The organism is Streptomyces sp. NPDC003032 (genome assembly GCF_053591415.1).
Genome location: NZ_JBSFTT010000036.1, coordinates 1 through 57671, shown reverse-complemented (window position 1 = coordinate 57671; position 57671 = coordinate 1). Strand labels below are relative to the sequence as shown.

Here is a 57671-nt window from a genome sequence, read left to right as displayed (position 1 = left end):
TAGGCCGCCGGCGTCTTCAGGAACTCCACCGCGCGCCGGGACAGGGCCTGGACCGAGCGGATCGCGTCGTCGCTGGTGAATGCGATGTGCTGGACACCAGCCCCGTGGTGCTCCTTGAGGAAGTCGTCGATCTGGCCCGGGTCGGCATTCCCGTCGGGCTCGATCAACGTGAGGGTGACTGCTCCCGACGCACTCTGCACGACGACGGAGTTCATCGCCTGGGCACCGACCACGATGTGCTCCTCGAAGATCTGCCGGAACCCCAGTGCCCGCTCGTAGAACTCCACCGTGGGGCCGAGGTCACCCCCGCTCAGGCAGACCGCGAAGTGATCGATCCCGAGCAGGTCCACGTCTCCCCCGCGATGACCGTTCGCGTGCGGCGAGGCGGTGGTCTCGTCCCTCTGGACCAGGGTGTGCACCACATCGCCGAAACCGACGACGGCGGCCGTGACAGCCGGTCCGTGCGGCTCCGCTTCGTTGAGCCGCGCCGGCTCTCGGACAGCGACCGCCCCGCCCCGCACGGCAGCCTCGAAAGCGGCGGTCGCGTCCGAAGTACGCAGCGCGATATCGGCCACACCGTCGCCGTGCATCTGGAGGTAGGTCGTCGCCGGATGACGATCCGACGCCGGCTCGGTGAGGACCAGCTTTATCGACCCCTGACACAGGGTGACGCTCCGGTGGTCCGCCGAGCGGCTCGTACCGGCGACGGTGAAAGCGTACTTGTCCACCCAGCCGAACGCGGCCTCCTCGAGATTCCCGACATACATTTCCACATACTCGATCTCGAAATTCTGCACAGCGCTCAAGACTTCCTCCATCATTCGGATAGATGCCTATTCCCAGCATGACTGCAAGTCAATTTCGCATCAACGGTGTCAGATTGACGTCTCCCGGGCACAGCACTCCGCGTACAGCTAATCTGCGATCCGTGAAATCGCGGTGAGCTGTTTTTCCGACGTGTGCGCCGGTCGGGCCGGGCCGGGGGCCCGGGTCAACGCCCCGTGAACCGCACCGGGAGCTCCCGGTACCCCTGCACGGCGATCGCGCGCAACCAGGTGGGCTCCTTCACCAGTTCCACCCGTGACACCCGCTCAGCCAGCGCGCGCAACACGACCGACAGCTCGATCCGGGCGAGTGCGGACCCGAGGCAGTGGTGCACCCCGTGGCCGAACGTGATGTGCCGATTGGGCTTTCGCCCGGGGCGGAACGCGTCGGGGTCGTCGAACTCGGCAGGATCCCTGTTCGCGGCGGGCAGCCACGCGACCACCGGCGTGCCGGGCGACAGGTGGCGGCCGTTGAGCGTGATCTCGCCGGTCGTCACCCGGAGCACGTGCATCGCCGGCGAGGTCCAGCGCAGCACCTCCTCCACGACGGTGTCGACGTCCGCGTTCCCGTCGCGCAGGTCGGTCAGCAGGCCGGGCACCGTAGCGAGCGCGTGCACCGCACCGGTGATCGCGTGCCGGGTGGTCTCGTTGCCGCCTATCAGTACGTTGTCGCAGTTGAGTAGCACATCGTCGATGGTGAGGCTCTCTTCGGTGACCAGCGTGCTGACGAGGTCGGAACCGGAGCGTCCGCGGCGCGCGGTGATCAACTCGTAGAAGTAGACGAGGATCTCGGTGTGTGCCTGACGCGGTGTCATCCCGTCGAACGATTCGTCCGCACCGCCGAACGCGTGATTGGTCAGCTCGATGAGCATGTCCTGATCCTCGGCCGGTACGCCGAGGATGTCGCACACGACCGCGGCTGGAATACGTGAGCCGATCGCCGGGGCCACGTCGCACACCCCGCCGTCGAGCGCCTGGTCGAGCACGCTGCTGACCTCGGTCCGCACCCTCTCCGCCAGCTCCTGCGCAGCCGCTCTGGAGAGCAGCGGTCCGACCAGCTTGCGCAACCTGCGATGCTGCTTCTGTTCGGAGACCACCATCATCCGGCCGCCGGAGTTGTCCGGATGGTCGCGGTCGAAACCGATCATCATTCCGTACTCGGAGGTGAACGGTGCGGAGGGCGCGAGGACCGCGGCACACGCCCGGTGCGAGAACACGGACCAGAAGCCGGTGGGTGAACTGCCCGGGTCGCTCCACACCATCGCGTCTTCCGCTGCGAGCACCCGCCAGCGGGCGTGCCGGTCGAGCGTCGTGTACAGATCGGGGTTGCCGAGATCAATCTCATCGACGGTGTTCTTCGTCCGCATGCATGGTCTCCAGGTCACGTCGGTGCGCCATCGAGCACCTTGGCGAGTTGTGCCACGGTCGGCGCGTCGAAGAAGGCCTGCACCCGCAGCCGGACGTTCAGGCTCTCGCGGATGCGGGCCACCAGCCGCGTCGCGAGCAGCGAGTGGCCGCCGACCTCGAAGAAGCTGTCCTCGACGCCGACGCTGCTGACGCCGAGCACTTCGGCGAACAACATGGCCAGGTGGATCTCCGTGGGTGTGCTAGGCGCTCGCCCCGATGTCGCGCGTTCGGCGCCCTCGGGATCGGGCAGGGCGGCTCGGTCGACCTTGCCGTTCGGCGATGTCGGCAGACGCGGCAGGGCGACGACCACGTCGGGTACCAGGTAGGAGGGCAACCGCTTGCGCAGCTGTGCCAGGAGGTATTCGGCTGCCACCGGCGCGCCCGCCGTGCCGACCACATAAGCGACCAGCCTGTTCTCGTGCTCGATCACCACCGCCTGGGTCACCCCGTTCACTTCGAACAGGGCAGCCTCGACCTCGCCCGGCTCGATCCGGTGACCGCGGACCTTCAGCTGGTCGTCGGCGCGGCCGACGAAGACGAGCTGGCCGTCCGAACGCGCCCGCACCCGGTCGCCGGTGCGATACATGCGGGCGCCCGGGCTGCCGAACGGATCCGGCAGGAACCGCTGCGCGGTCGGCGCCGGTCGGTGCAGGTAGCCGCGGGCGAGGCCGGGGCCGGTCATGTACAGCTCGCCCACGTCCCCGGCCGGGACGGCCCGTAGCCGGTCGTCCAGGACGTACGTGCGGACGCCAGTGATCGGCCTGCCGATCGGCGGCGTTCCATCGCCGGTCAGTGGCTCGCTCGCGGTCACCGCGACAGTGGCCTCGGTCGGGCCGTACGCGTTGATCATCACGCGGTCGGTGGCCCAGCGTTTCGCGACCGGTGCCGGGCACGCCTCGCCCGCGACCAGGAGGGTCAGCCCTGCGGGCAGGCCGCCGGCCTCCTCCAGCGGCGCCAGCGCGGACGGCGGCAAGGTGATGTGGGTGATGCTCTGGTCGCGTACCAGCCGGGCGAGCGGCTCGCCCGGGACCAGGTCCGCCGCGGGAGCCAGCACCAGGCAGCCGCCGGCCAGCCAGATCGGCCAGAACTCAGCGACGGAGGCGTCGAAGCTGGGTGACGCGAACGCCAGCAGCCTGCTTTCCGGCAGCAGCCGCTGCCGGCGCACGTAGTCGGCGGCCAGGTTCGGGATCCCGCGGTGCGTGACCAGCACACCTTTCGGCCGTCCGGTCGAGCCCGAGGTGTAGATGACATAGGCGGGGTGGTCGGGAAGCAAGGCGCTGAGCCGGTCGTGGTCGTCCAGGTTCGGCTCGGACCGGCATGGCCGGCGTTCCACGCTCATGGCCACGGGAGCGCCGGCCACGTCCTGCCCCGGCAGGGACAACACGCAATGCGCTGACGCGTCGTCCAGCATCTGCCGCCTGCGTTCCTCCGGATAGTCCGGGTTGACGGGCACGTACGCGGCACCAGCCTTGTGCACGGCCAGGATCGCGATGACGAACTCGATCGACCGCGGCATCACCGTTGCGACCAGCCGTTCCGGGCCGACCCCGTGCTCGACGAGCCGACGCGCGAGGAGGTTGGCCTCCCCGTTCAGCTCGGCGTAGGTCAGTGTGGTGTCACCCATCGCCGCCGCCGGCCGGTCCGGCACCGCCGCGGCCTTTGCCTCGAACAGTGCAGGCGCCGTGGACGGCAGCACGATCGCGCCGGTCATGCTTGCTCCTCCGCGGGCGTCCGCGATCGTGTCGACGGGGCGCGCGGCACGACCCAGGTGACTGTCGCGGGCTGACTCAAGGCGTGTCATGCGGTCTCCTCCAATCGCGCGCGGGACTCGGCGCAAAGGAGCCGGATCAGCTCGCGGTTCACCGCTTCCGGGTTCTCCAGGTAGCCGAAGTGCCCGCACCCGGGAATCGTGCGGTGCGTTGCGCCGGGAATCGCGGCGGCCAGCTCCCGTCCAGCTGCCGGCGGCGCCACGATGTCGTGCTCGAACGAGACGACGTGGCAGGGCACCTTGATCGCACGGTAGGCCTGGATGCGGTCGGGCAACGCGCTCAGCAGGAGCTGAGCCCGGACTCCCGGGCCCCCCGTGCCTGACGCCTCGAGCAGGTCGAGCCAGTCGGCGGTGAGGTCGTCGTCGGTGAGCGTCGCGGGTCCCAGGTTGAGCATGGCGCGAACGGCGGCGAGGTACCCCTGCGGCAGCTCGGTAACGCGTTCGATCAGCTCCGCCTCGGCCTTCGCCAGCACCCGCTGGACGAGACTGCTCCTTCCGCAGGCCGCCATCAGCACGACCGTGTCCAGCAGCTCGGGGCGGGCAAGTGCCAGCTCCTGCGCGATGTACGAGCCCATCGAGGTGCCGACCACGCGGCACGGCGACGCGCCGAGGTGCTCGATCAGGGCAGCCACGTCCGCGACGAGGTCGTCGATGGTGAACCCGTCCGTGCCGTCGTCGCTGGGCGGGATTCCGCGGTTGTCCATGGTGATCACGCGAAATCCGGCGGCGCGGAGCGTGGGCACCTGGTGCAGGTCCCACACCGAGCTCGGCGCCCCGGTGCCGGTCAGGAGCAGGACGGGGGACGCATTGCCATGGTCGTGGTAGGACAAGCGGATCCCGTTCTCCGTTGTCATCAACATGCCGGTCCTCCCCCGCCCGCCGGACGTCCACTACGCGGCGGAGTTCTCGCTTCCCGCAACGGCTGTGCCTTCCCCAGGTGCTGTGGCATGCGTGTGACCGTACCTTCGGATATCGAGCATCTGGAAGAGCGACCATAGACATCCATAATTTCGGACACGCTTAGCGCGAAGCGGCGAGAATCGCCGTCAATTCGCGTCCACGGCCGCTACTTGACGTCTCGACCGCGTATGAAAAACCCTAGCATTCATGGATTCATACGGTCTATCCACTCGCTTGAGCATGGAAACTCTGCACGGCTCGCTCGCCGACCCGGCCATCTCGTCGATGAACCTGCTCAATGAGCTGATCGGCGAATACCCTGTGGCCATTTCCATGGCGGCAGGTCGCCCGTACGAAGAGTTTTTCGACGTCCGCCTCATCCACGAGTACATCGACGCCTACTGCGACCACCTCCGACACGATCGGAAGCTGGGCGAGGCGGAGGTCACCCGCACGCTCTTCCAGTACGGCACCACGAAGGGCGTCATCGCCGATCTCATCGCCCGCAACCTCGCCGAGGACGAGAACATCGATTCCGCCCCTGAGTCCGTGGTCGTCACCGTGGGCGCGCAGGAGGCCATGTTTCTGGTTCTGCGCACGCTACGGGCGGACGAGCGGGATGTACTGCTTGCCCCCGCCCCCACCTACGTCGGCCTGACCGGGGCCGCGCTGCTGACCGACACCCCGGTCTGGCCGGTCCGGTCCACCGAGAACGGCATCGACCCCAAGGACCTCGTCCTCCAGCTGGAACATGCCGAAGAGCAGGGCAAGCGCGTCCGGGCCTGCTACGTGACGCCCAACTTCGCCAACCCCACGGGCACCAGCATGGACGTGCCCGCCCGCCGCCGGCTCCTGGAGGTCGCCGAGGCGAGCGGCATCCTGCTCCTGGAGGACAACGCGTACGGACTCTTCGGATCCGAGCGCCTCCCCACGCTGAAGGCACTCGACCGGTCGGGGACCGTGGTCTACATCGGCTCCTTCGCCAAGACCGGCATGCCCGGCGCCCGGGTCGGCTACGTCGTGGCGGATCAGCACGTGGCCGGAGGCGGCCTGCTCGCCGACCAGCTCTCGAAGCTCAAGGGCATGCTCACGGTGAACACCTCGCCCATCGCGCAAGCGGTGATCGCCGGGAAGCTCCTGCTCAACGACTTCAGTCTGATCAAGGCCAACGCCAGGGAAATCGTCATCTACCAACGCAACCTCCAGCACACGCTGGGCGAACTCACCCGCCGGCTCGGCGGCTGCCCCGGGGTCAGCTGGAACACGCCGAAGGGCGGGTTCTTCGTGACCGTCACCGTGCCCTTCGTCGTCGACGACGAGTTGCTGAAGCACGCCGCCGGCGACTACGGCGTCTTGTTCACCCCGATGCATCACTTCTACGGCGGCAAGGGCGGGTTCGACCAGCTCCGGCTTTCGGTCAGCCTGCTCACACCGGAGCTCATCGAGGAGGCCGTCGCCCGGCTCGCCGCACTCATCACCGCACGCCTCCCCTGAGCCAGGCTCAGAGAGTCATGAGGGATCGCTCCGCCATGACGCCTCCAGCAACAACGCGTCATGGCGGCCGCTTCCCCCGGCGGACCTGAACGAAGCCGGCTCCATCACGTCGAATCCGGCCTGTTCCAGTTCCCGTGCCACCTGATTCGGCTCCAGGAGCCTCAGGCGACTCGTGCAGACGACGAAGGGGTCCGCCGTGTCATCGGCGGGGTAGACGGTGATGTCCTGGATTGCTTCCGCCGGCGACCGCCGCACGTGCAACACGTACCGCCGGCCGCTCCGACCTGACAGCTCCTGATCACGCTCCAGCGAATCCGACCTGCCCGTATTGGTCATGCTGATCAGGAATTGCCCGCCGGGCTCGAGGTGTTCACGGACCGACACGTACAAGCCACGCCTATCGGCGTCGTCCAGGAGGTTGATCGAGCCGTAGCTGATGACCACGGTTCCAAAGCGCTGATCCAACGCGAAGGCGCTCATGTCTCCTTGAACCACAGTGCACCGGCCCCGCAGATCTGCCGGCTCGTCTTCCAGCTGCCGCCGAAGAGTGGCGACCATCGCAGTCGACAGCTCCAGTGCGGTCACCTCGAACCCGAGCGTCAGGAAGGGGAAGGTCAGCCGACCCGTTCCGGCAGCGAGTTCCAGCACCGGTCCGGACGCAGGGCGAATGCGGGCGGCCATCTCGCGCGCTTCCGAGATGCCGTCCGCATCCTGCATCAGATCCGACCCGACGTCCTCGTCATAGAAACTGCGCAGAACGCCTCGCTCCCCCACGGAGGCCAGCAAAGCGTCCGCGCGAGTCGTCCGAACCGGGCCATGCTCCAGCTGATTACTCATAAGGCCAACCTCCTGGTCGACATTTGTCAGACAACAGTCCAGGTCTTTTCGCCGTATCCGCCGTGTGGTGAGCTTTCCCGAGCATGCTTTTCCAACTGGGCGAACAAATCCTTGCCGGGCCCGTTGAGCATCGACATTTGAGACGTATAGCGCTTCAGGGCTTCGAATTTCCGCGCCCGCGTCTCCGCCTTGACGGAGATGAAATCGGGAGGACCGAGACGAAAGCCCCTCGGCAGTTCGACGGCATCCATGCCGAAGATCGCGTGCGGAAGGTCTTCCCACAGTCGCACCGGAATACCCTGCTCGCGCGCCACGAACAGCGCGGCATCTCGTGCGATCTCGTTGTCGATATGACCGTTGGCAGCCGCACAGGTGACGATCAGCGTCGGAGCGCACTCGTCGACAACCGACTCGATGTCAGCCTTTACCGCGGAAAACAGATCCGCATCGCCCTGCGGCGATTGTCTGCTGATCGCCACCTTCTGCCGGCCTGGCACGTTGTCAGCCAGCCATTGACCATCCGGAACCTTGCGATAAATGGCATCAAGGAATCGGCCGTGCCGGTAGTCGACCCCCAGGTGGTCGAGAGCGGCGATGTCTTCTTTTCGGCGATGCAGCGATGCGTCTTGATCCGGCGAGATGCCCCAGATGCCGTGCAATCGCTGCGCCGCCGGGGAGTAGGGAGGTGACGCGGTGCCGGCAAATACCGTGAAGACGGTCGCCTGTGCACCGTCCTGCTCCGCCTGGGCGAGGCCGGCCCCGAAGGACAGGACCGCGTCGTCCAAATGAGGGGATATCACCAGCAATCGGGTTCTGCCGGGGCCGCGAAACATGGCGGTCAATTTATTGACGGCGTTGCCGCGTCGCAACGAGTGAGGACTGGACGGACCGGTGTGGTTCATGCGGGGACAGTCCGCTTGTCCCGGCTGACCGCATCGAGCAGCAGCTCGGCGGCCACCCTTGGCCCGTCGCTGCGGATGGTGCCTGCCGCGGCCGCCGCTCGCGCGCGGGTTCCCGGGGCAAGGGCTGCGCCGAGCGCGGCCGACAGGGAGTCGAACGTCGGAGCCGGGCCGTCATGTGCCACCCCGATGCCCAGCTCGGCCACCCGGCCGGCGTAGTACGGCTGGTCCGCGATCTGGGGCACCACGACCTGAGGGGCGCCTGCCCGCGCGGCCACGTGCGTCGTGCCCGCGCCGCCGTGGTGGATGACGGCGGCCACCCGGCCGAACAGCACCTGCTGGTTGACTTCTCCGATGGTCAAGCAGTCCTCCCGGTCGTCGGGCAGGATCAGATCGGCCCATCCGCGGGAGAGGATCACCCGGCGGCCATGGGCACGAACCGCCTCGACGGCCACCCGGACGGCGTCCGCAGGCGCGCGCAGGCTGCCGAAACCCACGTACACCGGCGGTGACCCGGCATCCAAAAACGCCTCCAGCTCCGCCGAAAGGGGGCGTTCGTCCGGCAGGATCCACGCGCCGGTCTGCACGGCGTCGAGGTCCGTCGGCTGCAGCGGGGCCAGGACCGCGTCCGCCGCCAGCCAGGGATGATCGGTGTAGCCGAAGGCGAAGATGTCCTCCACCGGTGCCAGGCCGATCGCGCCCCGCCTGTCGTTGAGCGGGCCGCCGTACCGCCGGTGGGCGCTCTGGTTGTTCCGGTCCCACAGCGCCCCGATATCGGTCGCGTCCCGTGCGGGCGGCTCGCCGAGGGGCGGTGGCGGCGGGTAGTACGGCGAGGGCACATAGATCGGGCAGTGGAAGGCGTAGATGTAGGGAATGCCCAGCTTCTCGGCCACCGACCGCGCCCCGATCGCGGCGGGCAGCAAGCCGGTCGTCACCACCACGTCACACCCCTCGGCGGCCGCCGGGAGTTGATCGAACTGCGTGGCGATCGCCTCGGTCGAGAACCTGAACATGTCCTCGGGCGACGGCGGCGCAGTTCCGTGTCTGGGCGCGCGCGCCGACGGGCCGATCGGCACATACGGCACATCGACCTCAGCCAGCCGCTCCGCGCAGTCAGGCGGTGCGCACACCCGCGCTTCCGCGCCCAGCTCCCGCAACCCCGCCGCCAGTGCCGCCAACGGTTCGACGTCTCCGCGGCTGCCATACGTCGACAGCAACACACGCATTTCGCTCCCCTGTTCCTTAGGGCCTTGCACTGGCGGACTGTCCGGAGTGCGGAGGGTTCACGCCGGTTGATGAGGCAGCCACTTCATCCCGTCGGGCGAGGTCACGAGCCCGCCGGGGAACAGCGGCAGCTCGGGCTCGGCGTCCTCGCCGAGCAGCGCCTTCATTTGCACCTGGCCTGCCTCCTGCATCGCCTGCCTGACCACCTGTGACTTGAACATCGGCACCATGTTTTCCTGGTCGCCGCCTGCCATCTGATCCACGGCCGCGGCGAACTCGGCGCTGCGCTCAGCTATCCGGTCCGCCACCAGCGCCGCCTCACCGGACGACACCCCACCGATCAGCTCCACGAACGACTCGGCGTCGGTGGTGCTCTGACTGTTCGTGACCTTCTTGGCCTGCCAAAAATACGAGTCCTCGTTCACGTTCATTTGGTAGAACGACATGAGGAACTCGTAGAACACCTGGTACTCGCGGCGATATCGCGCCTCGAACTCGGTCAGTACCGTCTTCTCATCCAGCTCGCCTGCGAGGACGCTGTTGATCGACCGGGCAGCGAGCAGCCCGCTGTAGGTCGCCAGATGCACCCCGGAAGAGAACACCGGATCCACGAAGCACGCGGCATCGCCGACCAGGACCATCCCTGGCCGCCAGAAAGTTGTCTGCTGATAGGAGTAGTCCTTGCGGATCCGCAATTCCCCGTATTTGCCGGTCGTCACCCGGGTCGCGTCGGACAGGTAATCCGAAATCATCGGGCACTCGGCGATCAAGGAATTGAGCGCCTTCTCCCGGTCTCCTTGGACCTTCTCGGCGTCCTCCCTGCGCACGACCGCGCCGACGCTGGTCAGTGTGTCACTCAGCGGGATGTACCAGAACCAGCCGCTGTCGAAGGCGACGCTCAGGATGTTGCCCGAGGCCGGCTCGGGCAGCCGCTTACCACCCTCGAAGTACCCGAACAGCGCCAGGCTGCGGAAGAACTCCGAATAGTTCCGCGTGCCGCCGACGTTGGCATACAGCCGGCTCTTGTTGCCCGACGCGTCAACCACGAACTGCGCCGACACCGCACGCTCACTGCCATCGGGATCGGTGTAACGCAGACCGGTGACACGATCGCCGTCTTCCATCACATCGGTGACCGCGCACCCCTCCCGCACGACCACACCCTTGCGTTTGGCGTTGTTCAACAGGATCTCGTCGAATCGCGCCCGCTCGACCTGATAGGCGTACGACGTCGAGCCGGCCATCCGGGCAGAGAGGCCGAAGTGGAACGTCCACGGCTCCGGGCGAGCGCCCCAGCGGAACGTGCCACCCCGCTTCATCGGGAACCCGGCATCGGCCAGTTCGTCCGCGACGCCGAGCATCCGGCACACTCCGTGCACCGTGGCAGGCAGCAACGACTCACCGATCTGGTACCGGGGAAAGTTCTCTTTCTCCAGCAGCAGCACCCGATGTCCCTGCATAGCCACGAGTGTGGCCACGGTCGAACCACCCGGCCCGCCACCAGCCACCACTACATCGAATTCGTCGACCGACATCTCGCCACCGTTTCCTCTGTTGCGGGTCAATTTATTGCGGCTAGTTCTCTGAGCGTGCGCCGCTCGATCGCTACCAAGTGACTGGCACCTGATCCGGGCAGTCGACGAACGCGTTTCGATACTTCACTTCACCGATGGGCACTGCCAGCCGCAGACCGGGGAACCGTCGCCAGAGGGCCTGATAGGAAATTCGCAGCATCGCCCTTGCCAACGCCGCGCCTACGCAGTAATGGATGCCGTGCCCGAATCCGACGTCCGAGACCGGTTCACGGTTCGCGTCGACGACGTTGGGATTCGGCGTCAGCGCGTCATCCCGGTTGGCCATGAGAACCGAGCACAGCACATAATCCCCCGCCTTGATCAACTGTCCATCGATGACCACGTCCTTGATGGCCAGACGGGGATTCGGCCCCTGCACGGGCGACAGATAACGCACCAGTTCGGTGACTATGAGATCGGCCTTCTCGCGGCCGGCGAAAAGGAACGGTATTTGGTCGGGATTATCCAGAAGCGCGACAACCCCGAAGCCGATCATCCCCGCGACGGTCTCGACACCACCGAGGATCAGCGCCATGCACAGGCCCTTCAACTCCTCGTCCGTGATGTTGTCTCCGTGCCCTTGCACGACCATGCCGAGGAGCCCCTCGCCGGGGTCCTTCCGCTGCCGGGTGATCAGGTTGTCCAGGTACCGGTTGAACGCCGCGCTGTCGGCGGCCCTCGCCTTGAGACCGCGACTCAGATCGACGTTCCGCCTGAGCCGCCGGACGAACTCGCGTCGGTCATCCCGCGGGATGCCGAGCAGCTCGCACAGGACGCCCGCGCCGATCGGATCGGCGAAATCCCGCTGGATGTCCGCGGGTGGTCCTGCGGCCTCCATCATCTCGAGCCGGTCGTCGATAAGGCCTTGTATGTTCGGCTCCATCTTGCGGATACGCCGGACCGTGAACTCCGGTGTCAGCATCTTCCGCAGGCGCGTGTGCTCGGGCGGATCATACGTCGATATCTGCCCGACGAACTGGGGCTCTATGCGTTCCTCTGATTCCCCCTGGATGAACCGCGGCCGGGTCGTGAAATTCTTGTGATCGCCCAATATCCTGCGCACGACGTCGTACCCGAAGGCCTGCCAAACATAGTCCCGGCCCAGCTGCTCGGACGCCTCCCCGGCAATCCGGAACAGCGGGCCATGCGCTTTGAGATCGAAGTTGTCCGTATGCGGATCACAGTTCGTTCTCATCTTGAAGTTCGGCGGCTCTCGTAGGAGTGGCGCGACCTGACCGATACCCTGCCCCATACGAGTGGAATCTCCTTCACTGGCCGAGACTGGCGATTCGGGGATACCCAGCTAATCAGCGTATCCGTACTGCTTCGCGTAATGAGCGTATCCAGAGTCGCCATGCAGCAGCTCCTGATAGGCGGACTCGACCTCCTCACCCAAGAAGGACAGTGAACGGTCGCCGTATCTGCCCTCGCCCACGAATTTCGGCCCATCGCCACCGGCCTCCTGGCCAGTGGGGGACGTGCCACCACCCATCCGCGCGCTCTGCTGCTCCAGTTCACGCATCCGTTCCAGGGTGCTGGCTTCCACCGCTCGGCGAATGTTCCCGATCTCGACGGGCTCCCCGAGGGCGAGGAATTCCATGATCTCGGCGAACCGTGCCACCGGATCGGCCCGCAGATCCTCATAACGCACCGTCAGCAGGTCCGCGTTCGGGAAGCGTTCACTCGTCGACTCGGTCCAGCTCCGCACGTTCTCCGGCCACGACCCGATACCGACACCCGGCGAGAGTGCCGCCAGTTGATGGCCTTCCGTGGCAATGAATTCGCGGACGAAGGCGCGGCTTCTCTCCAGGTCGTCGAGCGGTATCGCGGCCATGCGCAGCGAGCTGAGCAGGATGTCCCTCGGGTTGCGCACGAGATAGAGGACCTTGCCGGTCGATTTCCTCAGCACATCCAGCACCGGTACATCGGCCCTGAGGTGCGTCTTCAGCAGCACCGGTTCCGTCGGCTCCACCGGCGGCAGATCGCCGTAGCGCAGCATCCCCTCGAGCACGGGGGTCGTCGCGTACACGTCGTTCCAGACCTTTGGGGATTCTCCCGTTATGTAGGCGGCCAGCATGCACCTCAGCCATGTGTTTCCGGCCTTGGGATACGACGCGATCCATCGGATTCCGTACATACCTACTCCTCTGTGGTCGTTTACATCACCGGTCACAGCAGTTGTCCCAGACGATCACCAAGCGACCATCAGCTCCGTCAGTCCATACGCGGGGGTGGTCAAGCGGAACATGTCCTCCTGGGCGGGGTCCGCGAGCCTCAGCCCGGGGAATCGCCGCCACAGAGCGGTATAGACCGTCCGCAGTTCGAGGCGGGCCAGAGCAGCTCCCAGGCAATGGTGGACGCCGTGCCCGAACGCGACATGAGGGACGGACTCGCGCGTGACGTCGAGACGTTCCGGATCCGGCGTCAGGGCAGGGTCACGGTTGGCCGCCGGAAGCGAGCAGATGACGCTCTCCCCCTTCTTGACCACCTGGTCCCCGATGGTGACGTCCTCCATGGCGATGCGGGGTGTCGGGGAGTAGGTGACGGTCAGGTAGCGGATCAGCTCGTCGACCGCCCGTTGCGCCGACCGCTCGTCGCCCCGGAACGCGGCGATCTGCTCGGGGTGCCGCAGCAGCGCCAGCACGCCCAGCCCGATCATTCCGGAGATGTTGTCGTCGCCGGCCAGCATCACCTGAACGCAGAAGCCCCTCAGCTCCTCGTCCGTCGCCGCGTCGCCGTGTTCGGCGACGACGGCTCCGATCAACCCCTCGCCCGGGTCCTGCCGTTCCCTGGCGATCATCGCCAACAGGTAGCGGGAGAACGCCTCGCCGGCTGCCGCCCGCCTCTTCTGGCTTCGCGAGGCGTCGAGATGCCCGTGACACAGCTGCATGAACATGACCCGGTCGTCCCGGGGCACGCCGATCAGCTCGCACAGCACGGCCCCGGGCACCTCGTCGGCGACGAACTCGATCAGATCCGCGGGGGATCCCGCCTGCTCCATGGCATCAAGACGCTCGGTCACGATCTGTTCGATGGAGGGCTGCAGACGCTGCATCTTGCGCAGCGTGAAGCCGGGAGTCAGCTTCTGCCGCATCCGGGTGTGCTCCGGCGGGTCGTAATCCATCAGGTTGCCGACCAGCTCACGCGGCCGGAAGATACCCTCCCCGCCGACCTCGTCCCGCCGGTCCCAGCGTCGCCGTGTGCTGAACCTCTTGTGATCGCCCATCACCTGTCGAACGAGGGCGTGCGTGGTCGCCATCCAGCGGGTCACGGCGTCCGCTCCGGATCCGACAGTGACCCTCGTCAGCGGTCCTGCAGCGAGCAGTTCGTCCGCCGGATCGAGGCCCTGCCTGCGAACGTGGACGGGGCGCGAGTCGTCACCACTCAACGGGAAGCTCCTCCCCTGTCATCGATTCTCCTCCTGGATCCGGTGCTACCAGTTGAGCCGCAGGGCTTCCACGTTGAGCGGCGGCTGCCCCAACTTGATCTCGCGATCCGGTTCGGCCAGTCGCAGGGTGGGAAAGCGGTGGGCCAGAGCCGGAATCGCCACCCGGAACACCATCTCGGCCAACGACCGGCCAAGGCAGTGGTGGATGCCGTGCCCGAATGCGACATGCGCGGGTTTCTCCCTGGTGATGTCGAACCGGTCGTCCGGGCCGGGGAAGTTCCAGCGGTTCGCGGCCAGGAACGAGGGTGTGACGGTGTCGCCCGCCTTGATGGGGCAGCCACTGATACGCACGTCCTCCAACGCGATGCGCGGGGTGGTCTTCTCGTCGCTGGTGATATACCGGACCACCTCGTCCAGCCAGTCCGGCACGGTGTCCGGCCTGTCCCGCAGCACGGCGAACTGCTCGGGCTCCTCGACCATCAGCCATGCGGCCGCCGCGAGGAAGCGAGCCACCTGGTCCCCGCCCGCACCCATGACGAACGCGGCCACTCCGATCAGCTCCGCGTCGGTGATCTCGTCGCCGTGCTCGCGCACCACGACGCCGAACAGGTCGTCACCGGGATCGCGGCGGGTACGAGTCACGACCTGGTTCATGTACGCCCAGAACTTGTTTCCCGCCGCCAGGCGCCGCTTACCCGACCGTTCGGCCCTGCTGGCGTGCAGGGCACGGGACAGCTCCGCCTGATCATCGCGTGGAATGCCGACGAAGTCACAGGTCACTGTCGTTGCGATGGGCCACCCGAAATGCGGGACGAAGTCCGCCGGGCCACCGGTGGACTCAATGTCGTCAAGGGTGGCCTCGACGATCTTCTCAACCTGCGGTCGAAACCCCTGGATCCGCCGGATGGCGAATGGGCCTGTCACCATCCGGCGCAGACGCGTGTGCTCGGGTGGATCGTACTGAGTGAGGAAGCCGGGGAATATGAAACCGGCCGCGGTGCCGCGGTAGAGCAGCTTGGAGCTGAATTTGTCCGAGCCGAGAACGTGCCGGATCTCGTCGTACCCGGCGGCAAGCCACGCGGTCCGCCCTTCGGGGGCATCCTCGACGCCCAATACGGCCATGGGGCCCTCGGCCATCAAGGCGCGTAGCTCTGGCACCGGATCGAACCGGTCCCGTCGGTGTATGTCCAAGCCCAGGTCAACGTTGATCTCCTCGAACGTGCCCCGGACAACGTGGTTCTCCTCGAGCACTCCACAGGTCCTTTCGCCTCGTCCAGCCCTCGCGGGATGCGGAATGGTTGTCGTGAGCCGGTTGGACGAGCGTCGAGCCCGTCCAACCGTCCACATTGAACGGCTGGACACCTTCGCCTCAGGCGCCGGATTCCTGGATGAGGCTCTTCGGCCGGAGGTCCTTCCAGTTCTCCTCGACGTAGTCGAGGCACTCCTGACGGGTGGCCTCACCGAAGGCACGGGCCCATCCGGCAGGCACTTCCGCGAAGGTCGGCCAGAGGGAATGCTGGCCCTCATCGTTGACCAGTACGAAAAAGGAACCTTCGTCGTCGTCGAACGGGTTGGTCATCGTTGTGTCCTTTCGCTCTTCGGCCGGGAATGGAGCTTCTCGGCGAGGATGGCTCCAATCTGAGCCAACGCCGCGGGTTGCACCAAGTCGTAGTGGTTGGACGGGATCTCGTGGGGTTCGATGGTTCCGCTGGTGAAGTCTTTCCAGCTGGCTATCGCCTCCGGTACGGGCAGATGCGCCGGCCGGTCCAGCGAGGCGATGAAGAGCAGGATGTCGCCGGCGAAGGGCGAGGCGGTATGCCGCGGCCCGACCTCCCAGAGGTTTCGCATCACCGCCTCGAGGCGCTTCCTGGTGCCGGGCCCCTGGACCATTCCACCGGCCAGCTCCAGGTCCTGTTGCTTGCGCCTTTCCACGGCCTCCTCGTCGCGCATGGCTTCTTCGCTCACCGTGCCGGTCGCGTTCCGTCCCATGTAGACGGGATAGGCGTCGAGCAGGGCGAGCAGGCCGACCTCCTCCCCTTCCGCCTCGAGCAACGCGACCATCGCCTGCGCGATCCGCCCGCCGAGGGACCAGCCGAGAAGGTGGTACGGCCCGGTCGGCTGCACAGCCCGGATGTGCTCGAGGTAGTCGGCCGCCATCTCCTCGACGCTGCCGGGCAGGGGTTCGGTACGGGCCAAGCCGCGCGCCTGCACTCCGTAGACCGGCTGATTCGCAGGAAGATGCCGCAGCAACGGCTGATAGTTCCAGCTCAGGCCGCCGCTCGCGTGGAGGCAGAATAGTGGCGGGCGGTCGCCGCCGACTCGCAGCGGCAGCAGGATCTCGTAGTCACCCGTCTTCACCGACGGGGTCGAGCGCCGCCGCTCGCCTACGACGACCAGGGTTTTGGCGGAGGTCTTCCGAGCGAGCAGGCCCGTGCGCAGCATCTGATGTCCCGGAGTCCCGAACGGGCAGGGCACGGTCGGCCGACCGGCCTTGCCCGCGTCCACTGCCGGCCCGGTGACGTAGAGATCGCCCACGGCCCCGGGAGTGACCGGGCGCAGCTGGTCGTCGAGCAGGAGCGCGCCGAGCGGATCGTCCTCGGCCAGGGCGGCGAGCGCCGGGGGCGCGGCCCTGTGCCACCGCGCCGGTGCGATGACAGGACGGCTGCGTTCGAAGTCGTCCAGGAAGATGTCCAGGTCGCTGATCCGCCGCTGGGGATCCTCCGCCACCTGTTCCAGGACACGGACCAGCCGCCGGGCCACCGACTCGGCCGTGTCCCGGTCGAACAGGTCGGTGGCATAGCGGAGGGTGCCTTCGATGCAGTCCTCGTCGTCGAGGCGGTCGGTGAGCTTGAACGCGAGATCCAGCTCCATGGCTTCGGCCCCGCCGGGTTCGACATCGGTGCGCAGGCCCGGCAGTTCCGTCGCGTCCCAGGTGCCGAGTCCTTCCTCCAGCACTTCCAGTCCCACCTGGAACACGGGGTGGCGGGAGAGCGAGGCGGGCAGGTCGAGCAGCTCGGCGAGCCGCTCGAAGGGCACGTCCAGGTGCTCCTGCGCGGCCTGGACCGCTTCCTGCACGCGGGTGACGACGTCCAGGAAGGTCGGGTCGCCCGAGACTTCCGTGCGCAGGGCGACCGGCCGGGCGAACGGCCCGATCATCGGCTCTAGGTCGATGAGGTCCTCGTCCCGGGGCAGCGTCGTGCCGATCACCAGGTCGTGGCCCGCGCCCAGTTTCGTCAGCAGCATGGCGAGCGCGGCGTGCACCACCTGGAAGGCGTCTGCGCCAGCCGACTCCGCCGCGTCCATCAGCTGGGCGTACGGGCCCGCGTCCAGCCGCAGCTCGACCGTGCCGGCCCGACGGGATGGGACAGCCGAGCGCGGGCGGTCGAACGGCAGCACCGTCTCCCCGTCGATGCCGGCCAGGTTGTCCCGCCAGAAGGCGACCTGCTCGTTGGGCAGGCTGCCCGGCTCGTTCTCGTCCGCGAGCAGCCGCTGCTCCCAGATCGCGTAGTCGGCGAACTGCACAGCCAGGGGCGCGCGCTCCGGGACCCGGCCCTCGCGCCGCGCACCGTATGCGGCCGCCAGGTCGCGGAAGAACACGTCCAGCGAGTCGTCGTCGGCGAGAATCCGGTGCACCTGCAGGTGCAGCACGTGCTCCTTCTGCGCGAGTGCGAAAAGCTCACATCGCCACGGCACGTCCTTGGCGAGGTCGAACACCAGCTCGCGCCGCTCGGCGAGCAGCCCGGGAAGGTCCTCCTCGGTGGCCGGGACGGGAGTCAGCTCGACCGCCAGGGCGTCTTGAATGTGCTGGTGGACGCTCTGTGCATCGCCGGGGAAGGTCGTGCGGAGGATTTCGTGCCGGGCCGCGACGTCGCCGAGCGCCGCCGCAAGGGAGGGCACGTCCAACCGGCCGCGCAGGCGCAGTGCGACCGACGCGTGCAGGCCGGCCGTCTCCTTCCCGGGATCGGCCAGCAGCCGGGCGCGCAGCTGCCGGGTGGTGACCGGCACCCGGTCCGGCCGCTGGGCGGCTTCCAGTGCGGGGCGTGACTTCGCGGCAAGCACCCTCGCCAGACCCGCGGGTGTCGGCGAGGAGAACAGCTGCCGGATGGGCAGATCCGCGCCGAGTTCCTCACGGATCCGCGCGATGAGCCGCATGGCCAGCGCCGAACTCCCGCCGAGGTCGTGGAAGGTGTCGTCGCCACCTACGTGATCGACGCCGAGGATCTCGGAGAACAGCGCGCACAGCACCTTCTCGGTCTCGCTCTCCGGCACCTTCTCGGACGCGTGTCCCGCGAGATCCGGGGCGGGCAGGGCCCGGCGGTCCACCTTGCCGTGGGCGGTGACCGGCAGGCCGGACAGGGCGACGACCGCCATCGGCACCATGTACGCGGGCAGGACCAGGGCCATTTGCCGCCGGATCTGTGCTGACCCCGCATCACTGCCGTCGGAGACGAAGTATCCCACCAGGCGCTTCTCGCCCGGCTGGTCCTCCCGCGCCATGACGACTGCCTCGACCACCCCGGGCTGGGCCGCCAGCACGGCCTCCACCTCGCCCAGTTCCACCCGGTAGCCGCGGATCTTCACCTGGTCGTCGGCGCGGCCGAGGAACACCACCTCGCCGTGCTGGTTCCAGCGCGCCAGGTCGCCGGTGCGGTACATCGGTTCCCCGGCGAGGAACGGGCACGCCACGAACCGCTCGGCGGTCAGGCCGGGGCTGGTGAGGTACCCGCGGGCCAGCCCCGTACCGGCGATGTACAGCTCGCCGGCCACTCCCGGCGCGACCGGGCGCAGGAAGGCATCGAGGATGTAGACCTTGCGGTTGGTCATGGGACGGCCGATCGGCAGCTCCCGCCCGAGCTCCTCGCCGGGCTCGATCGGCTTCCACGTCGCGCACAGGGTGGTCTCGGTCGGTCCGTAGGTGTTCCGCACCCGCAGGCCGGGCTGGGCCCGCCGCAGGTTCTGCACCGATTGCGCGGGGACCACGTCCCCGCCGGTGCCGATCTCGACCAGACCCGCGAAACACTCCGGAGACGTCTCCGCCAGGGCGCGGAAGGTACCGGCGGTGAGGTGGACGGCGGTCGCGCCGCGTTCGACGGCCCGGCGTACCCCGGCCGCGTCCAGCACACCCGGCTCGGTGAGCAGGACGCGGCCGCCCATGGCGAGCGGCACCCACATCGCGTAGAGCGAGGGGTCGAAGACGTGCGTCGCGTGCATCAGCACGCCGTCGCCCGGACCGATCTGCCAGCCCGCGTCACCGGCCAGGCCGGCCACGCTCCCGTGGGGGATGCCTACGCCCTTCGGGAGGCCGGTGGATCCGGAGGTGTACATCACGTACGCCAGGTCGTCGGCGCTCGGCCGGCTCTCCGGCGCCGTGGCGGCACAGCCGTCGACGGCCGCCCGCGTCTTTGGCGCGTCGAGGACGATCGCGTCCTGCGGCGCGACTCCGCTGGTCGCCTCTGTGCACAGGACGGTGGAGACCGCGGAGTCGTCGAGAATGAACGCGATCCGCTCGGCCGGGTACTCGACGTCCACGGGGACGTACGCCGCACCCGTCTTCCAGATCGCCAGGAACGCGATCAGCAGGTCCGGCGACCTGTCCATGGCCACCCCGACCCGGTCGCCGCGGCCGACGCCACGACCGGCGAGGTAGCCGGCCAGCCGGTTCGAAGCCCGGTCGACCTCGGCGTAGGTCAGATCCGCGCCGTCGGCGTCGGTGATCGCCACCGCGTCCGGCGCCGCGGCCACCCGCCGCGCGAACATCTCGACCACGGATTCCCCTGGCACCGGGCCCGCGGTCGCGTTCCATTCGTCCACCACCAGGGCGCGCTCGGCCTCGCTCAGCAGCGTCAGACGGCCGACAAGCACATCGGGCTCGGCGACCAGCCGCTCCAGCACGCGAGCCAGCGCGCCCACGATCGATTCGGCGACCGCGTGGTCGAACAGGCCCCGGTCGTAGTCGAGGATGAGCGGCATCTGCTCGCCGGGTCCGGTGATCAGGGTGAACGGGTAGTGCGAGGAGTTGCGCCCCCGCTTCAGCGGGTGCAGGGTCAGGCCCTCGTCCGGCGCCTGGCCGAGTCCCTTGCGAGGGAAGTTCTCGTAGATGATGAGCGTGTCGAAGACCGCTCCGGGGCCGGCGACGGCCTGCACATCCTGCAGGCCGACATGGTGGTGGGCCATGAGGGCCGACTGGTCGCGCTGCAGCTCGGCGAAGAGCTCGACGGCCCGCCGCGCGCCGTCGAGCCGGACCCGCACCGGCAGGGTGTTGAGCAGCTGGCCGACCATCGCCTCCACACCGGGGAGGTCGCCGGGCCGCCCCGAGGCGGTCGCACCGAACACCACGTCGGTACGGCCGGCCAGTTGCGACAGCACGACGGCCCACGCACCCTGCACGACGCTGTTCAGGGTGAGGTCGTGACGGCGCGCCAGTTCGGCCAGGTTCTCCGTCAGTTCCGTGGACAGCTCGAGCACCACCGTGTCGATGTCCGGCACGCGGGTCGGATCGGCCGGGGCGACCGTGGTGGGCGTGTCCAGCCCTGCGAACTCCTCCCGCCAGGCTGCCCTGGCCGCCTCCTTGTCCTGCCGGCCGAGCCAGGCGAGATAGTCCCGGTATGACCCGGCGGGCGGGAGTGTGGACGCGTCACCGTCCGCCGCGTAGATCGCGGCCAGTTCGCGGTGGATGATCGGCATCGACCAGCCGTCCACCAGCACGTGGTGAAGGGTGTGCACGAGCCGGTGGCGCTCCGGGCCGAGCCGGATCAGATGCAGTTTCATCAGCGGCGCCGTCTCGATGCGCAGCCGCTCGGCCACCTCGTCCGCCGCCAGCCGGTCCACCTCGCTGGCGACGATGTCGTCCGGCAGCCCGGAAAGGTCCGTCTCGCGCCAGGGGATCTCGGCGTCCCGCGCGATGACCTGCACCATCTGTGCGCCGCTGACATAGCGGAAACAGGCCCGCAGCGCGGCATTCCGGTCCACGACGGCCTGCCACGACGCCCTCAGCCGGGCGGCGTCCAGCGGGCCGTCGATGCCGTAGACGGTCTGCACGGTGTAGGTGTCAGGACCGTCGTGGTCAAGTGCGGTGTGATACAGCATCCCTTCCTGCAACGGCGAAAGGGGCCAGACATCCTCCACGCTGGAGCGGGGCTTGGGGCGGGCGCCGTCAACTGTCACGGTCTGCTCCTTACAGCGCTTGTTCATCGGCCAGTCCGGCCTCGAGTTGGTCCATCTGGTCGGATGAGAGATTGACGAGCGTGCCGGCCGAGGGCTCCGGCGCGGCGGTGGCGTCGCCGTCGGCGGGGAGTTCCGTAACAAGCACCGCCAGCCGTTCCGGCGTCCGCTCTTCGAACACCTGCCATGGGGTCAGTTCCAGCCCTTTGCGGCGGGCTCGAGCCGATAGCTGCATCGAGATGATCGAATCACCGCCGAGTTCGAAGAAGCTGTCGTCAACTCCCACCCGGTCCAGGCCGAGTACCTCCGCGAACAGTTCGCACAGCCTCGCCTCCATGGCCGTGCGCGGGCTTCGCTTCGAGGACCCGCCCATGAAGTCGGGGGTCTGCAGCGCCCGGTGATCGAGCTTGCCGTTCGGGGTGAGTGGCATGTGCTCCAGCGACACGAATGCCGCGGGCATCATGTACTCCGGCAGGCGTTCGGCCGCCAGCTCGCGCAGCGCGGAGGTCAGCGTGCCGTTCTCGCCAGAAGCGTCGGCCGACGGCACGACATACGCCACCAGTTGCTTGTCGCCGGGGCCGTCCCTGCGGACGGCGACCGCCACCTGGCCGACCCCTGGGTGCTCCGCGAGCACGGCCTCGATCTCAGCCGGCTCGACCCGGTATCCGCGCACCTTGACCTGCGCGTCGACCCGGCCCGCAAAGACCAGCTGACCCTCCCGGTTCCAGCGGAACCGGTCGCCGGAGCGGTACATCCGCTCACCGGGGGCGAACGGACTCGCGACGAACCGCTCCGCCGTCAGGCCGGGGCGTCCGAGGTATCCACGAGCCAGTCCGACGCCCGTGATGTAGAGCTCGCCGACCACCTCCGGCGGTACCGGCTGGAGGAAGGCGTCGAGCACATAGTGCTGCACGTTGTAGATCGGGCCGCCGAGCGGGACCACGTCGTGTCCTGGAGCCAGCGGGGCGCTCATCGTCGAGCAGATGGTCGTCTCGGTCGGCCCGTAGGCTTGGATCACCCGACGGCCCGGCGACCAGCGGTCCACCAGCGCGGCCGGTAGTGCTTCGCCGCCCGTCAACACTGTCTGCAGGGTGTCCGGCAGGTCGTCCTCGCTCGCCAGCACACTCGGCGACACGGTCAGGTGGGTGATACCCGCCATGCGGATCGCGTCGCCCAGTGTCACCCGGGGCGGCATGCTCGCCGCGTCCGGCAGTACCAAGGTCGCACCGGCCAGCAGAGCCATGTACAGCTCGGAGACGATGGCGTCGAATCCGATCGCGGACAACTGCAGGACCCGCGAGGACGACGTCACGGCCATCCGCTCGATGTGCGCATACCCCAGGTTGACGAGTCCGGAGTGGGCGACCAGGACGCCCTTGGGCACCCCTGTCGACCCCGACGTGTAGATCACGTACGCCGCGTCTTCGGGTGCCACTCGCGGCAACTCCACACCCGGATCGGCGGCGGCCGGCTCATCCAGCACCAGCACCGTGCCCACGAACTCCGCGGGTACGGCCGCTCGAGTCGTCCTCGTGCACACCAGCACCTCTGGCGCCGAGTTCGCCAGGATGAACTCGATGCGCTCACGGGGATAGTCCGGATCGACCGGCACGAACGCCCCGCCGGCGAACGACACCGCCATCAAGGTCACCGCCAGCTCGGCCGAGCGCTCGACCAGTACGCCCACCCGGGCCTCACGCCGCACGCCCATGCCCACGAGCAGTCGCGCCAGCGCTTCGACTTCGCCAAGCAACTCGCTGTACGACAGGTTCCGCGCCGCGTCCTGCACCGCCGGCGCGTCCGGCGTCTGCTCGACCTGCCTGCGGAACAGTACCGGCAGTGTCTCCGCCGCAAGCGGCTCGTCGGTTTTGTTCCACTCGTCCACCACCAGGCGGCGTTGCTCAGGTCCGATCAGGCCGACCCGTCCCACCGGCGTTCGCGGATCGGCCACGACCTGCTCCAGAGCCCGCAGGAGCGACGCGAGAAGCTCCTCGACCTGGGTCCGCTCGAACGCGTCCGGGCGGAAGATGACTTCGCCATGGACGGGACCCGCTACGGATGCGCGCATGGACAGTGGGTAGTGCCCGGTGTCGTTCGGAATTCCCGCGGGACGCATGACGAGTGCGTCGGGTTCTTCGGACACAGGCGGCGGGGGCGGGTAGTTCTCGAACACCACGATCGTGTCGAATGCCGCGCCGGGCCCGGCGTGCTGATTGATCTCGGTCAGCCCGATGTGCTGATGCGGTATCAGCGCGACCTGCCGTTCCTGCAGGTCCGCCAGCATGTCGAGGAACGGTTCGGCGCCGACCAGGCGGGCCCGGACGGGCAGCATGTTCATGAACAGGCCGACCGCGGACTCGACACCGGGGATCTCGGGCGGACGACCGGCCACCGCGGCGCCGAAGACCACGTCGTCGCGACCGGTCAGCCGGGCCAGCAGCAGTGCCCAGACCCCTTGAAAGAGCGTGTTCGCCGTCACACCGTGCTGGCGGGTGAACTCCACCAGGCGCCGGCTCAGATCGTCGTCGAGTGCGAACCCGGCCCGGTCGGGCTCGACGGGCGCGATGATCGTTTCCGGTGGCACGACGTGGGTCGCCTCGTCGAGGCCCGCGAGTTCGGCCCGCCACGCCTCCCGGGCAGCCGCCTTGTCCTGGTGAACGGTCCAGGCGAGATAGTCGCGGTACGACGTCGGGGTCGGCAACGCCTGGCCCTCACCGCCGGCATAGTAGGCCGCCAGCACCTCACCGGTGATGAGCGGCAGGGACCATCCGTCCGCCGCGATGTGATGCGACGTGAAGATGAGCCGGTGCCGGCGGTCACCGAGACGCAGCAGATGCAGACGCAGCTGCGGCGCCCGGGCCAGGTCGAACCGCTCGGCATGCAGCTCCGCCGCGAGACGGTCGACTTCCGCCAGCGCCTCGTCCGTGGGCAGATGGGACAGATCGGTCTCCTGCCAGGGCGGCGTCACCCCGCCGGCGACCGCCTGCACCGTCGCACTGGACCCGAGCTGATGGAAACTCGCCCGCAGGGCGGGGTGCCGGTCCAGCAACACCTGCCACGACCTGCGGAAGCGGGCGACGTCCAGCGGTCCCTCGATGACGAGGACGCGCATACTCGCGTAGACGTCCGGGCCGCGCTCGTCGGCGGCGTGGAACAGCAGGCCCTCCTGGAGCGGAGACAGCGGCCAGATGTCGAGCAGGCCCGGTACGGCGGCCTCGACCTCGGCCACATCCCGCTGCGTCAGCGCGGTGAGCGGGAAGTCGGATGGCGTGTGCCCCCCGACGCCGCCGGCGTCGACGTGGGCGGCCAGGCCGGTCAGCATGTCCAGCCAGCCCTGCCCGAGCGACTCCGCCTCGGCTTCGCCGAGTATGCGCCCGGCCCAGGTCATGGTCAGCTCGAGCTCGGGTCCGTCGGCGGCGTCCAGCACGACCGCGTCGATCTCCAGGACATGCCGCAATGCCGTGTCCTGGTCCGTCGTACCGCCGATGGTCCCCACCATCTGCCAGGGCTCCGCGGCACCGTCGGGCCGGGACGAGAAGCGGCCGAGGTAGTTGAACCCGATCTCCGGCTTCGGCAGCGCCGCCAGGGTAGGCCCGGTCTCGGCGTTGAGGTGACGCAGCATCCCATAGCCGAGCCCGCCGTCGGGCACGGCTCGCACGTTCTCCTTGACGCTCTTCAGCAGCCGGCCTGCCGCGTCGCCACCCGAGATGACTTCGGCCGTGTCGATCCCGGCCACATCCAGGCGGAGCGGATGTATGTCGGTGAACCAGCCGACCGTCCGGGACAGGTCCAGGTCATCGATGGGCTGGCGTCCGTGCCCCTCGACGTCCACCACGACGGCCGTGTCGCCGCACCATCGGGCCACCGCGCCCGCCAGGGTGGCCAGCAACACCTCGTGGACACCACAGTGGAAGGCCGAGGTCGCCTTCGCTACAAGGACACCGGCCTTGTCCCGCGGCAACTTCCAAGACCTGCGTCCCGCGGTCGACATGGTGTCGCGCGTGGGGTCGAACTCGCCCCGCCGCGACTGCGTTCCGGCGAGGATCGCCGTCCACGTCTCCAGCTCCGCGGTCCGGATCGCCGCCTGATCGGCCAGCGTTCGCGCCCAACGCCGGTACGAGACGTCGACCGGATCGAGCACCGGTTCCCGGCCCGCGGCCACGGCTGCACATGCCACCTGCAGGTCCGGCAGCAGGACTCGCCACGACACGACGTCGGCCAGGAGATGGTGCGCCACCACCACGAGCCGTCCCAGGCGGCCGGGTCCGGCGTCCACCCACACCGCCCTGATCATCACGCCGGCGGCGGGATCCAGCCGGGCGGCCGTCTCGTCGGCGCAGCGCTCCGCGATCTTGTCCACGTCACCGGCACCGGCCTCGACCCGCTCGACCAGTGTCGCCGCGGCTACCGCTGCACGGTCGGCCACGACCAGCCGGGGCTGCTCTCCGTCGGTCTCGACGATCCGGCCGCGCAGCATGTCGTGGGTGGCGATCACCGCGGCCAGTCCGGCCGCCAGCACGTCCACGGACAGGTCGTCGGGCGCGCCCACGGTCACCCACTGCGCCAGGGCGCGTCGGGTCAGCGCGCGGGGATCGCGTTCGAGCAATGCCCGCACCACCGGCGTCCACGGGACCTCGCCGACGCCGTCGGCGACGTCGGTCCGCGCCGGTCCGCCACGCTCGGCGACCGCCGCGATCCGCGCGGGCGTCTTCTGCTCGAAGACCTCCTTCGCCCCGAAGACGAAGTCCTCGCGACGTGCGCGGGCGGCCAATCGCATCGACAGGATCGAGTCACCGCCCAGCTCGAAGAAGCCGTCGTCGGCACCGACCCGGTCCAGCCCGAGTATCTCGGCGAACAGGTCGCACAACACGCGCTCGGCCTCGGTACGCGGCTCGCGGCCGGCCGCCTTCGCGGTGAACTCCGGAGCCGGCAGGGCCGCACGGTCGATCTTTCCGTTGAGCGTCAGGGGGAAGTTGTCCAGCAGCACCACCACCGCGGGCACCATGAACTCCGGCAGCCGTGCCGCGAGGTGCTCGCGGACCGCCTCGGAATCCGGTCCCGGGTCCCCTTCCGTGGTCACATAGGCGATCAGCCGCTTCTCGCCAGGCTGGTCCTCCCGCACCACCACGGTCGCCTGCGCGACCTGCGGAACCTCGGCCAGGGCCGCCTCGATCTCCCCGGGCTCCACGCGGTAGCCCCGGATCTTCACCTGGGAGTCGGCCCTTCCGACGAACAGCAACTCACCCTGATCCGTCCAGCGCGCCAGGTCGCCGGTGCGGTACATCCGCCCGCCCGTCGCCCGGCCACCACCTGCGGAGGCGCTTGGCGCCGCCGCGTCGCCGGGGGCGAACGGATCAGCGACGAACCGCTCCGAGGTCGGCGCGCTCGCGCCCAGATAACCGTGCGCAAGGCCGGCGCCGGCGAGGTAGAGCTCGCCGGTCACGTTGGGCGCCACCGGTTGGAGGAACGCATCGAGCACGTAAGCCCGCCGTCCGGCCAGCGGTCGGCCGATCGGCAAGGTGTCGCCTGTTTCGTCCCACGGTTCGATGAGGTGCCACGTGGCGCAGAGGGTGGTCTCGGTGGGGCCGTAAAGCTGCCGGACTCGAACCTGCGGGCACGCCCGGCGCACCCGCGCGACGGACGCGAGGGGTACCGCGTCACCGCCAGTCAGGATCTCGCGCAGCCCGCGGAAGGACTCCGGCGACTCCTCGGCCACCACCCGGAAGCTCCCGGCCGTCAGATGGGCGGTGGTAACGCCACGTTCGATCGCCTCGCGCAGCCGCTGCGCGTCGACCGCGCCCGGTTCCGCGACCAGTACGCGGGCACCGCTGACCAGTGGCACCCAGATCTCCGCCAAGGACGCGTCGAACGCGTGCGACGCGTGCAGCAGCACGCAGTCGTCCGGGCCCTGCGACCAGCCGGCGTCGCTCGCCAGCGCCGCCACGCTTGCGTGCGGCACCGCGACGCCCTTGGGGACCCCGGTCGATCCCGAGGTGTACATCACGTAGGCCACGTCGTGCGGCCCGACCGTGAGTGTCGGCGCCTCGTGCGGCACTTCCCCGGTCGCCGGTGCGTCCATGACCACCGGCTCGACCCCGTCCGGCACCGCGTCGCGGGTCGCTCCCACGCAGACCGCCACCCGTGCGCCGGCATCGGCCAGCATCCGGTCGATGCGTTCCGCGGGGTAGTCCACATTCACCGGCACCTGCGCGGCTCCCGCCTTCCAGACCGCGAGCAGGGCGACGAACAGGTCCGCGCCGCGTTCCATCACCACGCCGACACAGTCGCCATGCCGCACACCCGTCCCGGCGAGGTGCCTTGCCAACCCATCCGATGCCCGGTCGAGGTCGGCATACGACAGGGTGCGTCCCCCGTCCATGACCGCCACCGCGTCCGGGGACCTATTGGCCTGCCGCCGGAACAGCTCCAGCACCGACTGACTGCCGGCCGCTTCGCCGCTCGAACTCCCGTGCTCCACCACCGACGCACGCGTCGATTCGTTCGTCACGGCCAGGCGGCCCACCGGAAGCGAGGGCTCCGCCACCATCTGCTCAATGACCCGCACGACCTGCCCGGCAACCTCAGCGGCTGCTTCCTGGTCGATCCGATCGGGCCGGTAGGCCACGTCGATCCGCAAGCGGTTCCCGGGAGAGACGCTCATGGTCAGCGGATAACTGGTACCGGTCCGGGTGCGGACCGAGCTGATCGCAAAACCACCGTCACCACCGGGACCAGCGGCGTCGTCCGGGTAGTTCACGACCATCACGATGGTGTCGAAGATCGCGCCCGTCCCCGCCAGCCGCTGGATCTTCGACAGCCCCAGGTACTGATGCTCCGTCAACGCCGCTTGGCGCCTCTGCAAGTCCCGCAACATGTCCAGCGTCGGCCGGCTGCCTTCGAGCCGTACCCGCACCGGGACGGTGTTGATGAACATCCCCACCATCCGCTCGACGTCCGGCACATCCGCGGGACGTCCCGACACCACGGTCCCGAACACCACGTCCGTCCGGCCCGCCAGCCGCGCCAGCACCAACGCCCATGCACCCTGCACGATCGTGCTCAACGTCAGTCCGTGGCCGCGTGCGAAGCCGGTGAGCGCCCGCGTCGCCTCCTCGGACAGGCATTCGGCATGCCCGTCCGGCATGACCATCGCCTTGTCCGCGTCGGCGTCCATCAGGGTCGGTTCGTCCGACCCGGCGAGCTCGGACTGCCACGCCGCTCGTGTCGCCTCCTCGTCCTGACGGCGCAGCCACACCAGGTAGTCCCGATAGGACGGTGGCGTCGACGAGCCCTGTCCACCCGCGTAACCCGTCGACATCTCGCCCAGGACGATCGGTGTGGACCAGCCGTCCAGGACAACGTGATGCGACGTCACGACGAGCCGGTGCGTGCTCTGACCGAGACGGATCAGCAACAGCCGCAGCAGCGGCGCCTTGGACACATCGAACCGCTCCGCCTGGTCCCGCGCGAGCAGGCGGTCGACCTCCGCCGCCGCGGCCGCCTCATCGAGGTGCGACAGATCGGCCTCACGCCATGGGATATCGACTTCGCCCTCGACGACCTGCACCGTTTCGCCGGTTCCGAGCTGGTGGAAGCTCGTCTGGAGCGACTCGTGCCGGGCGACCAGCCGTTGCCACGCCGCACGCAGCCGTTGCGCGTCGACCGGCCCGTCGAGGTCCAGGATCCGCTGGCTCTGGTAGACGTCGACGCCGTCCTCGTCGATGGCCCGCTCGAAGAGCATGCCTTCCTGCAGCGGTGACAGAGGCCAGATGTCCGTCAGCCCTGGCGCCGCGGCCTCCAGCTCCGCCACGTCCCGCTGCGTCAGCTCGACGAGGTCGAAGTCGGTCGGGGTGTGCCCGCCGGCGTCGGGATCCTCGGCCAGCGCCGCGAAGCCGGTCAGCATCTCCAGCCATGCCTCGCCGAGCTGCTCCACCGTGGCGGGGTCCAGATCCCTGCCATCGATGACCAGCCTCAGCCGGGGTCCGGCGGGCGTGTCCTGAACGTCCGCCGCCACCTCCACCGGGTGGGCCGCGAGCATCTGCGGACCGCCGCCGAGCGACTCTTCGCTCCCCTGCCACACGGTGTCCTCTGCGGCGAGGCTGGACCGGCCGAGGTAATTGAATCCGATCTGCGGGGACGGCAACTCGGCCAGCCTGGCCCCGGTATCGGGGTTGAGATAGCGCAACAGCCCGTAGCCGAGGCCATCGCCGGGGACGGCGCGGGCCTGTTCCTTCACGGCCTTCAGCAACTGGCCGGCCGCGGCGTTCCCCGCTGCCGCGGCGGAAAGGTCGACATCGGAGATGTCGAGGCGGACCGGGTGGACGCTGGTGAACCAGCCCACGGTGCGCAACAGATCCTCACCGTCGGCGGCATGGCGGCCATGGCCTTCCACGTCCACCAGGATCCCGGCGCCGGCACCGCGCCGGCGCGCCACCGCACCCCCGAGGCCTGCCAGCAGGACTTCGTGAATCCCGCAGTGGAAAACCTGTGGCAGCCGGGCCACCAGACTGTGCGCCGTGGTTCCGGACAGCGTCCATGACCACGAGTGCGACTGCCCGGTCTGCCTTTCGAAGGACGAATCCGCACCATCCAGTACGGCGACCCAGTGATCGACCTCAGCGATCGTGCTCTCGCTGAACGCCTGCTCGGTCAGCCGCCGCGCCCAGTGCCGATACGAGGTCGTCGCAGGCTCGAGTGCGGGGAGAGCGCCGGAGACAACCGCGTCGTATGCCGATCGAAGATCCGGCAGCAGGATGCCCCATGAGACCGCGTCGACCGACAGATGATGCACTACCAGAGCCAACCGGCCCGGCCGGTCGCTTCCGGCGTCGACCCAGACGGCCCGCACCATGATTCCCGCCGACGGGTTCAGCGTGCCGGCCACCGTCCTGGCTTGGTGCTCGGCGAACTCATCGAGGTCCGCGGTCCCGGCCGGCACCCGCGTGACCAGGCCGGCCGCGTCCACCGCGCCGCGATCGGCCACGAACAGCCGCCCGTCAGGCTCCACTCGTGCCCGCAGCAGATCGTGCACGTCCAGCACCGCTTGCAGGGCACTCACCAGAGCGTCCGGACTCAGGTCTGCCGGGGTGACGACGACTTTCGCCTGCACGAAGCCAGGGCGCACCGCGGCATCCCCGAGGGCACGCATCACCGGCGTCCATGGGATCTCTCCCACGCCTGTGACCGCCTCGGAGCGGTCCTGTACTCGTGCCGTCAGGGCCTGTTGTGTCAGTGCCGCAAGTCGCTCAGGGGTCCGGTGCTCAAAAATCTGTCGCGGGGTGAGGAAGATTCCCTCGCGTCGCGCACGGGCGGCCACCTGCATTGACGAGATCGAGTCTCCGCCCAGCTCGAAGAAGCTGCCTTCGACCCCGACCCGTTCCAGACCAAGGACTTCGGCGAAGACTCCACACAGGATGCGCTCGGCCTCCGTGTCCGGCTCCCGGCTGACCGCCTTCGCGGCGAAGTCCGGTTCGGGCAGGGCCTGCCGGTCCACCTTTCCGTTGACCGTCAACGGCAGCTGGTCCAGCACCAGCACCGCGGCCGGAACCATGAAGTCGGGCAGCGTCTCCGCGAGCTGCTCGCGCAGCCGCACCGGGTCGACGTCGTGCCCCGCTTCGGCGACCACGTAACCGATCAGGTGCTGCTCGCCCCGCACGGACACGACGGCCTGGCCAACACCGGGCAGCCCGGCGAGGACCACCTCGATCTCGCCGGGCTCCACTCGATACCCGCGGATCTTGACCTGGTCGTCGGCGCGTCCGGCGAACGCCAGCGCACCCTGGTCCGTCCAGTACGCCAGGTCCCCGGTCCGGTACATGCACGCACCCGTCACCCGGCCACCGCCCCCCGCGGAGTCGCTGTGCGCCGCCGCGTCGCCGGGAGCGAACGGATCAGCGACGAACCGCTCTGCCGTCAATGCCGCACGACCGAGATAGCCCTGCGCCACACCGGCTCCAGCGACATACAGCTCTCCCACCACGCCCGGAGGCACAGGACGCAGGAACGCATCGAGGACGTATGTTCGCCGCCCCGAAAGCGGTCGTCCGATCGGCAGCACTGATCCCGTCGCATCGCCGGGTTCGAGCAGCCACCACGTCGCACACAGCGTGGCCTCCGTCGGGCCGTAGAGATGCCGCACCCGCACCCCCGGACTGCTGCGCCGCACGCGCTCCACCGCCGCGGGCGGCACCGCGTCCCCACCGGTCAGCACCTCGCGCAGACCGCCGAGCGACTCCGGTGACTCCTCGGCCATCACCCGGAAGGTCCCCGCGGTCAGGTGGGCGACCGTGACGCCGCCGGCCACATATCCAGCCAGAGCCTCGCCGTCCACGGCGCCCGATCCGGCCAGCACCACCCTGGCACCCGACAGCAGCGGCACCCACAGCTCGAACAGGGATATGTCGAAGGCGTGCGAGGCATGCGTCAACACGGCGTCGTCAGGGCCGATTGCCCATCCCGGCTCCCCGACCAGGGCCGCGACGTTGCCGTGCGATACCACGACGCCCTTCGGTGTTCCCGTCGACCCCGACGTGTACATCACGTAGGCGAGGTCGTCAGCGTGTACGCCCACGGACAGAGGGGTGCACTCCGCCACTGCCTGCCGCGTCCGGAAATCGTCCAGGACGATCGGATCGAGCCCTGCGCCCATCACGACATCTCGGTGCGCTTGCGCGCACACCACTGCCGCCGGCTCCGCATCCGCGAGCATGAACCTCAGGCGTTCCGCCGGATAGGCGGGATCCACGGGGACGTACGCCGCGCCTGCCTTCCAGACCGCGAGCAGCGTCGCGATGAGTTCGGGCGACCGGCCCATCACCACGGCCACCCGATCCCCGCGCCGCACTCCCCTGCTGTGCAGATAGCCGGCGAGCCGCTCCGCGTGCTCAGCCAGTTCCCCGAACGACATCGCCCGATCGCCATCGACGACCGCTACCTCGTCGCGGCGGCGCTCCACCTGGCGGTCGAACAGATCCGGGGCCGGCCGGCCCGGCACCATGGCGGCTGCCGTACCCCATTCGTCGACCACCACATCACGCTCGGCCGCACTCGTCACATCGACCTCGGCCACCGTCAGGTCGCCCGCACCCGTCAGCTGACGCAGAACCTCCTGCAACCGCTCGACGATGGAGAATGCCGTGGCCCGATCGAAGAGCTCCGTCAGATAGTCGAGTTTGAGGAGCATCGATTCGCCGGGAACGCAAACCAGCGTCAGCGGGTAATGGGCGGCTGCCCGGCCCTGACGTATTCGAATGCCAAAATTCCCCGCGGAGTCCGATTCGGCGGGCTTGTTGGGGAACTTCTCGAAGACGAGCAAGGTGTCGAAGATCGCGCCGGGCCCGGCCGCCTGCTGTATGTCAACCAATCCCACGAACTGGTCAGGTATGAGGGCCGACTGCCGTTTCTGCAATTCCGCCAGCAGCTCCATGACCGGTGCCGAGCCGCGAAGCCGCACGCGCACCGGAACGGTGTTGAGGAAAAGCCCCGCCATCTCCTCCACGCCGGGCAGATCCGGCGGGCGCGCCGACACCGCCGCCCCGAACACCACGTCCGTCCGGCCCGCCAGTCGCGCCAGCACCATCGCCCACGCGCCCTGCACCACAGTGTTCAACGTCAGCCCATGGCCACGAGCCAGCTCGTCCAGCGAGCGCGTGAGGGCCTTGGGCAGCTCGAGCTCGACGCTCTCCGGCACGCCGGGCGCTCGCCCCGGATCGGCGGGCGCCACCAGCGTCGGTTCCTCGGCACCACGCAGCTGCGCCACCCATGCCGACAGCGCCCTCTCCTTGTCCTGCCTGCTCAGCCACGCGAGGTAGTCCCGATATGACGTGACCGCGGGCAGGGCCAGCGGGTCGCCGTCGGCCGGGTACAGCTTCGACAGCTCGTTGACCACGACGGGCAACGACCAACCGTCCATGATCGAGTGATGGCAGGTCATCACCAGTCGATGCGTACGGTCGTCGAGGTGGATCAAGGTCAGCCGCAGCAACGGCGCCTGCGCGAGGTCGAATCGCTTCGTGCGATCCTCCTCGGCCAGCTCCCGCACGGTCTCGTCGGGGTCATCGAGGTGGGAGAGGTCGACCTCGCGCCACGGCAGTTCCACCTCCTTGAGGACGATCTGCACCGTCTCACCCGACTTACGCTGCCGAAAGCAGGCCCGAAGCGGAGCGTGCCGGGTCAGCAGCGCCTCCCATGCCGCGCGCAGCCTGGCCGCGTCCACCGGTCCGTCCAGCTCCAGGATCCAATGGCCTATGTAGACGTCGGGCCCTTCGCCGTCGTAAACCGCGTGGAAGAGCAACCCAGCCTGCAGTGGCGACAGCGGCCAGATTCCCTCGATACGCGACTGGGCCATCAATGTCTCCCTTAATCAGCTATGGGCTTGACGTTGGTCGTCGAACTCAACCGTGATTTCCTCAACTCGCCCTGATTCAGGGACGAGGAGGTCGACTTGGAATGCGCAACGTGCCGCACAGAAGAATCATCCGCCTGACGGGCGAGCGCGGACAACATGTCCAGTCACACCGGACACGGTCGCTTCGACCGCGATCGACGACTGCACCCGCCTGCGCGTCCTGCGGGTCCACGGCATAGCGCACGCCTGCGTCACGCCCCGCACGTCACGCCTGAACGGCATGGTCGAACGGGTGCCACCGGATCGACGCCGAGGAGTTCTACCGGCTCCTGGACGGCGTCGTCATCGGTGATGCCCAGGCCATCGGTGATGCCCGGGTCTTCGGTGATCTTCAGGCGCGCACCAGCGGAGCGAACACCTGGCCGCCTGCGGGGCGAACCACACATCGGGGCGCGGCCGGACGCTCAGCGCTCGTGCCAGCCGCCGGTCCGCAGGGCTTCCCGCAGCGGTGCCGTCATGCCGGGAGCGACGCTGACATGGACCAGGCCGGCCTGCCGGCCGGTGGCATGCTCGATGCGGATGTCCTCGATGTTGACGTCCGCGCGGTCCGCGTCCGTCAGCAGCCGTGCCAGTTCGCCCGGCTGGTCCCCGATCATCACGGTCACCGATTCGAACCGCTCAGGCTGCGTCCCATGCTTACCGGAGATGCGGCCGCGGCCTGACACCCCCCTGCGCAGCATGGTCCCGACCGTCTTCATGCCACTGCTGCGCTTGGCTTCGTCCGTCGCTGCCATGGCGCGCAGCCCGGCGACCATCTCGCTGAGATCGGCGCCCAGTTCGTCCAAGAGGTCCGCCACGACCGCGGCGTTGCCGCCCAGTATGTCCAGCCAGAGCTGGGGGTCGGCCTCGGCGATCCGGGTCAGGTCCCGCAGCCCCGGGCCCGCCAGGCTCACCTCGCGTTCCTCGGCATTCTCCAGGCGCATCGCGACCAGGCTGGCCACCACATGGGGCGCGTGGGACACCAGCGCCACCGCACGGTCGTGCACCGCCGCCTCCATCAGCACAGGAACAGCGCCGCACAGCGTCACCAGTTCCAGTGCCGTGTTGAGCGTTTCAGTATCGGTGTCCGCCGTTGGCGTCAGCGCCCAGGTGCGGCCTTCGAAGAGGTCGCCCCGGGCCTTCAGCGGGCCACTGCGTGACGCGCCCGCCATGGGATGTCCGCCGATGTAGCACGAGGTGTCGCATTTGAGGGCGGCGACGTCGTGCTGCGTTTCCGCCTTCACGCTGGCCACGTCCGTGTAGTGCCGCGCCAGGTGCCCGCCCTGTGCGTCCGCCAGCACCTTGCCGACCAGCGGCGGCGGCACCGCGACGATCGCCATGTCGACGGTTTCCGTGGGCGACTGCACCGTACCGGCGCCCAGCGACGCGGCTGTCCGGGCAGCCGCCGAGTCGACGTCCCTGAGGTACACGGTCACGCCACGGGCCCGCAGCGCCAACGCCACCGACGTACCCATCAGTCCTGTGCCGATCACCAGCGCGGAGTGCATCACGGCCACATCCATTCCTTCGGTCGACCCGCATGAGCGGTCTTACTGGTGGTCGAACTCGGCCTCGAACGCGTCGATCTCCTCCTGGTCCAAGTCGAGGAGGTCGACGCTGGATGTGGTGTCCGCGCCCGCGGCAGGATCATCCGCGCCCAGCTCTGCGATCGTCGCGATGCCCGCGGGCGTCCGGTGCTCGAACACCTCCCGCGGGCCGAAGACCATGCCGTCACGGCGGGCGCGCGCCGCCAGTTGCATCGAGAGAAGCGAATCCCCGCCCAGCTCGAAGAAGCTGTCGTCCGCACCGACCCGCGGCAGGCCGAGCACTTCGGCAAACAGATCACACAGCATCCGTTCGACCTCCGTGACCGGCTCCCTGCCCGAAACGCGTTGGCTGAAGTCGGGATCCGGCAGCGCCTTGCGGTCGACCTTCCCGTTCGCTGTCACTGGCAGCGCCTCGAGCACCACCACCGCCGCGGGCACCATGTATTCCGGCAACCGGGCCGCCACACCCTCGCGCACCGCGACGGCATCCACTGCGGTCTTGCCGGCGGGGGTCACATACCCCACCAGCCGTTCGCCGGCGTTACTGGCGCGGACCACCGCCACCGCCTGCCCCACCGACTCCTGCGCCACCAGTGCCGCCTCGACTTCACCAGGCTCAATGCGGAACCCCCGCACCTTCACCTGGTCATCGACACGACCAACGAAGACCAACTCCCCTTCCGGGTTCCACCAGACCAAATCCCCAGTCCGATACATCCGCTCACCAGAACCGAACGGATCGGCTACGAATCGAGCCGCGGTCAGCCCCGCTCGGCCCAGATACCCCCGCGCGACGCCCACACCGGCTATATACAGCTCGCCCACCGAACCCGGTGGCACCAGCCGCAGCCATGAGTCCAACACGAACGCCCGCGCGTTCGCGGTCGGATACCCAATCGGTGGAATCTCGTCACCGTCCGGAATCGCCCGGCCGATGGTCATGGCGATGGTGGCCTCGGTCGGCCCATAGGTGTTGATCATCCGGCGCCCGCGCGACCACCGGTGCACGAGTTCAGGAGGACACGCCGCCACACCCAGGACCAGGCATGGCAGTACCGCCTCGGGTGCTTCGGGAACGGTGGCCAGCACGGGGGGCGGGATCAACGCATGGCTGATCTCCCGGCCGGCCAACACCTCGGCCAGCTCTCCACCGGCCACCACACCCTCAGGCGGAACCACCAGTGCCGCGCCGCCACCGATTGCCATGAGCAGTTCCAACACCGAGACATCGAAACTCGGTGATGCCAATGCCAGGACCCGGCTCCGTGTGGTCAGATCCAGCCGCTCGACCAAGCTGCTGGCCAGACTGGCCAAGCCCGTATGGGTGACCACAACGCCTTTGGGTTCCCCGGTGGAGCCGGAGGTGTAGATGAGGTAAGCCGAATTCTCGGGCACTGCCCGCGACCGCACCGGATCGGTGGGGTATCCGCTGACCGCGCGCACCACCGACTCGTCCACCACGATCGCCGGCTGCGCGTCGGCGAGGATGTAGTCGATGCGCGCCTGGGGGTAGTTCGCATCGATGGGTAGCCAGGCGGCGCCGGCCTTGGTGACACCCAGCACGGCGACAACCAGTTCCAGGCAGCGAGGCAACATGACCGCGACCCGGTCCTCGGGTCCGACGCCGTGGTCGATGAGCCAGTGGGCAAACTGGTTGGCGCGGACGTCGAGCTGGGCGTAGGTCAGCGACTGGTCTTCGAAGATCGCCGCAGTCGCCTCAGGGGTGGTGGCGACCTGCGCGGCGAACAATTCCGGCAGCGTCTGTGCCGCCACCTCCGCCGCGGTGTCATTGCACGCCCGCAGTTGTTCCCGTTCGGAGTCGGTCAAGATGGGCACCACGGACAGCGGCAACTGCGGAGCGGCCACCAGGGCTTTGAGCACCTGCGTGAACCGATCCAGCACGGCATCGGCCTGCGCGGCAGTGACCAGCGCCGGCTGGCGTTCCAGCCGCAGCTGCAAGCCGTTGTCCGGGATGGCCGTCAGTGCCAGGGGGTAGTGGGTGGAATCGGCGTCAGTCACGCCCCGCACACGCAACCGAGCCGGTTCTGCGTCGGCAGCTCCGTCATCGATCGCAGCAGGCTTGGGGTAGTTCTCGTAGACGAAGAGAGTGTCGAACAGCTGCCCCATCCCGGCGGCCTGCTGAATGTCCGTGAGCCCGAGGTGGTGATGAGCCAGTACCGCTGTCTGCTCGCTCTGCAATCGCCGCACCAGCTCGGTGAAGGAGTGCTGCGGCTGCATCCGTACCCGGATCGGGACGGTGTTGATGAAGAGTCCGACCATGGTCTCGATCCCGGGAAGCTCGGCCGAGCGCCCGGACACCACCGACCCGAACACCACATCGTCGCGACCGGTTGTCGCCGCCAACACCATTGCCCACACCGCCTGCAGCAGCGTGCTGACCGTGACACCGAACTCGCGGGCCCTCGCCGCCAAAGCCTCGAAGAACGTTTCGTCCAGTGCGGCCCATATCTGTTCGGACATCTGGACCGGCACCGGCCGGTCCGCGGCGACCAGAGTCGGCTCCGGCAAGCCGGCCAAAGCGTCGCGCCATGCGGCGATTGCGGCGTCTCGATCGGTTTCGCTCAACCAGGCCAGGTACTGCCGATACGGCGTCACCGGCGCCAGCACGAGCGGATCTGCTCCGTTGCCGTACAGCTTGAACAGCTCATCCAGCAGCAGGTGTATCGACCAGCCGTCGAGCAGGATGTGATGAGAGGTCAGCACCAGCCGGTATTGGTCCGGACCCACCGCGATCACCACGAACCGCAGCAGCGGGGGCCGGGCAAGCTCGAACGGCTTTGCCCGTTCGGCCGCGGCCACCGCCACCGCTTCGGCCTGCGGATCTGCCGATTCCGTCACGTCCACCAGCGTCAATGGCACCTCCACGGTGCCCGCGATCACCTGGTAGGGGACCCCGGCAGCGCTGTGCCGGAATCCGGCACGGAGATTGGCGTGCCGATCCAGCAGCCCGCACACCGACTTCCGCAGCAGCTGCATGTCCAGCGGACCGGTCAGGTCCAACACCGCCTGTGCGGTGTAGACATCGACGCCATCGCCTACGTAGCCGGCGTGGAAGGCCAGCCCGTGCTGCAACGGGGAGAGCGGCAACACATCGGCCAACCCGCCGGCACCCGAGTGTTCGGCCTCAAGGGCCTCGATCTCGTCCTGCTCCAGGTCGACGAGAGCGAAGTCGGATGCGGTGTGTCCGCCTGCGGCGGGATCATCCGCCTGACGGGCCAACCCGGACAACATGTCCAGCCATTCCTGGCCCAGTCGTTCGACCTCGGCCTCGTCGAGCAGATCGTCCGGCCATTCCAGCGTGAGCATCAGCTCCGGACCGTCCGGCAGGTCCCGGACGATCGCGTTGGCGTCCACCGCGTGCGGCAGGTCCGTGCTCGAATCCATCGAACTGCCGATGTCCCCGGCCAACTGCCACGCCCGCACACCGTTGTGGTCACCGGCCGCGAACCGGCCCAGGTAGTTGAACCCGATCCGGGGCGACGGCAATGCCGCCAGAACCGGCCCGGTCTCACCGTTGAGATAGCGCAACAACCCGTAACCGAGCCCATCGCCGGGCACCGCCCGCGACTGCTCCTTGACCACCTTCAGTAGCCGCCCGGCCGCCGAACCACCGGAAAGCACATCCGCCAGGTCGATCCCCGCCACGTCCAGCCGCACCGGGTGCACGCTGGTGAACCAGCCCACTGTCCTGGACAGATCCATTCCGTCGACGGGATGACGGCCGTGGCTCTCCACATCCACCAACAGCGCGTCCCCGCCGCGCCACCGCGCCACCGCGCCGGCCAACCCGGCCAGCAGGACTTCATGCGCCCCGCAGTGGTACACCCCCGGAGCCCGCCCCACCAGCACCGACGTCTCCGCCTTCGGCGCGACCCACGACCGCGAGCGCACAGCACCGCCTGCGTCCCGGCCTGTGGTCAGCCCACGCGCACCGACCGGCTGCTCCTCCTGCCCGACGATCGCCTTCCACGCCGCCAACTCACCGACCCGCTCCGCGGAGACCGCCCACTCCTCCAACAGAGCTGCCCACCGCCTGAACGACACCCCCACGGGTTCCACCACCGGGACCCGTCCGGCGGCCGCCGTCTCGCAGGCGGCCCGCAGATCCGGCAGCAGGACCCGCCACGACACCCCGTCGACCGCCAGGTGGTGAACCACCACCACCAACCGCCCGAGCCGGTCCTTCCCCCCGTCCACCCATACCGCCTGCACCACCACACCCGCCGCGGGATCGAGCCGCTCCACCGCCCCCCGCGCGGCGTCCTCCACTACCTCATCCAGCGAACGTCCGGCAGCCTCCACACGCGTAATCAACCCGGACGGATCCACCGACCCGGGCTCACCGACCACCAGCCGCCCCGGCTCCACCCGCACACGCAACATGTCATGCGAATCCACCAGCGCCGCCAGCCCCGCCGCCAGCACGTCCTCCGTCAGATCCGACGGCGCACCCACCACCACCCACTGGGCAAACCCTGCCCCCACAACCCCGTCCCCCAGCATCCGCATGACCGGCGTCCACTCGACACCACCCACACCGTCAGCAGCGGGGGAACGATCACTGTGCGGCAGCGGCGATGCTGCCGCCAGGCGCGCGAGCCGCTCCGGCGTCCTGCACTCGAAGACATCCCGCGAGGTGAACGTCAACCCGGCATGCCGCGCCCGCGACGCCAGCTGCATCGAGAGGATCGAATCCCCGCCCAGCTCGAAGAAACTGTCGTCCGCACCGACCCGGTCGAGTCCGAGCGCCTCGGCAAAGAGGTCGCACAGCACCCGCTCGGTCTCCGTGACCGGCTCCCGTCCCGCGGTCGCGGCGGCGAAGTCGGGAGCAGGCAGTGCGCCCCGATCGATCTTCCCGTTCGCCGTCACCGGCAGCGCATCCAGCGCTATCACCGCCGCGGGCACCATGTGCTGAGGCAGCCGGGAAGCAAGCTCCTCGCGGACCGCGCGCGGATCGATATCGCTCGGTGAAACATAGGCCAGCAGCCGGTCCGCGCGGACGGTCACCGCGGCTTGGGAGACCCGCGGGTGGTCGGACAAGACAGACTCGATCTCGCCGGGTTCGATCCGGAACCCACGGACTTTGATCTGGTCATCGGCCCGCCCGGCGAACACCAACTCACCCTGGCTCGTCCAGTACGCCAGATCCCCTGTCCGGTACATCCGCTCACCAGGGGCGAACGGATCAGCCACGAACCGCTCCGCCGTCAGCCCCGCGCGCCCCAGATAGCCGCGGGCCAACCCGATTCCGGCCACGTACAGCTCACCAGCGATCCCAGGCGGCAACGGAAGCAGGAACGCGTCCAGCACATAACAACGGCCTCCCGCGATGGGCGTCCCGATCGGGACCACATTCCGGCCCGCCACCAACGGCGTACTCATCGCCGCGCACACCGTGGCCTCGGCCGGCCCATAGGCGTCGATCAGCCGCCGACCCTTCGACCAGCGATCCACCAGGCTCGGCGAACAGGCCTCCCCCGCCACTACCACCGTCTGCAGCCCGTCCGGCAAAGCGTCGGCCGTGCCCAGCACCGACGGCGGAACCGTCACGTGCGTGACCTGCCACCGTTCCAGCGCCTCGGCCAACGACACCTGCGGCGGCAGATCTCGCGGCGGCGCCATGACCAGCGTCGCACCCGACAGCAGTGCCATCAGCACCTCCGACACCATGGCGTCGAAGCCCAGCGCCGCGAACTGCAGGACCCGTGACGACGGCGACACACCGAACCGGTCGATCTGCGCCGCCGCCAGATTGCCGAGCCCCGTGTGGGAGACGACGACCCCCTTCGGAGCGCCCGTCGACCCCGACGTGTACATCACATACGCCGCGTCACCCGGACACACCTGCGGCAACCCCGCGTCCGAGCCCCCCGCCAGATCGGCCTCGCCGACCACGACCAGCCGATCCGCGAACTCCTCCGGCACCGCCGGCCGTGTTGTTTCCCCACACACCACCGCCACCGGATCGGCGTCGTCCAGAATCCACTTCACGCGCTCGGCCGGATACGCCGGATCCACCGGAACGAACGCACCACCCGCCAAAGACACACCCAGTATCCCGACCAGCCACCACGACGACCGCTCCACCACCACGCCCACCCGGCGCTCCGGCCCGACCCCGCGAGCCCGCAGCACAGCGGCCAGTCCCACCGCCCGGTCCCACAACCCTCCGAAGGACAGCTCACCCTCACCGTCCACTACCGCCACGTCATTCGACCGCTCCGTCACCACCCGCCTCACCAAGGCCGGCAATGACTCCCCCGCCGCCAACGCCGGGTCCCAGTCATGCGCCTGGTCCTCAGCCACCCCGACCCGCCCCACCAGTGCGGACGGATCAGCGACCAGCGCGGCGAGCGCGTCAACGAACCACCGCAGAGCCGACTCGGCAACGCTCTCGCGGATCTGCCCCCGCCAGTAGCTGAGCTGGATCCTGAAATGATCTTCCGGGATGATGCCGAGGGTCAGCGGATAGTGGGTCCCCTCGACCGTGCCCAGATACGTGAATGGGCCTGCGAAGTCACGCGGATAGTTCTCGAACACCAGCAACGTGTCGAATGTCGCGCCGGAGCCGACCGACTTCTGGATCTCCGGCAGCCCCAGATGCTGATGCGGTATCAGGGCCGCCTGCCGGCGCTGCAATCCGGCGAGCATGTTCCTGACCGATTGCCCGCCGTCCAGTGGCACCCGGACCGGCACCGTGTTCATCATGAGGCCCGGCATCGACTCCACACCCGCGAGCACCGCGGGACGACAGGCGACCGTGGTGCCGAAGACCACATCGGTCCGCCGCAGAAGTCGCGCCAGTACCATCGCCCACGCACCCTGTACCACTGTGTTCAGCGTCAGCCCGTGATCGCGGGCCAACCGCATCAGCCGGGTGTGAAGATCCGCCGACAGGTGGACGACGCGGTGGTCGTAGTCCGCCGCGGGGGCCGCTGTGGCGACCAGCGCCGGCTCGTCCAGACCGGACAGCTCCGCCCGCCAGGCCGCACGTGCCGCATCCTTGTCCTGCCGGTCCAGCCAGGCCAGGTAGTCCCGGTAGGAGGCCGAACCCGCCCGTTCCGGGAGCTGCCCACCGGCCGTATACGCCGTGGCCACCTCGTTGAGGATGACCGCCACCGACCAGCCATCGATCAGGGTGTGGTGAATGACGACCAGCAGGCGGTGCCGGTCCTCGTCGATCTGAATCAGCACCAGCCGGGCCAGCGGAGCCTTGGCAAGATCGAACCGCTTCTCCTGTTCCCGTTCGACGAGGGCGTCGACGGCCGCGTCGACATCGCTCGCACCCCTCAGATCCACCTCCTGCCACGGCAAGGTGACGTGCCGGTGGACGACCTGCACCGTCTTGCCCGACGGGAGTCGATGGAAGCTCGGTCGAAGCTGGGCGTGCCGAGCGAATACCGCCTCCCACGTGGCCCGCAGCCGGGCCGCATCCAGCGGTCCGTCCAGCTCCAGGAGCCAGTGCACCTGGTAGATGTCGCGACCCTGATCACCGGGACCCTGATCATCGAGGGTCGACTGGAAGACCAGCCCTTCCTGGAGCGGCGCCAGCGGCCAGACCTCCTCCGCCTGCGAATCAACGATCGCCAGCTCCGCCTTGTCTTCCGCGGTCAGAGCGATCAGCGGCTGGTCGACGGGGCGGTCAGCCGGTACGGCGCGCGCCACAGCCGCCAGCCGTGCGGGGGTCTGCTCCTCGATGATCTGGGCGGGTGTCAGCAGCAGGCCGGCTTTGAACGCACGTGCCGCCATGCGCATCGCGACGATCGAATCCCCGCCCAACTGGATCAAGTCGTCGTCGACACCGACTCGTTCCAGGTCGAGCATCTCGGCGAAAAGATCGCACAGGACGCGCTCCGCCTCGGTCACGGGTTCACGGCCGGCAGCACTCGCCGCGAACTCGGGCGCGGGCAACGCCGCTCGGTCCACCTTGCCGTTGCCGGTCAGTGGCAGTGCGTCCATCACGATCACAGCGGCCGGGACCATGTAATCGGGCAGTTCCGCCCCGAGGCGTTCGCGGATGAGATCGGGATCCGCGTCCCCATCCGCCACCACGTAACCGATCGGGCGCCCATCGATCGCCACCAGCACGGCGTCGTGGACGCCCGGCTGAGCCGTCAGCGCGGCCTCGATCTCGCCGGGCTCGATCCGGTATCCGCGGATCTTCACCTGGTGATCGACCCGGCCGGCGAACAGCAACTCGCCGTCCGCGGTCCACTGGGCGAGGTCCCCGGTCCGGTACATCCGCCCACCCGTCACCTGATCACCACCCCCCTCGGAGGGGCTGCCGGGTGCGTACGGATCCGCCACGAATCGCTCCGCGGTCAGACCCGGCCGGTTCAGGTAGCCGTCCGCCAGACCGGCACCGGACAGGTAGAGCTCACCGACCACACCCGGCCCCACGGGCCGCAGCGACTCGTCGAGCACCTGCGCCCGGCGGCCCGAAAGCGGCCGTCCGATCGGCAACGTCGGACCCATTACGTCACCTGGCTCGAGCACATGCCACGTCGCCCACACCGTCGCTTCGGTCGGGCCGTACAGATGCCGAATCCGTGCTCGGGGACAGGCCTCCCGCACCCTTTGCACCGCGTGCGCGGGCACCAGGTCACCACCGGTCTGCACCTCATGGAGCCCCGCGAACGACTCCGGCGACTCCTCCGCCACAGCGCGGAAGTTCCCGGCGGTCAGATACGCCCTCGTCAACCCGGCCGCGACCAACTCCCGCAGGCGCCGGGCATCCACCGGCCCCGGCCCGGCGATCATCACACGGGCACCCCATGCCAGCGGCACCCAGATCTCGAACATGGAAGCGTCGAAGGCGTACGGCGCGTGCATGAGGACCGCGTCGCCGGGTTCCATCGCCCAGCCGGAACTCTCCACCAGCTCCACAAGGCTCCGATGCGGGACGGCCACCCCCTTCGGGGTGCCCGTTGAACCGGAGGTGTACATCACGTAGGCCAGATCGCCCGGGTGCACCGGAACCGCCGCCGCGTCGCACGCACCTTCGTCCATGGCAGCGTCCAGCTCGATCGACTCGATCCCGTCCGGTACGCCGTCGCGCGCCGCGACCGAGCACACCATCAGGGACACCCTCGCATCCGCCAGCATGAACGCCACCCGCCGCGCTGGATAAGCGGCGTCCACAGGCACGTACACCGCCCCCGCCTTCCATACGGCGAGCAGCGCCACCAGCAAGTCGGCCGAACGGTCCATCATGACTGCGACGCGGTCGCCGCGGCGGGTGCCTCGACTGATCAGGCGCCCGGCCAGCCGGCCCGCTTGCTCATCGAGTTGCCGGTACGTCAGGACCCGATCACCGTCGACGACGGCCACCGCCTCGGGTGTCCGGTCAACGTGCGAGGCGAAAAGCTCCAGCACCGTCGGTGTGGCTTGCGCTGTGGAATTCATCATTCTCCTTCACGAACCACCTGATGCACCGGCCGGAGTGCGTTGTCCGGTCCGGGCCCGGCCCCGAGTTCGGCGGGCTCGGCGCCGTTGCCTCCCGGCTTGACGAACTGCGTGTGGTAGAGCTCGGCATAGAGGCCACCCTTGGCCAGCAACTCATCGTGCGTCCCGTGCTCGCAGACCCGTCCGTCGTCGATCACGAGAATCTGGTTGGCCTCGCGGATCGTGGACAACCGGTGGGCTATCACCAGCGAGGTACGGCTGCGCAGGGCGATCTTGAGTGCCCGCTGGACGGCGGCCTCCGACTCGGAGTCCAGGTGCGCGGTGGCTTCGTCCAGCACGACGACCGAGGGTGCCTTCAGCAGCAGCCGGGCGATGGCCAGTCGTTGCTTTTCCCCGCCCGACATGCGGTAGCCGCGATCGCCCGAGACGGTGTCGAGCCCACTGGGGAGGGATTCGATCAGATCCCAGATCTGGGCCCCTTTACACGCCTCGATCAGCTCGTCCTCGGTGGCGGTCGGGCGAGCGTAGAGAAGGTTCTCCCGGATCGTGTCGTGGAACAGGTAGGCGTCCTGGCTGACCACCCCCACCGTTTCGCGGAGCGAGTCGAAGGTGAGGTCCCGCAGGTCGTGTCCGCCGAGGCGAACGGTCCCGGAGTTCGAGTCGTACAGCCGGGACACCAGGTGAGTGATGGTGCTCTTCCCCGCGCCGGACGGGCCGACGAGCGCGGTGAGGGTTCCGGCCGGCACGTGAAAGTTCACGTCGCGCAGGACATCCGGCGTCACTTCCCCACGCTCGCGATCGGTCCGCAGATGCTCCAGGGACGCCAGGGAGACCTCTTCCGCGGTGGGATAGCGGAACGACACATTCTCGAACTCGATGTCCGGCGCCACGTTCTTCGCGAGCGCGACCGCATCGGGGCGTTCCTGGATCAACGGCTTCAGGTCGAGCAGTTCGAAGACCCGGGAGAAGCTCACCACGACGGTCTGCGCGACCTGCTGCATCCCGGACAGCTGGGTGATCGGTCCGAACAGTCGCTGGAGCAGCGTGGCGATGGCGATCAGCGTGCCGAGCTGGAAGGTCCCGGCGAGCACGAGCCCGCCACCGATCCCGTAGACGATCGCCGTGGCGAGCGAGGCCATCAGCGTCATCATCACGAAGGCCATCCGGCCCCAGACGGACAGGTTCACACCGATCTTGCGGATCCTGTTGGCACGGTCCGCGAAGTCGGCCATCTCCTCGTCCGGACGACCGAAGAGCTTGGAGAGCATCGCCCCCTGCACGTTGAACCGCTCCTGCAGCCGTCCGCCGAGGCCGGTGTTCTCGTCCATCTGCCGTCGGGTGCGCTGCTGTATCACCCGCCCCACGCGAACCCAGGGCACGATGAACATCGGAACCAGCGCCAGCGTGATGACGCCGACAAGCCACGACAGGTAGAACAGCTCGGCCAGCACCACCACGACCATGACCGCACTGGTGGCCGCCATCAGCAAGCCGCTGAACTGCTGCTGCGCCATGATCAGTTCGGTGTGCAGCCGACCGACCAGCACCCCCGTCTGAGTGCGGGTGAAGAACGCGAGCGGCATCCGCCGGACGTGGTCGAGCGCCTGAACCCGGAGGTCGTAGGTGACCACCTGCCCGATCCGCCCGGAGATGTAGGCGGACACCAACGACAACCCCGCGCCCAGCACGGCAAGCCCCGCGGCCAGGCATGCCGTCGAGACCACGACCCCGCGATCGTTCTTGACGATGCCGTTGTCGACAAGCTCCCTCAACAGCAAAGGAGTTGTGGCGACGGTAAGCGCCTCCATCGTGGCGACCACAACGAAGAGCGCCACCGTGCGGATGTGCGGGCGAAAGTAGGTGAGCACTCGGCGCACCGTCCCCGGGTGGACCGTGGTCTGCCAGGGATCGGGATCGTCATCGCTCTTCTTCACCCCCTGGTAGCGCAACACCATCTCCACGCAGGTGCCCCTCTCAAGGACTCACGAAGTCAGCGAATCTCAATCGTGCTGAATCAAGTCGATGTCCACGAGTGGGTCCAACTGAAGGCTTCCAGCACTTGGACGCGTCTACCGACGTCCGGGCCACACGGCCGCGACGGCACGGGGCTGGGAGTGCCGCGCACGCAGGTGACACATCAACACGCCGCCATCATGAGCCGTTCGTTCATTCGAGCGCCAGGCACACAAGTAGCGCAACACCGCCGAACGGTGCTCGCCGTCACCGACAGTAGCGGGCTCACCACCGCGCCCGCCGCGGCGGCTTGGCCTCGCGTCTGGACGAGGGGCTCAACGAGGCGTCGATGTATATGCTCTGTTCGCGCTTCAAGGGTCCGCCGACAGTGGTGATGGAGATGGTGGCGCATGCCTGCTGGGCGTCGCCTTCGATTGCCCGGCCGGGCCGACCAGGCCAATGTCCGCACCGACGACAAGAACGGTCTGCTCGACGGCTCACGGCGCCGCTGTGAGTTGGCTTATGACCGATGCCGCTATGAGTTGGCTCATGACCGACTAAGGGCTGCGCGCCGACCGGGCCGCACCCTGCGGACCGCCCGCACGCGTACACGCCCGAAAACCGTACGGCTGCAGTGGGATGCCCTGTTCACCGACCCTCCGCCCTGGAGGCAGGTCCGATTGCCGGGTGCGCGCATGACCGTGCCACCCCTGGGAGCCACCATGCCCGATGCTGAACGACGAACTCGCACCGCCGCGCTCGACCACGGTGTCACCGTGTGGCTGACCGGTCTGCCCAGTGCGGGCAAGACCACGATTGCCCACGCGCTCGCCGAACTGCTGCGTGCGAACGGGCGCCGGGTTCAGATCCTGGACGGCGACGAACTGCGCACCTGCCTGACAGCTGACCTAGGCTTCTCCCGCGCCGACCGCGATGCGAATGTGCGGCGCGTTGGCTTCGTCGCCGAACTGCTGGCATCGCACGGGGTGATCGTGGTGGTACCGGTGATCGCCCCGTATGCCGAGGCCCGTCAAGCGGTGCGCATGCGGCATGTGGCGGCGGGCACGCCCTACGTCGAGGTGCATGTGGCGACTCCGGTGGAGGTGTGCTCGGCCAGGGACGTCAAGGGGCTGTACGCCCGGCAGGCGGCCGGTCGGCTGACGGGCTTGACCGGCGTCGACGACCCGTACGAGAGGCCAATCGCGCCGGAAGTGCGCCTGGATACCCGCGGGCGGTCGGTGACAGCATCAGCGGCTGCGGTGCACGCGAATCTGGTGGAACGGGGTCTGGCATGAGTGACGAGTTCGATCTGGAGAACCTCGATGTCCTGGAGTCGGAGGCGGTGCATGTCTTCCGGGAGGTGGCGGGGGAGTTCCAGCGGCCGGTGATGCTGTTCTCCGGCGGCAAGGACTCCATCGTCATGCTCCACCTGGCGCTGAAGGCCTTCGCCCCGGCGCCGTTGCCGTTCGCGCTCCTGCACGTGGACACCGGGCACAACTTCCCGGAGGTGCTGGAATATCGCGACCGAGTGGTGGCAGAGCACAACCTGCGCCTGCACGTGGCTTCGGTGCAGGAGTTCATCGACAGCGGCAGGCTGCGCGAGCGCCCGGATGGCACCCGCAACCCGCTGCAGACGGTGCCCCTGCTGCACGCCATCGAGACCGCGCGATTCGACGCCGTCCTCGGCGGCGGGCGGCGGGACGAGGAGAAGGCCCGAGCGAAGGAGCGGGTGTTCAGCCTCCGTGACGAGTTCGGCGGCTGGGACCCGCGCCGACAGCGTCCGGAGCTGTGGCACCTGTACAACGGCCGGCACGCTCCCGGCGAACATGTCCGGGTCTTCCCGCTGTCCAACTTCACCGAGTTGGACATCTGGCAGTACATCGCCCGCGAGGGTATCGAACTCCCGTCGATCTATTACGCGCACAAGCGTGAGGTGTTCCGCCGCGATGGCATGTGGCTGGCCGCCGGCGACTGGGGCGGCCCACAGCACGGCGAGACCGCCGAGACCCGCCTCGTTCGCTACCGCACTGTCGGCGACATGTCCTGCACCGGTGCCGTCGACTCCCGTGCCGACACCGTCGCAAAGATCGTTACCGAGATCGCCGCCTCCCGGCTGACCGAGCGCGGGGCCACCCGCGCCGACGATCGCCTCTCGGAGACTGCGATGGAAGATCGCAAGCGCGAAGGCTACTTCTGACCCATGAACAGCATCTCACTTCTCCGTCTGGTCACTGCCGGAAGCGTGGACGACGGCAAGTCCACTCTGGTCGGTCGGCTGCTGCACGATTCCAAGTCGGTCCTCGCCGACCAGCTCCATGCCATCGAGCGCGCATCGATGAGTCGCGGTAAGCAGGGCCTGGACCTGGCGCTGCTCACGGACGGCCTGCGTGCCGAGCGTGAACAGGGCATCACCATCGATGTCGCCTACCGCTACTTCGCCACCGCTGTCCGGCGCTTCATCCTTGCGGACACCCCCGGCCATGTGCAGTACACCCGCAACATGGTCACCGGCGCTTCCACGGCCGAACTCGCGATCATCCTGATCGACGCCCGTACCGGCGTGGTGGAGCAGACCCGCCGGCACGCCGCCATCGCCAGCCTGTTGCGCGTCCCGCATGTGGCCCTCGCCGTCAACAAGATGGACCTGGTCGCGTACGACGAGGACGTCTTCGCTACGGTCGCCGCGGACTTCGTCGACTACGCCACCCGCCTCGGTGTGCCCGCGGTGACGGCCATCCCCGTCTCCGCGCTCAATGGCGACAACGTCGTCGAGCCCAGCGCCCGGATGAGCTGGTTTGCCGGTCCCACCGTGCTGGAGCACCTTCAGTCCGTGCATATCGACCACGACCCGCGCCGTCGAGTGGCCCGTTTCCCCGTCCAGTACGTCATCCGTCCGCAGACCGCAGAGCACCCCGACTACCGCGGCTACGCCGGAAAGATCGCATCCGGTCTCTTCCACGTCGGCCAGCAGGTCACCGTTCTGCCCTCGGGACGCACCACCACCATCTCCGCGATCGACATCCTCGGCGAAGCCGCCGAGATCGCCTGGGCTCCGCAGTCGATTACGATGCGCCTCGCAGATGACCTCGACGCCTCCCGTGGCGACGTGATCGCCCCGTCCGACCAGCTGCCCACGCTGACCAACGAGATCACCGCCACGGTATGCCACCTCGCGGACACGCCGCTCACCGCAGGCGACCGAGTGCTGCTGCGACACGGCACGCGTACGGTCGCCGCCAAGGTCAAGGCCATCGACTCCCGGCTCGCTCTGGACGACCTGTCCCAGCATCCGCACCCGGAGCGACTCACGGTCAACGACATCGGTGAAGTGGTGCTCCGCACCGCGGAACCGGTCCCAGTGGATGACTACGCCGCTTCCCGCCGCACCGGATCGTTCATCCTGATCGATCCGGCCAACGGCGCCACGCTCACTGCCGGCTTGGTCGGCCACTCCCTCGGGTGGAGGCGGTGACGTCGGCGGAGGTTCACCTGGAACAGGTATCGAAGGTCTACGGCGACAGCCCGGTCCTCCAGAACGTCGATCTGCACCTGGCGCCAGGCGAGTTCACCTGCTTGCTCGGTGCCTCGGGCTGTGGGAAGTCAACGCTGCTGAACCTGGTGGCCGGCTTAGAGCTGCCAACGCACGGCCAGGTGCTCGTGCCAGAACGTCCCGCGCTGATGTTCCAGGACCACGCGCTGTTCCCCTGGCTGACTGCCGGGCGCAACGTCGAACTCGCCTTGCGCTTCGCCGGTGTGGATCGCAGTGCGCGCCGCACCCGGGCGGCCGAGCTGCTGCGGATGGTCCACCTCTCGGAGGCCTACGACCAACGGATTCACCAGCTCTCCGGCGGTATGCGCCAACGCGTTGCGCTGGCCCGCGCCCTGGCCCAGGAGAGCAAGGTGCTGCTGATGGACGAGCCATTTGCCGCCCTCGATGCCATCACCCGAGACCTGCTGCACGGGGAGCTGACGCGTATCTGGGAGGAACGGAAGCTAACGGTGCTATTCGTGACGCACAACGTCCGCGAAGCGGTGCGTCTTGGCGGGCGGGTGGTCCTGCTCTCTTCTCGGCCCGGTCGTATCGCCCGCTCCTGGGAAGTGAACATCCCTCATCCGCGCCGGATTGAGGACGCCGACGTCACCGCCCTGACCCGGGAGGTCACCGCAAGCCTGCGCCAGGAGATCATCCGCCATGCCCGCACCTGAATCCACTGCCTTCGCGGCGGGCCTCGACACCCTGGAGGCGCAGCAGGTGCCCGCGGCACGGAGGTGGCCCCGTCGCACCGCTGCCCACGCTGCGCCACCTCTGCTGGCCGTCACCCTGGTCCTGGCGCTGTGGCAGGCCGCCTACCTCCTCAGCATTTCCGACACCCTTCCGGCGCCGGCCGAGGTAGCTGACGACCTCGGCGCCGCCTGGAGGGCAGGCGCGCTGCTGCCCGCTGTCGGCCATAGCCTGGCGCGCTGCTTGTTCGGTTTCATGGCGTCGGCGGTGATCGGCACCGTGCTCGGATTGCTGCTCGCGCGTATCGGACCACTGCGTACCACGGTCGGCCCGGTCCTCGGAGCCCTGCAGTCGCTCCCCGCAGCGGCACTGGTGCCGGTCGCCGTGATAGCGCTGGGAGAGTCCGAGTCGGCGGTGTACGCGGTAGTGCTCCTGGGTGCCGTACCTTCGATCGCCGTCGGCATACTGTCGGCCATGCGGCAGATCCCACCACAGCTGCTCCGCGCCGCCCGCACGATGGGCGCCACCGGGCGCGACACTGCGACCCACATCCTGCTGCCTGCCGCACTACCCGGCTGTGTCATGGCATTGAAGCAGGGGTGGACCTTCGGCTGGCGTGCGCTGATGACCGCCGAGCTGATCACCTCGACCCAGCTGCCCGGGATCGGCCGCATGCTCGATGAGGGCCGCAGCCAGCATGACTTCAGCCTCGTGCTGGCCGCGGTGGTACTGATCCTGGCGTTGGGCACCGCGATCGACGTGGGCGTCTTCGGCCCGCTGGAGCGGCGGGTGCTGAGCCACCGCGGGCTGGCTCCGGACACCAAGCGGGCTTGATGGATCCGCCCGCCTGGATCAAATGCCCTCTGGGATCCGGGCCTCCGTCAGGCCTGTCCGTCAGCTTGTGTCTGCGCTGACGCGGCGGGTAGTCGCACCGTGACGCGGAGGCCGCCGGCCGGGCGGGGGGTGAGGGTGAGGGTTCCGTCGTGTGCTTGGGTGATGCTTTTGACGATTGCCAGGCCGAGGCCGATACCTGCGTGGTCGGAGTGCAAGCGTTCGGTGCCGCGCTGGAATGGCTCGGTGAGTGTCGAGACCAGCTGTGAGGTGAGCTTCTCGCCGGTGTTCTCGACAGCGAGCACAACGGTGTTGGAGTGGACGCTGGTATTCACCCATACGATGCCCTGTTCGGGCAGGTTGTGGCCGATCGCGTTGTGCAGAAGGTTCGTGGTCATCTGCAGCAGGAGCGCCTGTGAGCCGATGGTGGTGCTCGTGTCGCCGGTGGTTTCGATGGTGATGCCACGCTTTTCTGCCAAGGGGAGGAGCGTTTCCGTTGCTTCTTCCGCCATGAGGGCAAGGTCGACGTATTCCTTCGTGAATGACCGCTGATTGGCGCGGCTGAGCAGCAGCAATGCCTCGGTGAGGTCGATGGCTCGGGTGTTGATCACACGGAGGCGCTCGACAAGCTTGGAGGTGTCGCGGTTGGGATCGTTACGGGCCACGTCGAGAAGTGTCTGCGTGACCGCCAGCGGGGTGCGCAGCTCGTGAGAGGCATTGGCCGCGAATCGCTGCTGTTCGGCGACGTGGGCTTCGAGCTGCGCGAGCATGGTGTCGAATGAGTCGGCGAGTTCGCGGAACTCATCTTGGCGGCCCGGCAGGCGGATCCGGTGGGAGAGCGGTCCATTGTTGGCCACCTTGCGTGTGGCGTCGGTGATGCGAATCAGCGGGGTGAGCATCCGGCCGGCCAGGATCCACCCGCCGACGAGACCGAACACCAGCAGGAACGCCAGCACGAGGATTCCCGCCGGGATGAAGACGACCGGGCCAAAATTGCTGGGGTCGAAGACGCGTAGGAAGTCGCTCCGATCAGGGACTTTGAGACTGTCCGACCTTCCTCGTAGCAGAAACATCCACACGGCGGCGAGCAGCAAGGCGCCCGCGATCTCGAGGAACGCGGCGTAGCTGAGGGTGAGCTTGAGGCGGACGCTCAGCCCAGGACGCCTATCCACGGTCCGCCCGGTCATCGGCGTTCGACCCTGTGTCGATGTAGTAACCGACCCCGGGCACGGTGGCGATCAGCCAGGGCTCGCCGAGGCGTTTCCGCAGGGCCGAGACCGTGATGCGCACCGCGTTGGTGAACGGGTCTGCGTTCCCGTCCCACGCTCGCTCCAGCAACTCTTCCGCGCTGATGACACCGCCTTCGGCGGCGACGAGGACTTCGAGCGTGGCGAACTGCTTCCTGGTGAGCGCGATGTAGCGGCCGTCGCGGTAGACCTCGCGGCGGAACGGATCCACACGTAGGCCCGCGATCTCTCGCACAGGTGGTCTGTTGTGGGCGCGCCTGCGGTCGAGTGCTCTGAGTCTGAGCACGAGTTCGCGGAGTTCGAAGGGCTTGGTGAGGTAGTCGTCAGCGCCGAGCTCGAACCCGGTGGCCTTGTCGTCGAGCCGGTCGGCGGCGGTGAGCATGAGGATCGGCATGCCGCTGCCGGAGGCGACGATGCGCTTGGCGATTTCGTCACCGGTAGGTCCGGGGACGTCCCGGTCGAGGACGGCGATGGCGTAACTGTTGATGCTCAGCAGCTCCAGGGCGGTATCACCGTCACCGGCGATGTCGGCTGCGATCGCCTCCAGGCGCAGCCCATCGCGGATGGCCTCTGCCATATATGGCTCGTCCTCGACAACTAGAACACGCATGACCTCATGCTACGAGCCGGTGCGTATCGTCGGCATATCGAAAATTGGATACGGGCCGACAACGTCACGCCCCCTGGACTGGAGGCATGAACGAACCACACGTTATCCCGCTGGGGCCCCGTGACCGGTTGTTCGCCGTACTCGCGGTGGTGCTCGCCGTGCTCCTGCTGCCCGTTGCGTTCGTCCGCAGTCCCGGCCGCGCCCGCGAACTGGCCTGCCACTGGGCGTTGGGTATCCGATTTCCTGCCGAGGATCTCACCGGGCTCACCGACGGTGCCAGGGCGGCGTTCACCGCTGCACGCGCTGGGGCGCTCTGGCGCCATGGGCAGCTCATCGGCCTCACCTCGGGATACCGCGATCCCCTCGTCCAGCAACGGTTGTTCGACGAGGAGGTGCGCCGCGTCGGCTCACGGGCCGCGGCCCGGACGCTCGTGCTGCCACCGGCGGAGTCCAGGCACGTCAAGGGCACCGCGCTGGATGTGCGCCCGTTCGAAGGCGCGCGCTGGCTCGAGGAACACGGTGCCCGCTACGGCCTCTACCGCGTCTACGACAACGAGTGGTGGCATTTCGAGTACCACCCGGAGGCTGACGTGCCTCCAACGACCCAGGAGATCCGCACTGCTCCGCGAGCTCGTTGACGGGGGCAGCATGCCGGGCGCCTGGAACGGTCGAAGACGTGGCCGTCGAGGACGTGGCCGGGGTCGTCAGGGTGGCCACCGGGCTGACCGCGCGGGCAGAGGTGGTCTTCGTCAAGGCTTTCAGCACGTACCAGCTGGGCGCCCGCGCGCGATCATTCTGCGGCCACACTGGCCACCCTGTTCTCCAGGCGATCGGCGAACCCGGTCCAGACTCGGGCGTGCTCCCGGGCGAACTCGGCGATCACGCTGTACAAATGCGGCGGGACACGCTGCAAGATCCTTTCCCACTCCTGCCCGTCGATGGAGTGCATGGTGAGCATGCGCAACAGCATTCGGCCCGTCTCGTTCAGCCGCAACGACGGATCGGCCTTGAGGCGCTCCAGCATCGCGAGGCGGTTTCGATCCACAGCGCGGGCGAAGCCCGATTCCGTGGGACGCAGGGGTTGCGACTCGGCCCGTAGCCGTAGGCTCCCGTCCGGGACCGGGCTCTCACCACGCTCCAGCCGGCCTCGCACATCCCGGACCGTCTCCGGGGAGATACCGACCTGCTTGGCGACCTGCCGGAGCGAAAGGTCTGGATCACTGCGGATGAGCTCGGCGGCGAGTGTCCTTCGCCCCGAACCATCGGCCGGACGGACGCGCCCATCCCGCCCGATCCTTGCCTCGGCTCCACTGTCTCCGCCGCGCCTGCGCAGGTCGGCCACCGTGACGGCAGAGATGCCGGTCGCCGAGGCCACCCGCCGATCGGACCACTGCGGATGCGTTCCGATGATATGGACAGCCGCACGCTTGCGATCAGCGAGCGAGAGCGGCAAACCATGCCGTATGTTCGCCTCGACGGCCAGGACGAAGGCGTCCGATTCGGTACCGTCGACAAACCTGGCCACGATTTTTGTATCGCCTCTGAGTCGTGCCACCTTCAGCCGGTGAAGGCCGTCAACGACCTGCATCGTTGGCCGGTGAACGAGAATAGGCGGCAGCTCTCCCTCTGTCGATAGCAGTGTCTTGATGTGATCCGGATCCTCACCTGAGGTTCGAGGCGAGGATACGGAAGACAGCCGGGACAACTCGATTTCGACGACAGGGAGAGCAACTATGTCAAGGCTCGCCGCATCCATTTCAACTCGCCCTTTCGGATCTCTTTTTCATCAGCATTGCGATGTGGTACAGAACTCATTGTTGCCACTACTTCTGTCGGCTGACCGGCATCGCCGAATCCGCGTAGAAGAGCTTCTCCTTGAGGGCGACCTGCTTCATGAAGGCGAACGAGGCCGGACGGAGCCCCTCCCTCAAAGCTGATCAGGACGGCGATCGCCGCCAACGCGATGACGCTTGCGGTGGCCACAACTACGACGGCATGAAGCGCCCATACGCAATTCACAAAGTCAGCGAAAACCATGTTGGTCCGTCAGTGGCGGGTGCGGCAGTACGCCGCCGAAGAGACAGAGGCGGGCAACGGAACCACCAGCGCGGCCGTGGACCCGGCCGGCGCATTCCGCGAGTCGGGTGTCGCCGATGACGTAGGCGATGAAGGCGACGCGGAACGTGGAGTCCCCCACCGGGGAGATGGTCCCGGGCCGCTCGCGGACAGCCGACGTCCCGCTCGGCCACCATCCCACTTCTGCAGTACTGTCATCGGTCGCCGTACCCGTCCTCTCTGCCTCAAAGCCCGGGCCGGAGCGCCAGGGCACGGCCGGTCGAGCTGCTGCGCTGGAGCGGGGCGGTGAGCCTCACCAAGCCCCGGGGTCGCACGAAAGGACCCACTGGCGTGGGTGCCAACTCCCCACATGGGGCCTCTAGTTGAACGCTAGCGACGCTAACAGCCCGTATAACAGGCGTCAACAGAGGTGCATCTGTAAACGCCCCAGCCCTCACGTGAGTTGATGGGCGTCGGCTCTTGTCGACCACGCCCGGCCCGTTCACACAGGCGGACGCCACGACGCCGCCGAAACCGGTTACGGCATCGCCCCTGTCTCACCACCGACCTGGCCACCCCGCCGGGGGTGATCGCGCGGTGCGCGTGGTGGTGGGCGACTTGGGCCGCTTTCGCCAAAGGCATGTTGAGGGCCGTGGTCGTGCGCAGGGGCGGCCGTGTCTTTTCAGCACGCGATGATCGCCAACTGCAGCGGGCGTTCACCGACGCTGCGGCAGTCGGCGTGTGAGCGCAGGCTCGTGCGATCCGTACGGGCGCTCGCCCCAGTCAAAACGGGGCATTTTGCTCATTTTTGCCCCCAGCGCCGCCTTCAACCGGGCCGCTTCAACCACCGCTCGGATCTCATCGCCGACTGAGAACCCGTAACGAGTTCTCAGGTTCACGCACCCTCTGCATGCCTCTCGTCGGACCCTGCGCCGCCAGGTGACGATGGCAACTTTCCGTCCTGGTGGCCCCGTTCCGCTGAGCGGTGATCCGGCGCGTCCTGCAGCAGGCCCTCGAGTTCACGGACCCGCTCGATCACCTCGCTGATCGAGTGCAGACTCTTGGATGACAAGCCGGCCGCTCGTAGTGCGACGTTCTGCACGCCTGCGTCCCTGAGCGCGACGAGCAGCCCCAAGTCCGCGTCGACGTCCGCCGCCACTTGTTCATCGAAGAAATACGCCGCAGGCACTCCGAAAAAGTCCGCGATGCCCTGCAGATGCCGCATTGTGGGGTTGTCCCGCTGACCTTTGCGCAGCAGCCAGACATAACTGCCGGAGATCGGCACCCCGCTTGCCGTGATGGCCTGGGCTACTTCCTCCGTGCTGTACGGCCCACGTCCGGGTGGGATGACGGTGCGGAACAAGTGCTCCAGCTTGTTGGCCAGCGTGCGCCCAGCAGGGCCGCGCTCGCTGTCCATAGCCATCTCCGTTCTGGCGTTTGAGCTGCACTCCGGCATGACGGACAACCGTGGAAGCTCTTCCATCAGTTGACCGCGTTCATGCGCTCATAGGGGTGTCTCACCGCCGGTCGTCAACCAGGTTAAGGGAAACCGTCTTTGAGGTCCATCGTGAGACGAACGGGTCCGGGCGGCTAGTAGGAGTCGGCGTCGAGGGCGGGTTGTTCATCGGCGGTGCGGGCGTCGCCGATGAACGTGTCGCGGCCGCGGAGTCCTCGCCCTCACACGCGGATGCCTGCACATGGAGGTCACCAGCAGTGATCGTCGGCATGGTGCACACACGTTTGGCCGGCGCCTCGGGTACCTCGAGGAGGCAGGGACATCGTCCCGGTTCCTGCGAATCCTTCCCGAGACCGGCCACGTCCAAGGTCCCCGACTCATGTCGTCGAGCCTCCACTTCGCGACGCGGGTATCCGGCTCGCCCCGGCAAGCTAGGTGAGCGCGGCGGCGACTTCGTCGAGGT

General features: G+C 68.3%; 29 protein-coding genes and 1 pseudogene (1 of these 30 running past the window's edge). 8 read left to right on the top strand and 22 right to left on the bottom strand.

All coding sequences use genetic code 11. From position 1 onward, the window contains the following. From hppD to ACWDZ7_RS34865, 4 genes are all read right to left on the bottom strand, one after another. Positions 1-767: the 5' portion of a 4-hydroxyphenylpyruvate dioxygenase gene (hppD, locus tag ACWDZ7_RS34880; RefSeq protein ID WP_451802650.1), read on the bottom strand. The gene continues 265 nt to the left of window position 1, outside the view; 767 of the gene's 1032 nt are visible here — the first part of the coding sequence; its start codon is at positions 765-767; its stop codon lies beyond the left edge, outside the window. Between the two features lie 224 nt (positions 768-991). Beyond that, the gene (locus tag ACWDZ7_RS34875) at positions 992-2191 is read right to left on the bottom strand and encodes a cytochrome P450 (protein WP_451802635.1); all 1200 of its coding nucleotides are present in this window, start codon (positions 2189-2191) and stop codon (positions 992-994) included. A gap of 14 nt (positions 2192-2205) precedes the next feature. Then, positions 2206-3942, bottom strand: coding sequence for an amino acid adenylation domain-containing protein (locus ACWDZ7_RS34870; protein WP_451802633.1), 1737 nt, complete (start codon positions 3940-3942; stop codon positions 2206-2208). An 86-nt stretch (positions 3943-4028) separates the two neighbouring features. Further along, positions 4029-4859, bottom strand: coding sequence for an alpha/beta fold hydrolase (locus ACWDZ7_RS34865; RefSeq protein WP_451802631.1), 831 nt, complete (start codon positions 4857-4859; stop codon positions 4029-4031). A gap of 280 nt (positions 4860-5139) precedes the next feature. On the opposite strand from ACWDZ7_RS34865, the gene ACWDZ7_RS34860 reads away from it, so the two are divergent. After that, positions 5140-6393 carry an aminotransferase-like domain-containing protein gene (locus ACWDZ7_RS34860; protein ID WP_451802649.1) on the top strand — a complete coding sequence of 418 codons (1254 nt, stop codon included), beginning with the start codon at positions 5140-5142 and terminating at the stop codon, positions 6391-6393. 15 nt (positions 6394-6408) lie between these two features. Here the strand turns inward: ACWDZ7_RS34860 and mpaM are convergent, their stop codons facing one another. The 11 genes from mpaM to ACWDZ7_RS34805 form a co-directional block, all read right to left on the bottom strand. Beyond that, positions 6409-7230 carry a daptide-type RiPP biosynthesis methyltransferase gene (gene mpaM / locus ACWDZ7_RS34855; RefSeq protein WP_451802629.1) on the bottom strand — a complete coding sequence of 274 codons (822 nt, stop codon included), beginning with the start codon at positions 7228-7230 and terminating at the stop codon, positions 6409-6411. Between the two features lie 26 nt (positions 7231-7256). Next, positions 7257-8132 (bottom strand): PIG-L deacetylase family protein, encoded by an 876-nt coding sequence (locus ACWDZ7_RS34850; protein ID WP_451802627.1) that lies wholly within the window; start codon positions 8130-8132, stop codon positions 7257-7259. After that, positions 8129-9355, bottom strand: coding sequence for a glycosyltransferase (locus ACWDZ7_RS34845; RefSeq protein WP_451802626.1), 1227 nt, complete (start codon positions 9353-9355; stop codon positions 8129-8131). The genes ACWDZ7_RS34850 and ACWDZ7_RS34845 overlap by 4 nt, the downstream gene beginning before the upstream one ends. A 57-nt stretch (positions 9356-9412) precedes the next feature. Beyond that, positions 9413-10888 carry a tryptophan 7-halogenase gene (locus ACWDZ7_RS34840; protein ID WP_451802624.1) on the bottom strand — a complete coding sequence of 492 codons (1476 nt, stop codon included), beginning with the start codon at positions 10886-10888 and terminating at the stop codon, positions 9413-9415. A 70-nt stretch (positions 10889-10958) separates the two neighbouring features. Next, positions 10959-12179 carry a cytochrome P450 gene (locus tag ACWDZ7_RS34835; protein ID WP_451802622.1) on the bottom strand — a complete coding sequence of 407 codons (1221 nt, stop codon included), beginning with the start codon at positions 12177-12179 and terminating at the stop codon, positions 10959-10961. Positions 12180-12230: 51 nt separating this feature from the next. Then, complete coding sequence (locus ACWDZ7_RS34830; protein WP_451802621.1) at positions 12231-13064, bottom strand: sulfotransferase domain-containing protein; 834 nt, start codon at positions 13062-13064, stop codon at positions 12231-12233. Positions 13065-13118: 54 nt separating this feature from the next. Continuing rightward, the gene (locus tag ACWDZ7_RS34825) at positions 13119-14315 is read right to left on the bottom strand and encodes a cytochrome P450 (RefSeq protein WP_451802620.1); all 1197 of its coding nucleotides are present in this window, start codon (positions 14313-14315) and stop codon (positions 13119-13121) included. A gap of 45 nt (positions 14316-14360) precedes the next feature. Continuing rightward, complete coding sequence (locus tag ACWDZ7_RS34820) at positions 14361-15566, bottom strand: cytochrome P450 (RefSeq protein ID WP_451802618.1); 1206 nt, start codon at positions 15564-15566, stop codon at positions 14361-14363. Positions 15567-15684: 118 nt separating this feature from the next. Next, entirely contained in the window at positions 15685-15894 is a 210-nt protein-coding gene (locus ACWDZ7_RS34815; protein ID WP_451802616.1) for an MbtH family protein, read from the bottom strand. Further along, entirely contained in the window at positions 15891-21479 is a 5589-nt protein-coding gene (locus ACWDZ7_RS34810) for an amino acid adenylation domain-containing protein (protein ID WP_451802614.1), read from the bottom strand. The genes ACWDZ7_RS34815 and ACWDZ7_RS34810 overlap by 4 nt, the downstream gene beginning before the upstream one ends. Before the next feature lie 10 nt (positions 21480-21489). After that, positions 21490-33822, bottom strand: coding sequence for an amino acid adenylation domain-containing protein (locus ACWDZ7_RS34805; protein ID WP_451802610.1), 12333 nt, complete (start codon positions 33820-33822; stop codon positions 21490-21492). Between the two features lie 187 nt (positions 33823-34009). Between ACWDZ7_RS34805 and ACWDZ7_RS34800 the strand changes: the two are divergent. After that, positions 34010-34193: pseudogene (locus ACWDZ7_RS34800) on the top strand (IS481 family transposase); the annotation flags it as partial. Positions 34194-34286: 93 nt separating this feature from the next. Here the strand turns inward: ACWDZ7_RS34800 and ACWDZ7_RS34795 are convergent. The 3 genes from ACWDZ7_RS34795 to ACWDZ7_RS34785 are packed head-to-tail and all read right to left on the bottom strand — an operon-like array spanning position 34287 to position 46789. Then, positions 34287-35384, bottom strand: a complete 1098-nt coding sequence (locus tag ACWDZ7_RS34795; RefSeq protein ID WP_451802608.1) for a prephenate dehydrogenase — start codon at positions 35382-35384, stop codon at positions 34287-34289. A gap of 27 nt (positions 35385-35411) precedes the next feature. Further along, positions 35412-44834: an amino acid adenylation domain-containing protein gene (locus ACWDZ7_RS34790; RefSeq protein WP_451802606.1), complete on the bottom strand. Its 9423-nt coding sequence runs from the start codon at positions 44832-44834 to the stop codon at positions 35412-35414. Further along, positions 44834-46789, bottom strand: coding sequence for an ABC transporter ATP-binding protein (locus ACWDZ7_RS34785; protein WP_451802647.1), 1956 nt, complete (start codon positions 46787-46789; stop codon positions 44834-44836). The genes ACWDZ7_RS34790 and ACWDZ7_RS34785 overlap by 1 nt, the downstream gene beginning before the upstream one ends. Positions 46790-47509: 720 nt before the next feature. Between ACWDZ7_RS34785 and cysC the strand changes: the two genes are divergently transcribed. From cysC to ACWDZ7_RS34760, 5 genes are read left to right on the top strand one after another with little or no spacing between them, the layout of a single operon-like run. Then, on the top strand, positions 47510-48082 hold the full coding sequence (gene cysC / locus ACWDZ7_RS34780) for an adenylyl-sulfate kinase (protein ID WP_451802605.1): 573 nt from the start codon (positions 47510-47512) through the stop codon (positions 48080-48082). Beyond that, entirely contained in the window at positions 48079-48984 is a 906-nt protein-coding gene (gene cysD / locus ACWDZ7_RS34775; RefSeq protein ID WP_451802603.1) for a sulfate adenylyltransferase subunit CysD, read from the top strand. Before cysC ends, cysD begins: the two co-directional genes overlap by 4 nt. Positions 48985-48987: 3 nt before the next feature. Further along, complete coding sequence (locus ACWDZ7_RS34770) at positions 48988-50259, top strand: sulfate adenylyltransferase subunit 1 (RefSeq protein ID WP_451802602.1); 1272 nt, start codon at positions 48988-48990, stop codon at positions 50257-50259. After that, the gene (locus ACWDZ7_RS34765; protein WP_451802600.1) at positions 50247-50993 is read left to right on the top strand and encodes an ABC transporter ATP-binding protein; all 747 of its coding nucleotides are present in this window, start codon (positions 50247-50249) and stop codon (positions 50991-50993) included. Before ACWDZ7_RS34770 ends, ACWDZ7_RS34765 begins: the two co-directional genes overlap by 13 nt. Further along, positions 50980-51843, top strand: a complete 864-nt coding sequence (locus tag ACWDZ7_RS34760) for an ABC transporter permease (RefSeq protein WP_451802599.1) — start codon at positions 50980-50982, stop codon at positions 51841-51843. Before ACWDZ7_RS34765 ends, ACWDZ7_RS34760 begins: the two co-directional genes overlap by 14 nt. A gap of 47 nt (positions 51844-51890) precedes the next feature. Here ACWDZ7_RS34760 and ACWDZ7_RS34755 read toward each other — a convergent pair whose 3' ends face one another. Further along, positions 51891-53027 (bottom strand): sensor histidine kinase, encoded by a 1137-nt coding sequence (locus tag ACWDZ7_RS34755; RefSeq protein WP_451802597.1) that lies wholly within the window; start codon positions 53025-53027, stop codon positions 51891-51893. Next, complete coding sequence (locus tag ACWDZ7_RS34750) at positions 53005-53697, bottom strand: response regulator transcription factor (RefSeq protein ID WP_451802595.1); 693 nt, start codon at positions 53695-53697, stop codon at positions 53005-53007. Before ACWDZ7_RS34750 ends, ACWDZ7_RS34755 begins: the two co-directional genes overlap by 23 nt. An 86-nt stretch (positions 53698-53783) precedes the next feature. Here ACWDZ7_RS34750 and vanY-N point away from each other — a divergent pair, with 86 nt between their 5' ends. Next, the gene (vanY-N, locus tag ACWDZ7_RS34745; protein ID WP_451802593.1) at positions 53784-54335 is read left to right on the top strand and encodes a D,D-peptidase/D,D-carboxypeptidase VanY-N; all 552 of its coding nucleotides are present in this window, start codon (positions 53784-53786) and stop codon (positions 54333-54335) included. Positions 54336-54487: 152 nt separating this feature from the next. Here vanY-N and ACWDZ7_RS34740 read toward each other — a convergent pair whose 3' ends face one another. Together ACWDZ7_RS34740 and ACWDZ7_RS34735 are read right to left on the bottom strand one after the other, a co-directional pair. Further along, on the bottom strand, positions 54488-55285 hold the full coding sequence (locus ACWDZ7_RS34740) for a hypothetical protein (RefSeq protein WP_451802591.1): 798 nt from the start codon (positions 55283-55285) through the stop codon (positions 54488-54490). 1362 nt (positions 55286-56647) lie between these two features. After that, complete coding sequence (locus ACWDZ7_RS34735; protein ID WP_451802589.1) at positions 56648-57169, bottom strand: XRE family transcriptional regulator; 522 nt, start codon at positions 57167-57169, stop codon at positions 56648-56650. Positions 57170-57671 lie beyond the last annotated feature (502 nt).

Excerpts from the sequence above, each read along its gene's own strand:
- ACWDZ7_RS34875 (WP_451802635.1), bottom strand. The coding sequence starts at position 2,191 with ATGCGGACGAAGAACACCGTCGATGAGATTGATCTCGGCAACCCCGAT.
- ACWDZ7_RS34870 (WP_451802633.1), bottom strand. The coding sequence starts at position 3,942 with ATGACCGGCGCGATCGTGCTGCCGTCCACGGCGCCTGCACTGTTCGAG.
- ACWDZ7_RS34865 (WP_451802631.1), bottom strand. The coding sequence starts at position 4,859 with ATGTTGATGACAACGGAGAACGGGATCCGCTTGTCCTACCACGACCAT.
- ACWDZ7_RS34860 (WP_451802649.1), top strand. The coding sequence starts at position 5,140 with ATGGAAACTCTGCACGGCTCGCTCGCCGACCCGGCCATCTCGTCGATG.
- mpaM (WP_451802629.1), bottom strand. The coding sequence starts at position 7,230 with ATGAGTAATCAGCTGGAGCATGGCCCGGTTCGGACGACTCGCGCGGAC.
- ACWDZ7_RS34850 (WP_451802627.1), bottom strand. The coding sequence starts at position 8,132 with ATGAACCACACCGGTCCGTCCAGTCCTCACTCGTTGCGACGCGGCAAC.
- ACWDZ7_RS34845 (WP_451802626.1), bottom strand. The coding sequence starts at position 9,355 with ATGCGTGTGTTGCTGTCGACGTATGGCAGCCGCGGAGACGTCGAACCG.
- ACWDZ7_RS34840 (WP_451802624.1), bottom strand. The coding sequence starts at position 10,888 with ATGTCGGTCGACGAATTCGATGTAGTGGTGGCTGGTGGCGGGCCGGGT.
- ACWDZ7_RS34835 (WP_451802622.1), bottom strand. The coding sequence starts at position 12,179 with ATGGGGCAGGGTATCGGTCAGGTCGCGCCACTCCTACGAGAGCCGCCG.
- ACWDZ7_RS34830 (WP_451802621.1), bottom strand. The coding sequence starts at position 13,064 with ATGTACGGAATCCGATGGATCGCGTCGTATCCCAAGGCCGGAAACACA.
- ACWDZ7_RS34815 (WP_451802616.1), bottom strand. The coding sequence starts at position 15,894 with ATGACCAACCCGTTCGACGACGACGAAGGTTCCTTTTTCGTACTGGTC.
- ACWDZ7_RS34805 (WP_451802610.1), bottom strand. The coding sequence starts at position 33,822 with ATGGCCCAGTCGCGTATCGAGGGAATCTGGCCGCTGTCGCCACTGCAG.
- ACWDZ7_RS34795 (WP_451802608.1), bottom strand. The coding sequence starts at position 35,384 with ATGGATGTGGCCGTGATGCACTCCGCGCTGGTGATCGGCACAGGACTG.
- ACWDZ7_RS34790 (WP_451802606.1), bottom strand. The coding sequence starts at position 44,834 with ATGAATTCCACAGCGCAAGCCACACCGACGGTGCTGGAGCTTTTCGCC.
- ACWDZ7_RS34785 (WP_451802647.1), bottom strand. The coding sequence starts at position 46,789 with ATGGTGTTGCGCTACCAGGGGGTGAAGAAGAGCGATGACGATCCCGAT.
- cysC (WP_451802605.1), top strand. The coding sequence starts at position 47,510 with ATGCCCGATGCTGAACGACGAACTCGCACCGCCGCGCTCGACCACGGT.
- cysD (WP_451802603.1), top strand. The coding sequence starts at position 48,079 with ATGAGTGACGAGTTCGATCTGGAGAACCTCGATGTCCTGGAGTCGGAG.
- ACWDZ7_RS34770 (WP_451802602.1), top strand. The coding sequence starts at position 48,988 with ATGAACAGCATCTCACTTCTCCGTCTGGTCACTGCCGGAAGCGTGGAC.
- ACWDZ7_RS34760 (WP_451802599.1), top strand. The coding sequence starts at position 50,980 with ATGCCCGCACCTGAATCCACTGCCTTCGCGGCGGGCCTCGACACCCTG.
- ACWDZ7_RS34755 (WP_451802597.1), bottom strand. The coding sequence starts at position 53,027 with ATGACCGGGCGGACCGTGGATAGGCGTCCTGGGCTGAGCGTCCGCCTC.
- ACWDZ7_RS34750 (WP_451802595.1), bottom strand. The coding sequence starts at position 53,697 with ATGCGTGTTCTAGTTGTCGAGGACGAGCCATATATGGCAGAGGCCATC.
- vanY-N (WP_451802593.1), top strand. The coding sequence starts at position 53,784 with ATGAACGAACCACACGTTATCCCGCTGGGGCCCCGTGACCGGTTGTTC.
- ACWDZ7_RS34740 (WP_451802591.1), bottom strand. The coding sequence starts at position 55,285 with ATGCAGGTCGTTGACGGCCTTCACCGGCTGAAGGTGGCACGACTCAGA.
- ACWDZ7_RS34735 (WP_451802589.1), bottom strand. The coding sequence starts at position 57,169 with ATGGACAGCGAGCGCGGCCCTGCTGGGCGCACGCTGGCCAACAAGCTG.